General features: G+C 40.3%; 40 protein-coding genes and 1 tRNA gene (2 of these 41 only partly in view). 16 read left to right on the plus strand and 25 right to left on the minus strand.

All coding sequences use genetic code 11. The features are described from left to right. Positions 1–294, minus strand: the 5' portion of a protein-coding gene (locus tag IPM48_04530; protein ID MBK9270841.1) for a 4'-phosphopantetheinyl transferase superfamily protein. The gene continues 354 nt to the left of window position 1, outside the view; only the first 294 of its 648 coding nucleotides appear in the window; its start codon is at positions 292–294; its stop codon lies beyond the left edge, outside the window. Positions 295–2153: 1859 nt separating this feature from the next. On the opposite strand from IPM48_04530, the gene IPM48_04535 reads away from it, so the two are divergent. Beyond that, positions 2154–3101: a DUF3667 domain-containing protein gene (locus IPM48_04535; protein MBK9270842.1), complete on the plus strand. Its 948-nt coding sequence runs from the start codon at positions 2154–2156 to the stop codon at positions 3099–3101. 105 nt (positions 3102–3206) lie between these two features. Here the strand turns inward: IPM48_04535 and rsgA are convergent, their stop codons facing one another. From rsgA to IPM48_04560, 5 genes are all read right to left on the minus strand, one after another. Further along, a complete protein-coding gene (rsgA, locus tag IPM48_04540; protein MBK9270843.1) occupies positions 3207–4157 on the minus strand; it encodes a ribosome small subunit-dependent GTPase A in 951 nt (316 codons plus the stop codon). After that, positions 4154–4921, minus strand: coding sequence for a geranylgeranylglyceryl/heptaprenylglyceryl phosphate synthase (locus IPM48_04545; protein MBK9270844.1), 768 nt, complete (start codon positions 4919–4921; stop codon positions 4154–4156). Before IPM48_04545 ends, rsgA begins: the two co-directional genes overlap by 4 nt. 205 nt (positions 4922–5126) lie before the next feature. Continuing rightward, on the minus strand, positions 5127–5678 hold the full coding sequence (locus IPM48_04550) for a redoxin domain-containing protein (GenBank protein ID MBK9270845.1): 552 nt from the start codon (positions 5676–5678) through the stop codon (positions 5127–5129). 56 nt (positions 5679–5734) lie between these two features. Beyond that, the gene (locus IPM48_04555; protein ID MBK9270846.1) at positions 5735–7219 is read right to left on the minus strand and encodes a cysteine--tRNA ligase; all 1485 of its coding nucleotides are present in this window, start codon (positions 7217–7219) and stop codon (positions 5735–5737) included. 545 nt (positions 7220–7764) lie between these two features. Next, positions 7765–7849: transfer RNA gene (locus IPM48_04560), tRNA-Leu, on the minus strand. 343 nt (positions 7850–8192) lie between these two features. Here IPM48_04560 and IPM48_04565 point away from each other — a divergent pair. Beyond that, positions 8193–10325, plus strand: a complete 2133-nt coding sequence (locus tag IPM48_04565; GenBank protein MBK9270847.1) for a T9SS type A sorting domain-containing protein — start codon at positions 8193–8195, stop codon at positions 10323–10325. Between the two features lie 507 nt (positions 10326–10832). On the opposite strand, the gene uvrB is transcribed toward IPM48_04565, so the two are convergent. Then, positions 10833–12860 (minus strand): excinuclease ABC subunit UvrB, encoded by a 2028-nt coding sequence (gene uvrB, locus IPM48_04570; GenBank protein ID MBK9270848.1) that lies wholly within the window; start codon positions 12858–12860, stop codon positions 10833–10835. Between the two features lie 44 nt (positions 12861–12904). On the opposite strand from uvrB, the gene IPM48_04575 reads away from it, so the two are divergent. Next, the gene (locus tag IPM48_04575) at positions 12905–13675 is read left to right on the plus strand and encodes an alpha/beta fold hydrolase (protein MBK9270849.1); all 771 of its coding nucleotides are present in this window, start codon (positions 12905–12907) and stop codon (positions 13673–13675) included. Positions 13676–13688: 13 nt separating this feature from the next. On the opposite strand, the gene IPM48_04580 is transcribed toward IPM48_04575, so the two are convergent. Next, positions 13689–14549 carry a lysophospholipid acyltransferase family protein gene (locus IPM48_04580; GenBank protein ID MBK9270850.1) on the minus strand — a complete coding sequence of 287 codons (861 nt, stop codon included), beginning with the start codon at positions 14547–14549 and terminating at the stop codon, positions 13689–13691. Here IPM48_04580 and IPM48_04585 point away from each other — a divergent pair. The 6 genes from IPM48_04585 (at position 14518) to IPM48_04610 (ending at position 27860) form a co-directional block, all read left to right on the plus strand. Further along, entirely contained in the window at positions 14518–17481 is a 2964-nt protein-coding gene (locus tag IPM48_04585; GenBank protein ID MBK9270851.1) for a GH92 family glycosyl hydrolase, read from the plus strand. The genes IPM48_04580 and IPM48_04585 overlap by 32 nt on opposite strands. Continuing rightward, positions 17478–18452: a N(4)-(beta-N-acetylglucosaminyl)-L-asparaginase gene (locus tag IPM48_04590; GenBank protein MBK9270852.1), complete on the plus strand. Its 975-nt coding sequence runs from the start codon at positions 17478–17480 to the stop codon at positions 18450–18452. Before IPM48_04585 ends, IPM48_04590 begins: the two co-directional genes overlap by 4 nt. Positions 18453–18747: 295 nt before the next feature. Beyond that, positions 18748–19422, plus strand: a complete 675-nt coding sequence (locus IPM48_04595; GenBank protein MBK9270853.1) for a response regulator transcription factor — start codon at positions 18748–18750, stop codon at positions 19420–19422. 175 nt (positions 19423–19597) lie between these two features. Beyond that, entirely contained in the window at positions 19598–23497 is a 3900-nt protein-coding gene (locus IPM48_04600) for a T9SS type A sorting domain-containing protein (protein ID MBK9270854.1), read from the plus strand. Positions 23498–23709: 212 nt separating this feature from the next. Next, positions 23710–26829 (plus strand): gliding motility-associated C-terminal domain-containing protein, encoded by a 3120-nt coding sequence (locus tag IPM48_04605; protein MBK9270855.1) that lies wholly within the window; start codon positions 23710–23712, stop codon positions 26827–26829. 47 nt (positions 26830–26876) lie between these two features. Further along, positions 26877–27860 carry a PorP/SprF family type IX secretion system membrane protein gene (locus IPM48_04610; protein ID MBK9270856.1) on the plus strand — a complete coding sequence of 328 codons (984 nt, stop codon included), beginning with the start codon at positions 26877–26879 and terminating at the stop codon, positions 27858–27860. A 22-nt stretch (positions 27861–27882) separates the two neighbouring features. On the opposite strand, the gene lnt is transcribed toward IPM48_04610, so the two are convergent. Together lnt and IPM48_04620 are read right to left on the minus strand one after the other, a co-directional pair. After that, the gene (gene lnt / locus IPM48_04615) at positions 27883–29697 is read right to left on the minus strand and encodes an apolipoprotein N-acyltransferase (GenBank protein MBK9270857.1); all 1815 of its coding nucleotides are present in this window, start codon (positions 29695–29697) and stop codon (positions 27883–27885) included. Positions 29698–29764: 67 nt separating this feature from the next. Beyond that, positions 29765–30643 carry a MerR family transcriptional regulator gene (locus tag IPM48_04620; protein ID MBK9270858.1) on the minus strand — a complete coding sequence of 293 codons (879 nt, stop codon included), beginning with the start codon at positions 30641–30643 and terminating at the stop codon, positions 29765–29767. Between the two features lie 61 nt (positions 30644–30704). Between IPM48_04620 and bshA the strand changes: the two genes are divergently transcribed. Further along, a complete protein-coding gene (gene bshA / locus IPM48_04625; protein ID MBK9270859.1) occupies positions 30705–31841 on the plus strand; it encodes an N-acetyl-alpha-D-glucosaminyl L-malate synthase BshA in 1137 nt (378 codons plus the stop codon). Between the two features lie 21 nt (positions 31842–31862). On the opposite strand, the gene IPM48_04630 is transcribed toward bshA, so the two are convergent. The 3 genes from IPM48_04630 to IPM48_04640 form a co-directional block, all read right to left on the minus strand. Beyond that, positions 31863–34085 (minus strand): T9SS type A sorting domain-containing protein, encoded by a 2223-nt coding sequence (locus tag IPM48_04630; GenBank protein ID MBK9270860.1) that lies wholly within the window; start codon positions 34083–34085, stop codon positions 31863–31865. Between the two features lie 8 nt (positions 34086–34093). Beyond that, positions 34094–34573, minus strand: coding sequence for a hypothetical protein (locus IPM48_04635; GenBank protein ID MBK9270861.1), 480 nt, complete (start codon positions 34571–34573; stop codon positions 34094–34096). A gap of 676 nt (positions 34574–35249) precedes the next feature. Then, on the minus strand, positions 35250–37370 hold the full coding sequence (locus IPM48_04640; protein ID MBK9270862.1) for a T9SS type A sorting domain-containing protein: 2121 nt from the start codon (positions 37368–37370) through the stop codon (positions 35250–35252). 183 nt (positions 37371–37553) lie between these two features. Here IPM48_04640 and IPM48_04645 point away from each other — a divergent pair, with 183 nt between their 5' ends. Beyond that, positions 37554–38738, plus strand: a complete 1185-nt coding sequence (locus tag IPM48_04645; protein MBK9270863.1) for an acyl-CoA dehydrogenase family protein — start codon at positions 37554–37556, stop codon at positions 38736–38738. A gap of 15 nt (positions 38739–38753) precedes the next feature. Here IPM48_04645 and nadA read toward each other — a convergent pair whose 3' ends face one another. Genes nadA through IPM48_04660 form a run of 3 tightly spaced genes read right to left on the minus strand, consistent with a single transcriptional unit; the run spans position 38754 to position 42670 of the window. After that, positions 38754–39752: a quinolinate synthase NadA gene (nadA, locus tag IPM48_04650; protein MBK9270864.1), complete on the minus strand. Its 999-nt coding sequence runs from the start codon at positions 39750–39752 to the stop codon at positions 38754–38756. 28 nt (positions 39753–39780) lie between these two features. Then, the gene (paaZ, locus tag IPM48_04655; protein ID MBK9270865.1) at positions 39781–41826 is read right to left on the minus strand and encodes a phenylacetic acid degradation bifunctional protein PaaZ; all 2046 of its coding nucleotides are present in this window, start codon (positions 41824–41826) and stop codon (positions 39781–39783) included. Between the two features lie 43 nt (positions 41827–41869). Beyond that, positions 41870–42670, minus strand: coding sequence for a class I SAM-dependent methyltransferase (locus IPM48_04660; protein MBK9270866.1), 801 nt, complete (start codon positions 42668–42670; stop codon positions 41870–41872). Positions 42671–42977: 307 nt separating this feature from the next. Between IPM48_04660 and IPM48_04665 the strand changes: the two genes are divergently transcribed. Beyond that, entirely contained in the window at positions 42978–44018 is a 1041-nt protein-coding gene (locus IPM48_04665; GenBank protein ID MBK9270867.1) for a T9SS type A sorting domain-containing protein, read from the plus strand. Between the two features lie 884 nt (positions 44019–44902). After that, complete coding sequence (locus IPM48_04670) at positions 44903–47209, plus strand: T9SS type A sorting domain-containing protein (GenBank protein ID MBK9270868.1); 2307 nt, start codon at positions 44903–44905, stop codon at positions 47207–47209. 59 nt (positions 47210–47268) lie between these two features. Here IPM48_04670 and phaC read toward each other — a convergent pair whose 3' ends face one another. Both phaC and IPM48_04680 read right to left on the minus strand, forming a co-directional pair. Further along, a complete protein-coding gene (gene phaC, locus IPM48_04675) occupies positions 47269–48321 on the minus strand; it encodes a class III poly(R)-hydroxyalkanoic acid synthase subunit PhaC (GenBank protein MBK9270869.1) in 1053 nt (350 codons plus the stop codon). Positions 48322–48417: 96 nt separating this feature from the next. After that, complete coding sequence (locus IPM48_04680) at positions 48418–49926, minus strand: hypothetical protein (GenBank protein ID MBK9270870.1); 1509 nt, start codon at positions 49924–49926, stop codon at positions 48418–48420. Positions 49927–50031: 105 nt separating this feature from the next. Between IPM48_04680 and IPM48_04685 the strand changes: the two genes are divergently transcribed. Both IPM48_04685 and IPM48_04690 read left to right on the plus strand, forming a co-directional pair. Next, positions 50032–50445: a MaoC family dehydratase gene (locus tag IPM48_04685; protein ID MBK9270871.1), complete on the plus strand. Its 414-nt coding sequence runs from the start codon at positions 50032–50034 to the stop codon at positions 50443–50445. A gap of 16 nt (positions 50446–50461) precedes the next feature. Next, on the plus strand, positions 50462–50827 hold the full coding sequence (locus IPM48_04690; protein ID MBK9270872.1) for a cupin domain-containing protein: 366 nt from the start codon (positions 50462–50464) through the stop codon (positions 50825–50827). Between the two features lie 44 nt (positions 50828–50871). Here the strand turns inward: IPM48_04690 and IPM48_04695 are convergent, their stop codons facing one another. The 7 genes from IPM48_04695 to IPM48_04725 form a co-directional block, all read right to left on the minus strand. Next, positions 50872–51387 carry an ester cyclase gene (locus tag IPM48_04695; GenBank protein ID MBK9270873.1) on the minus strand — a complete coding sequence of 172 codons (516 nt, stop codon included), beginning with the start codon at positions 51385–51387 and terminating at the stop codon, positions 50872–50874. A 93-nt stretch (positions 51388–51480) separates the two neighbouring features. Beyond that, positions 51481–52407, minus strand: a complete 927-nt coding sequence (locus tag IPM48_04700; GenBank protein MBK9270874.1) for a helix-turn-helix transcriptional regulator — start codon at positions 52405–52407, stop codon at positions 51481–51483. A gap of 47 nt (positions 52408–52454) precedes the next feature. Next, positions 52455–52883: an ester cyclase gene (locus IPM48_04705; protein ID MBK9270875.1), complete on the minus strand. Its 429-nt coding sequence runs from the start codon at positions 52881–52883 to the stop codon at positions 52455–52457. 114 nt (positions 52884–52997) lie between these two features. After that, positions 52998–53822 (minus strand): alpha/beta fold hydrolase, encoded by an 825-nt coding sequence (locus IPM48_04710; GenBank protein ID MBK9270876.1) that lies wholly within the window; start codon positions 53820–53822, stop codon positions 52998–53000. Between the two features lie 34 nt (positions 53823–53856). Continuing rightward, positions 53857–54897 (minus strand): class I SAM-dependent methyltransferase, encoded by a 1041-nt coding sequence (locus IPM48_04715; protein ID MBK9270877.1) that lies wholly within the window; start codon positions 54895–54897, stop codon positions 53857–53859. A 30-nt stretch (positions 54898–54927) separates the two neighbouring features. Beyond that, positions 54928–55404, minus strand: a complete 477-nt coding sequence (locus IPM48_04720; GenBank protein ID MBK9270878.1) for an SRPBCC family protein — start codon at positions 55402–55404, stop codon at positions 54928–54930. A 62-nt stretch (positions 55405–55466) separates the two neighbouring features. Further along, on the minus strand, positions 55467–56408 hold the full coding sequence (locus tag IPM48_04725) for an ester cyclase (protein MBK9270879.1): 942 nt from the start codon (positions 56406–56408) through the stop codon (positions 55467–55469). A 159-nt stretch (positions 56409–56567) separates the two neighbouring features. Between IPM48_04725 and IPM48_04730 the strand changes: the two genes are divergently transcribed. After that, on the plus strand, positions 56568–57671 hold the 5' portion of the coding sequence (locus tag IPM48_04730; protein ID MBK9270880.1) for a sensor histidine kinase. It continues 882 nt past the right edge of the window; the window shows 1104 of its 1986 coding nt (coding positions 1–1104); its start codon is at positions 56568–56570; its stop codon lies beyond the right edge, outside the window.

A 57671-nucleotide genomic window follows, 5' to 3' on the forward strand; every position in this document is an offset into this window, starting at 1 on the left:
AGAGCTATATCTACCAGAATGCGATATGGAAATTTTGTGAACACCATCTTTAAGCAGCAGTTTACCAAATTCATCCCTGATGATATGCTGAGGAGACAATTCAGGCTGATGTTTGTAAAGCAAGAATCTGGATGCAAGGTACTCAAGTCTTCTTTTTGATTGAAAATGCCGGATGGAATCCAATTCGGAGCTTGTCCATTCTACCTGATCCATAAAAAAAGACTCAGGCTCCTCAATGCGCCAAATTCTGACTTCTGTTTCATTGGAATCAATATGATGTAATATCTGAGGCATAAGCTATCATTGCCAAAGCAACTCCGCAAAGAAAGAAAACTCAGGGAAAACCCTTAGAAATTAGATTGAGAATCTAAGGGTTTTCCCTGATTTTTTTAAATTTTAACGCTATTCTCTTGAAAAATTGCAGTAAATGATATTACATTTGTGGCATCGACGGACACCCGTTGAGATCAAGTTTCCAATCCCCTGACTTATTCCGGTTTCACTTGAATGAAATCGTTTTCTGGTTTTCTTTCAATATATAGTTTTTTGTTTTAGATTTTTCTGAAGCTCAGTTACCGTCCCAAAGGTAAGTCCATGCGCAGGTGAAATCAGAGGTGTAACACAAGATATACCCAAAGATACACTTGTCTATCATTTTTGATCGCCTGCTGCATGCTGAGCTCTAAGTAAAGGAATGATTTCAAATAATATGTCATTACTTTCGAATTCCTCTAATGAGGTAAAAAATTTAGTAGCGAAAGCCCTCCCTCTAAAAAATCGGGTACTCTCCCATATAGACTGAGGGGGGCTTTTTAAAAATAAACCAATTTTGGATTTTATGATTCAAAAATTGGGATCAGCAGGGCAATAAACGCGGCAAAAGGAAGATGAAGGAATGAATTGTCGTTTTCTTTTGCCAAATTTATTGGAACAAATTGGCTCATTCCATCATACGTGTGCATTTACTCTGGTACTTTATAATGCATTCCTCTTGGACATACCCATTGGATTGTGACTCCCAATGGAATTAACAATGTACTTCCTGCGCTCATTGTTATAGGAAAAGCTTTGTTCTTTTTGCCTTTACAAGCCCACATGTCTCCAAAATGCTCCCCTCAGTTTTTGTTATCTGTGAAAACTCTCAATGGTACACAACCTTTTATCACCACATTGAAATACCACAAGAGGGTCATTTGGCAGGAAATTTTTGACCTCACAGAGAAACAATCAAATTTTGAAGGCCATTCAATGACGTAGAGTAAATCAACATTCCAAGCTCATTTCGATCCATCCAATGTTTCGGTGGTGCTTATCTCAAACTTAATAAGAATGTCTAACCCTTGGTTCCCGCTTTGATTTTGGGTCAGACAATCGTATTCATAATTTTAATAATTTCATCATAACAGTTAAAACACATTGATAAAATAGTTTTAATTTTTTTTTTCAACCCATTGAAATTGGCATGATTTTAGAAATTAAAATGTTCTTTTTTCCTTCCAATTTTGAGTTTAAAAAAACCCAATTTAGACCATTTTTGGTGGCATATAACAAAAGTTATATGGCTATTTACTATGGTCTGTTCTCCAAATCATTTATTTGCATAAACCCAATACAGAAGGGTATTTAAACGTTTACAAATTTTTTAAAAAGCAGGGTTTGCATTGCATATTTTGATAAATTGAACTGAATTAAGTCTTACATCAAAAATAAACTTGCACAAGTAATTTTTGCGTCCCTATATTTGTGATACGATAGTAAAAATAGAAGTGCTAATGAGCTTGCAATCGTTGGCCAGGAGAAAAGAATGGATTTGAATTGTATCAAGAATTCAAATGTAAAAAATTCCAATCTTGGTTTCCGAAATTTACAATCTGGTGATTGCCATTGGCCTCTTGATTTGAATAAATGAACCGAAGAATGATAACGATTATTTCTCAAATCAATTTGTGAAATAAAGCTACATGTATTAAGCAAATTTGCTTGACCGTGTGATTTAAATTATATAGTCCGGAATCTTTATTTCTGCGGACTTAAAGTTGAAGTAGCGAAAGTCCTCCCTCAAAAAATCAGGTTAGTCCCTGTTCTGATTGAGGGGGGCTTTTTTGTTTAATTCAGATGTTTAAATAGCTTTGTCCCGCAAACAGACGCTCGCAATGGCAAAAAGGAGAATCAAATCCATGAAATGTATGAACTGCGGCCGGTCCTTTTTGGCGCAGGACAACTACTGTCCTGAATGTGGTCAGGAAAATCACACACCCAATCAGCCCATCCGACATTTGTTTTTGGAATTTTTAGAATCCTTCTTGCATTTTGATACCAAGCTCTTCACCAGCCTTCGATACCTGTTCTTCAGACCCGGCAAAATGAGTCTGGAGTTTCTCAGAAACCAAAGAGCGAGGTTTGTGCCTCCAATGAGATTGTATATTTTTATTAGTGTTATTTTCTTCATCCTCATCAGCAATCTTACCGACCGAGGTAACCAGGTAAATTTTAAGTATTCAAATGGTATCAGTGGGCAGGGAGAACCTGATACCTTACAATTTTTTGATTTCAAATATGTATGGAATCCGGACAGTAGCACGATGCTCAATAAAAATTTATTGAATTCCAATACCATCGATTCACTTCTTTTGGCTCAGGATTTAGAACTGAGTTTTTACAACCGGACGGTATTAAAAACTTATATAAAATTCTTCACCGGAAATTTTTCAAAGAATGCTTTGTTCGAAAAATTTATAAAGATTATTTCGGTTCTGATGTTTGTCCTGATGCCTGTATTTGCTTTGTTGATGTACCTGGTCCACATCAGATCAAAAAGAAACTACTATGAATTCCTGATTTTCTCAATACATAATCATACTGCTTTGTTCAGCCTGCTGTTGATCTTTATGATGATTGACAGTTGGGTATATAGTAGTTATTGGATCTTCCTCCTTTTTATGGTCTGGCTGGTCTTTTATTTTATAAGTTCTCAAAAAACCTGCTTTGGTCAATCCACCCTAAAGACAATTTTCAAAACCTGCCTGGTTGGATTTTCATACCTGATCATATTGTTTTTCTTTTTGATCATCTCGGTCATCGCGGGATTTATTATGGTCTAGCTGGTAGAGTTAAATTCTGAGCTTTCATTCTTCAGAATTGACTACTGACTATTTAATATTTACCATTTAATATTTACTATTTAACCTTTACTATTTAACCTTCCCCTAGTATTTCTTCTTCCGTTCCCAATAATTTTGACCCTCCAATTCTTCACAGATCGACAAATAGCTTTGATAGCGAAGGGCAGAAATTTCATTGTTTTCAATGGCCTCCTTTACGGCACAACCGGGTTCGTTCCGATGGGTGCATAAATTTCCAAATCTGCACCGGTCCGAAAATTGAAAAAACTCCTTAAAGTTGTGTGCCACATCCATCACCTCCATGTTGTTGAATCCAAGGGTCTTAATGCCTGGTGTGTCAATGACAAAAGTATTTTCACTGATTTCGAACATCTCAGCAAAGGTGGTCGTGTGGGTTCCTTTTCCGGTATAATTGCTCAATGCAGAAGTTTTCAGATCCATCTCCGGATCGAGGGCGTTGAGTAAACTGCTTTTACCCGCACCGGATTGACCGGCAATCAGGCAGGTTTTATTTCTGATCAATTCCTTTAGTTGATCAATGTTGCTGTGATGGATGGTCGAAACCGGCAAGACAGAATATCCTATGCGCTGATACATCCATTCGACTGCTCTAAAAGTCTCCCAATCCTCTGCATCCCAAAGGTCTGATTTGTTGAACAATATCAAAACCGGGATATCGCGGGGTTCGGTGGTTAATAAAAACCGATCGATAAAACCCAGTTTTAAATCAGGTTCTTTAATGGTGGAAACAACGATGGCAAGATCAACATTGGCAGCAATGAGGTGAATCTGGTGTTTTTTGCGCGGACTCTGGCGTGCAATAAAATTTTTTCTGGGCAGAATGGACTGAATAATTCCCTGCTCGTCTCCCTCTTCCGACAGATTGACAAAATCACCAACGGCCACAGGATTCGTAAGTTCTTTTTCCAACAACTTCATTTTTCCTGCAATTCTGCATTTAAGGGTTTGCTTTGTCTCAGGAAGATACACTTCGTACCAACTTCCGGTGGACCTCTTGACCAGACCTTTTTTCATGAATCGATATGAATTTGATGGGCATCATCTCTTGCCTGAATGAGTTCTGTTACGAGTTGAGGATTTTGTTCCAGTGCATTCCCAACAACGATCAGATCTACCCCATTTTTATAAAGGTCAAAACACGCCTTGCCATTTTTGATTCCACCGCCCGTGATCAAAGGAATTTGAATACTTTGTGATACACAAGAAACCATCTCATTGCTGATTGGAGTGCTTGCTCCACTGCCAGCTTCCAGATAAATTAACTTAAAACCCAATTGCTCCGCTGCAATGGCCGTAGCCAGGGCGAGTGGGAAACGATCTGCCGGAATAGGAATGGTCTGGGTGATATATGCAGTGCTGGACACCTGACCCCCATCAATCAAAATATAAGCCGTTGGGATGATTTCCAATCCGGAGTTTCTCAAGGTCATTGAAGCTTCCACCTGTTTGCCAATCAAATATTCGGGATTTCTGCCAGATACCAGGGATAAAAGCAATATGGCGTCTGCGCTGTTGTGAATTTGCATTCCATTTCCCGGAAAAATGACAACCGGAATGTTTGTCTGAATTTTAATCTTGCGAATCAGTTCCGGCATCGCATCATCTAAAATCAAGCTGCCGCCAATAAAGAAAAAATCTACTTTGCTTTGAATGGACTTTCTTAAAATTAAATCAAAATCAACAGACTTAATATGATCCGGATCCAACAATACGGCCAGGCTCTTCCTTCCCTTTTGTTTCTGAAGTAGAATTTGCTTGTATAAATGGTCCTTATTCATTCGATTCACACACAAAGTTAATTCTTAATTGGCCATTCGCGATATACACATCAAGGATGAGTCTATTGATTGAGATCCATAGGATAAAACGGCTGCACCATCCGGGTTATCCTTTGTAGTTGTGGTCGACAAAAGTAGTCTGTAAATCATATTATCCATTGAGCTGGTAGTTTTGATTGCTTAGTATTGATATAAACCGGCCTATCTAATTTTCATTCAACAAAACCCTGATTGTACTGTCTATCCGGTTAAACTGACGGATGCATTCACTGTGTCCTTCCACAAAATCCTTGTGGTATTCTCCTCCCTCATGAATGTAGCGGATGACTCCCTTTTTATCCAACAAAAAACTGACAGATGTAAAGTCTTTTGGGCCATCTTCCAGCCAGTACCTGTTTAGATTTTTCCATTGAGCATCTTCTGCGATTGGAAAAGTAAAATTCTTATCTTTGATATATTCATATACTTCATTTTCTTCCAACTTGCGGGGAGCGGGTTTCGGATGGTAAATGCCTAAAACGACCAGTCCTGAATCTGACAATGTTTGATGCCATTCGTTGAGCGCATCCGCAGAAGCAATACAAAATATGCATTCGTCTGTCCACCAGCGGATCAGTACTACTTTGGATTGTAATGACCGAAGAGAAGGTATTTCTTTGTTCCACCAGCGCATGCTTACCAATTCGGGTGCTGGTTTACCCAGTTGTGCTCCTTTCGGGATGCAACCAATCAACATAAACATACAAAGTATCTGCATAAAGATTTGAATTGCAGATACGCTTCCCAAAAAAAATCGGGACCTTGGTGGAGGAATTAATTCCTCATCCATTCGGTGCCATCCTTGCCATCTTTGAGCAGAATGCCCAATGCAGAAAGTGAGTCTCTGATTTTATCCGAAGCCGCCCAGTTTTTCTGGTCGCGGAGGTCTTTCCGCAGATCGATGATCAGGTTCATCAGACCTCCCACCGTTTTAGCATCAGATGCTTCCTGCTCATTCTTAAGAGCGATGACCTGATACACAAAATCCTGCACAAATGCGCACATCTTTGTCCAGCATGAAGCACCTATTTCAGAAGGGTTGAGATGTCCATCTTTGATAGAATTGATGAGACCAGTCAATTCAAAAATACCGGACAGGGCATTTGGCACATTAAAGTCATCGTCCATGTTGGCCAAAACACCATCCATCATTTTTTCTATATCGATATCTTTATTCCCTTGGTCCGGCAAGTCTGGTTGAAATTCAGCCGCGATGCGCAAGGATTCCATTAGTCTTTTATAACCTTTTTCAGCTGCTTGCAAAGCTTCATCCGTGATGTCCAATGGGCTCCTGTAATGTGCCTGCATCATAAAAAATTTAACCACCATCGGGCTGTAAGCCTTGCTGATGTGCTGACTTTCTCCGGTGAATAATTCCGTTGGAGAAATGGTGTTTCCATCGGACTTGGACATTTTCTTGCCGTTGAGCAGGAGCATATTGGTATGCAACCAATACCTGGAAGGAGCATGTCCGCAGGAACCCATATTTTGAGCGATTTCATTTTCGTGGTGTGGAAATTTGAGGTCGTTACCGCCTCCGTGAATGTCAAAGTGCTCGCCAAGGTATTTGGTGCTCATTGCGCTGCACTCCAGATGCCAGCCCGGAAAACCAATGGACCAGGGTGATTCCCATCGCATGATGTGCTCTTCTGTGGCTTTAATCCAGAGTGCAAAGTCTGAAGGGTGGTTTTTTTCATCCTGATTCTTCAGGTTGTCCCGAGACTCCACGATCAACTCTTCTATGACGCGTCCGCTTAATTTACCGTAAGGATGGCCATCTTTCACAAACTGAGGGGTATCAAAATAGACAGATCCATTTTTTACATAAGCATATCCACGGTCCAGAATATCCTGCACCATTTTGATTTGCTCAATGATATGACCGGTAGCCCTTGGCTCAATACTGGGTGACAGGGTATTAAAGATCTGCATCATTTCATGAAAGCCATTCGTGTACTTTTGCGCCACTTCCATTGGCTCTAATTGTTCTAAACGGGCCCCTTTGGCCATTCTATCCTCCCCATCGTCCAGCAGATGCCCCACATCCGTGATATTCCTAACATAGCGAACTTTGTATCCGGCTTTCATCAGATAGCGATAGATGATATCGAAAGAAACAAAGGTTCTGCAATTGCCCAGGTGGACGTCGTTGTAAACCGTTGGGCCGCAGACATACATTCCGATTCTGCCTTCCACAATAGGGGTGAAATCCTCCTTCTCACGGGTGAAACTATTGTAAATGCTTAATTTTCTTGTCATTGTGCAAAGGTAATGCAGCTTCGATGTCCCACCAAACGTTCAAAACTTATTAACAGGGCCGGGAAGAGAATCCGTTGACAAGATTAAATGGGCCTGCGACATTTCCAAAATCATACCAATTTTCAGTTTTGGTATAGTTTTTGTTCAATAAAAACTGATTTTGAATGAAAAATAACTGAAGAAGCCATTGAATGAATGGAACCTTGTGATTTGATCCGGATTATACAATAGACCCTTCAAAGATCTATTTACCAATTTCCAAGGAATACATTCAGGATACGATTCTTCAAGCAATTATTCAAATTGCGTGCCAATCCGAAGTTTACCGAACTACTGTAAGTAAAATTCGCAATCACGCAGCTTGTTTTTGGAATGAATCCTGATACGGATATTAAGAATGAATGAATGGATGAAACCAGTTAAAAGGCGCTCATTTTCGGATGGCGCCTTTTACTATTTTAAAAAATGAGGTCTTTCGATGCCAATATTACTGGACAGCCTTGCCAACGCCCAGATTTATAGAGTGATAAAATTGTAGTAGGAAGTACCGAAAGTGGGACTCGAACCCACACGACTTTAAAGGTCACTGGATTTTGAGTCCAGCGCGTCTACCAGTTCCGCCATTTCGGTATTCGGAAGGGATGGCAAAGATAGAAAGATTCTTAAAACGAAAACAAAAAATGGGGATTTGTCATAAAATAGCGGTCCTCCAGTGATGTATATGGATTTTGATCATTGTTTCTCAGGTAAAAAGATATTTGAATTAAATAAATATTATATCTGGATCAGTTTTTAGAAATAAATTTTAATTTTACATAGTTGTCTGCTTCCACAAATATCTTATTTAGAAATAAAATTCGATGCAGCATCATTTTGTCAAAATTTAAAGTTTTGTATGGTGAAAACATTTCTTAGCCTCTTAATATCATTTACATATATTTTAAAAATTGAATCTCAGAACTTCTGGAAAAAAATGAATGAAACTCCCTATTGCCTAAGTCAAGGAGTAGGTATTGATCATAAAGGTAATGGCTATATTTCGACATTTATGCACGAAGGTGTATACCAGTTTTCTTTTGAAACTCCATCTTTACAGGTAAATAAATTGCCAAAAATTTCTCCATTCGTGTTTAAAACGACCCCACAGACTGTAATTTCCTTGTTTGTTGATCCGTCTGATCAAGTATATGCCATTCGAGAAAGTATTCCTTACATTTATAGAAACGGAATCTTTACCATTGATTCCTTACTTCCACCCAATAACCTTAAACTTCCAGTTGCCTATGAGAATACAAAAATGGATAATGAGGGAGAGCTATTCTTTAGTTTTGGTGACATTTACAAATATAGGGAAAAGTGGAACAAAAGAAATTTAATCAAAGTATTTATTCAAAATCTGGTATTTGATTATTTTCCTTACGACTATAATAATAATTATGCGATCACAAATATATCAGATGACAATAATGGAACCAGAGTTTATCACTACAATTCTGAAGATTTAAAATACAAAAAAATAATTGAAACAAATCAAACAATTTTTCGCAAGACATCTTATATTTCACCATCAGGTCATGTCTATTTACCTTCTACAAAAGGTTTATTACACTATTGGGATGAAGGTGAGAAAATAGAAATTCCAATCTTAGATTCTATTTCTGGTGCTCATATTCCTACTATGGGAGCATTTGGGTGCAAGCAAAATGACTGTGTGCTTGTCAGGAATTCGTCTGGTTTTTATTCCACCAACGATAATGGGGTTTCATGGACAAAACCCAAAAGTATAAATTTAAATTTTCCTGAAGGCGAAATCATTAACCTTGAATTATATGATAGTATCAGAGCCATAGTCACAATAAAGGAGAGTTGCGAATTGGCCCCTAGACCATTTGTGATAACCAAGGAAACTGGCGGTTGGACTCCTTTGGATATTGGCGAAAGTTATATGGAATTGAGAAATTTAATTGAAGATAAAAATGGCCGGCTTTTTGCTTTTATGAATCAATGTCAATGGGCTGTTTCTATAGATAAAGGGAAAAATTGGGATGGCATTCTGTTAAATAAACTTCCCCTACCAAGTCTTATAATAAATGAAGAAAATGAGCTACTAGGATTTGAATATGGAAAGGATAGCATATTGTATAAAAGTAATGATCTGGGTAAGAACTGGATTCCTATCTATACATTCAAAGGTAGATTGTTGTTTGTCCACAATTTAACGCGCAATCGCATGATGGCAATTACAGACATTACTTGGTTTTCACCTAATCCAAGTTATCATTACTATTATAGTGAAGATGGAGGTAAAAACTGGATTTTGCAATATGAAGGTAATAATCCGAGTGTTCCTATTGGAAGAATGGTAATGGATCCAAATGGAAAACTTTTGGCTTGGGACCGTACCGTCCTCTTATCTTCCACAAATAAAGGGAAAGTCTGGCAAATTGATCCTCAATACAGTCGAATGAAAAATTTGGAGTCAATTTATTTTGATGAGGATGGCAAAACCATTGTTTCTGGTTATCTTGATGGGAAATTTGGACTCTACCAAACTTCTGATTTTATTAATTTTGATAATCTTCTCATTCAAATTCCTTCTAACCCATTCTATTTGGAATATCTTGGAGAAGGTAAAATGGCTGCATTTGGTGGGAATAAATCAAATTACCTGTTTTTCTCATTTGATTACGGTCAAAGTTGGACAGATATATTAAATGACCTCCCCATTGATCAAACACTACGGGAAATAGAAATTACTGATTTTTTCATTGATAAACAAAATCATTTGTACTTAACAAATTTTTACGATGGAGTTTATCGGACATTTCATCCACTTACTTCCACGCAGGATATTCAAAAAGATAAGTTGATTTCCATTTATCCCAACCCCGCTTCTGATCAACTCACGGTGTCTTTAAAAGAAGCGTTTTCAAATTTTCCAGTCCGGTTGGTGATACAAAATATGCTTGGACAGACGGTCTTAGAAATGAAATTATTAAGCTCTCATAACAATGTAAATCTAAATCAGCTTCCTGCAGGAATATATGCTGTGGTCATTTATCATCAAGATACTTTAAAGCATAGAGAAATGATGATGAAGAAATAAAACAATTAAAAAAGAGATTGTTGATTCTTGAGGAACTTGCCTTTCAAATGGCTGTCCAATATTTTTTTTCTACCTCCTTTCGATTTTTGCTAAATGATCGAAATAACTTTCGGTTCCTGTGCTTAATCATCGAATTTCATGGACAAGAATAAAAACATTCGTTAGACTGAGAGTCTTATATTCAATGATAATTCTCGAAATAAAAATTGCATTTCAAAATCAAATCTTGAACTTTTAACGACACTTTGATAAGTTCTTGGCTTTAAGTAAGGGATAACTCAAAATTCAAAACTCAAAACTAACAACTCAAAATTCAAAACTCAAAACTCAAAATTCAAAACTCAAAACTCAAAATTCAAAACTAACAACTCAAAATTCAAAACTCAAAACTAACAACTCAAAACTCAAAACTAACAACTCAAAATTCAAAACTCAAAACTAACAACTCAAAATTCAAAATTCAAAACTCAAAATTCAAAACTAACAACTCAAAATTCAAAATTCCCATCAAATTCCCTGCAATTTTTTCTTAAGCGCCTGCATCTCATCCCGGTATCTTGCTGCTGTAATGAAATCAAGATCTTTGGCTGCCTCTTTCATTTTTTTCTCAGCCTCAAGGATCAGCTTTTCAATTTGCGGTCTTGATAAATAATCGACCAAAGGATCTGCTGCCATTGACAATGGTTCGTCCGGTCCGGTGTATATTTTGCTGCCCTTTCCTCTTAAATCCAAGATGGAAGATTTTTCCATGATTTCTTCTCTCGATTTACTCAAAGTAGTCGGTGTGATCCCGTGTTCAACATTGTAGGCCATCTGCTTTGCCCTTCTTCTTTCTGTTTCTTCAATGGTTTTGCGCATGCTGTCGGTCATTTTATCTGCGTAAAAAATGACCAGTCCATTGGCGTTTCTCGCGGCTCTTCCGGCTGTTTGTGTTAATGAACGTGCGTTTCTTAAAAAACCCTCTTTGTCTGCATCGAGAATGGCCACCAAAGAAACTTCCGGCAAATCCAATCCCTCTCTCAACAAATTGACGCCCACCAACACATCAAATTCTCCCAACCTAAGATCCCTCAGGATTTCAACACGTTCCATCGTGTCCACCTCCGAATGTATGTATTTGCACCTCAGATTCAGATTTTGAAAATACTTGGACAGCTCTTCTGACATTCGTTTGGTGAGAGTGGTAACCAATACTCTTTCTCCTTTTTCTTTTCTTTGCTGAATCTCATCCAATAAATCATCGATTTGATTCATGGAAGGGCGCAGGTCGATGGGAGGATCGAGCAGTCCGGTGGGTCTGACCACCTGTTCTACCACCAATCCTTCAGTTTGCCCCATTTCATAATCCGCTGGCGTTGCACTCACGAAAATAACCTGGTGAATCTGTTGTTCAAATTCTTCAAAACTCAAAGGGCGATTGTCAAGGGCAGATGGCAATCTAAATCCAAATTGTACCAGGTTCATTTTTCTCGCACGGTCACCTCCCCACATGCCTCGGATCTGAGGTATGGTCACATGACTCTCATCAATCACGAGCAAATAGTCATCCGGAAAATAGTCCAGTAGGCAAAAAGGCCGGGTGCCCTGGACCCGCCCGTCAAAAAATCTCGAATAGTTTTCGATGCCACTGCAATATCCCAATTCACGCATCATTTCCAAATCCAATTGGGTGCGTTCTTCAATCCGTTTGGCTTCTAAATATTTTCCTTCAGAAATAAAATATTTTTTCTGTTCAAACATTTCATTCTCGATATGTACCAATACAGATTTAAAACGGTCTTTGGGCGCAACGTACAGGTTTGCCGGAAAAACTGCAGCAAAATCCATGCTGCTGATCTTCTTCCCTGAGCTGAGTTCAAACTCATCGAGTTGCTCGACCTGATCTCCAAAAAAATGGACGCGAAGCCCTCTTTCAATATACGGTAGATGAATGTCCACGGTATCACCTTTTACCCTAAACTGTCCTCTGTTGAGATCGCTTTCTGTCCTGCTGTACAGACTGTCCACCAAACGGTACAAAAACTGATTTCTCGACAGTATCTGTCCCTTTTGCAACCGAATGATTCCGGCTTTGTAGTCTTCCGGATTACCCATTCCAAATATACAGGACACCGTAGCCACAACAATCACGTCCCTCCTCCCTGATAAGATAGCAGAAGTGGCCTTCAGTCGGAGTCGATCCACTTCCTCATTGATCGAGAGGTCTTTTTCGATGTAGGTATCTGTGACCGATACATAGGCTTCCGGTTGATAGTAATCGTAGTAACTTACAAAGTACTCCACCGCATTGTCCGGAAAGAACTCCTTAAATTCACCATACAGTTGTGCCGTCAGTGTCTTATTGTGCGACAAGACCAAAGTGGGCTTGTTGGTGGCTGCAATGACATTTGCAATGGTGAAAGTTTTTCCCGATCCGGTGACACCCAACAAAACCTGGGCGCGCTCATTGTTGTTTATTCCTTCCGTAAGTTGACGGATGGCATCCGGTTGATCTCCTGATGGTTGATAGGATGAATTTAATTTGAAATCTGACATATTGTGATTAATCTAAAACCTGCAAAGTTAAATCAAACCCCTTGATGGAGAGTGTTAAATTGCATTTTAAAAAACAAGGTTCGGGACCAGCGCTTTATATTCTGCATGGATTGTTGGGAAGTCTGGACAATTGGCAGACCGTGGCCAATTCTTTGACAGATGAATTTACCGTCTTCCTTGTGGATTTGCGCAACCACGGAAGGTCTCCACACACTCAGGACATGAACTACCCGCTGATGGCCGCTGATGTTCTGCAACTCATCGAAGAACAGTCCACCGAACCTGTATTTATCCTTGGTCACTCGATGGGAGGAAAAGTCGTGATGCAATGTCTTGCTGAGAATTCTGATTTGTTTAGAAAAGCGATCATAGCCGACATCGGACCCAAAAAATATGCAGGTGGTCATGAATCCATTCTGCAAGCCATGAGCAGTATGGATTTATCGCAACTGGCAAAAAGATCTGACGCCGATGAATTATTAAAAATAAGTATTCCTGATTTTGGGACCAGACAATTTATATTGAAAAATCTGGATAGAGCATCAGAAAATGGTTTTCAATGGAAGTGCAATTTAACTGCAATCATCGCCAACTATCCCAAAATTATGGATAAAATTAAATTTGAAAATCCAGTCGCAACACCCGTTTTGTTTTTATCCGGCGGAAATTCCAATTATATTTCTTTGGATGATCACAATTCCATCCGTTATATGTTTTCAAAGGCCCAATTTCAATCTATCACAGATGCCGGTCATTGGGTTCATGCGGAAAAAACAAAAGAAACGATTGAGGCCATCAAAAAATATTTTGGTTGAAGAAAATATCATTTCATTGTCGTTGATGCTTCCACCTCTTATGCGACCAAAGCCAGTCTGATGGATTTTCCCGAATGGTTTTTTCCAGTCGCGACATAAACAATTGGGTCAACTCTCCTTTTGCAAGTTCAGATGGTTTTTCGCAAAGCATCGCAAATTCCATTTGATAATTGGATCGACTGGTCCTTTTCATCTCCATATAGATGACCGGTAATTGATAGGTCGTTGCATATTTCTCAAGACCATGCAAACATGCAGTATCTCTTCCAAAAAATTTCACCCAAATGGCATCACGGATGTTGGAGGGATTTTGATCTGATATCAATAAGATCAGTTTGCCTTTGGGAATTTCATCCTGAATAAATCGGGTCTCATGGGTGGTCAATAGTTTCATAGTGCATTTGGCCCTCAGTTTTTTGATATAATCCTCCACCCATCGGTTGTTGATTTTCTTGTAAATGCCAATTGCTTTATGTTTAAAGCGGTATCCGATGGACAAAACTGCCCATTCCCAATTGGCGTAATGTCCGCAAACACAGATGACAGATTGACCTCGATTCAAATATTCTTCCACCATCTCTGCCCGGATGATCTTGGTTCGATCCGCCAGCCGAATCTCGGACATGCTTAGTCCTTTGATAGACTCCAACAGCACATCGGATAAGTTCAGATAACTTTGGCGAATGGTATGATTAAGTTCAGAAGGTGAAAGCTGTGGGATACAATTCTTCAGATTTTCTTCCATGACCTTCCTGCGGTATCTCAGTACATTCCTTAGAAACCATGACAATATTTGCGAAGCCCTGTTGACGATCGCAAAATTCCACCAACTGAAGTTCCAGATGACAAATCTAACCAAAAAATATACCAGCATATTGGCCGCAAAAATAATCCAAAGTCAAGTGTTGGGCCTGAGCTATATTTGGACCGCGATGCATAAAAAAGGAATATGGCTTTGCCTCTTGATACATTTGTTTTTTCTGACCCATTTGTCGGGTCAACTCTACCGCCATGTCAATCCCTTTATTGGCACCGGTGGTCATGGTCATACCTTTCCGGGCCCTGTGCGACCTTTTGGAATGGTACAGCTGGGTCCTGATACCCGATTGGAAGGTTGGGATGGATGTTCCGGATATCACTACAGCGATTCTGTGATTTATGGCTTTAGTCACACCCATTTGTCAGGTACAGGTGTCCCGGATTATTGTGATGTGTTGATCCAGCCGGGTACCGGGAAGTTATCGATCCAGGATGGATTTGAGCGTCTTCCCAATATCTCCTCTCCTTTCAAAAAGAAGAATGAGAAAGCCGAGGCGGGTTATTATTCGGTTGTTTTGGACCGTTACAAAACAAAAGTAAGCCTAACCACTACCCTCAGAACCGGCCTGCACCAGTATGAATTCCCGGATCAGAACAAAGAAAAATGGATCGCGATTGATTTGAGACACAGGGACAAAATTTTATCTGCAGGGTTTGAAAATATCTCCAAGCAGTCGATAAGCGGGCATCGGTTTTCCTCGGCCTGGGCCTCGGACCAGAAATTATTTTTCCACATCAGGACCTCGAGTCCCATCCAAAAACATCGGATGAGCAGGGATTCGACCCAGCTGATTTGCTTTTTTGATCCTGCTGTAAAAACTGTTCTCCTGCAATGCGCCATTTCTCCCGTGGATGTGAGTGGTGCTGAATTCAATATGGAAATGGAATGGGCCGGATTTGATTTTCAGCAAACTTTATTCGATTGCAGAGAAGCCTGGGAAAATATATTATCGCGGGTCAAAATTAAGGACGACAAGTGGCAACAGGATCAGTGGTCGATTTTTTATACCGCGCTCTATCATCTCTGTATTCACCCTTCCCTCTATCAGGATGCTGATCAGCGGTACAGGGGCATGGATGGAAAAATTTACAAAGGCAATCGAAACTATCCAAGATATACTGTTTTTTCTTTGTGGGATACGTATCGCGCCGCTCATCCTTTCTATCAACTGGTGTATCCTGATTACAATTATCATTTCATCCAAAGTTTTTTAGGCCAGTTTAAAGAAAGTAGAAGGTTGCCGGTATGGGAGCTCAGCAACAACGAAACTTATTGTATGATCGGCAATCATTCCTTACCGGTACTGTCTTATGCGGTCTTAGATAAGCATCCTGCCTTTCCTTTAAAGCGCGATCCTTTGGCTGCCGCTGCAAAAGCGACCATGGCCTTGGATTTTTCCTGTCTGAATAATTTTAGAACCGGATATATATCTTCAGATCTATGCAGCGAATCGGTCAGCAAAACTTTGGAAAACAGTGTGGACATGGCAGCATTGGATTTGTTGTTGGGACAGGATGGTGAGGAGAAGTATTATTATCAAAATTTATTCAATCCGGAAACCGGATTTTTTCAGGCAAAATTAAACCACAAATTTCTAAGTCCCTTTGACCCACGTGAGGTGAATTTTCATTTCACCGAAGCGAATGCCTGGCAATATGTCTTTGGCGCCCACCATGATCCCGTTGGTATGATGCAATGTTTTGCAGCCGGCAACCCACTAAATCAAAGAAATGCTCTGGAAAAAAAATTGGATGCAATGTTTACAGCAGAATCCAAACTTACAGGCAGGGCTCAATCGGATATCACCGGACTGATCGGACAATATGCACACGGCAATGAACCCAGCCATCACGTGGCTTATCTGTACAACTATGCAGGAAGGCATGATAAAACGATAAAGTATGTGAGTTATATCATGCAGTCCTTTTATCACAACAAACCCGACGGATTGAGTGGAAATGAAGACTGTGGCCAGATGTCTGCCTGGTATCTGTGGAGTACTCTGGGACTTTATCCGCTGATGGCGGTTACGCCTTTGTTGGATCCCGGTGTTCCGATGGCAGATCAAATTACCATCAGTCCTGCCATGTCCAGTTCGATTGTGATCAAAAAAGATCAAAATCGGGGTCAAAAACAAATTGGGAAAATCCTTCACAATAAAAAGCATGTTCAACAACCCATTCATTTAAGACCGGGTGATCGGGTGGTTTTCGAGTACAGTGATACTGATAAATGGAATACCTACAGTGATGAATGGTTAGACCTACAAACCAATCACTACAAACCCATGCCTTATCTCTATAAAGGAGACAGGGTTTTTGATAAGACGCAGGAAATCCAAATCAAATCACTTTATCCTGAAAACATCTTTTATCATGTAAAGTCAGAAGGAACTCAGAAAAAAATATACCAGAATCCCATCCGTATTTCTTCATCAGATGAAATTTGTTTTCAGCTTGAAATAAATCAGGACCACAATAATTGGTGTTGTGCAAAATTTGACCCCCGACCCTGCGGCTTTCAATTCAAGCTGATGACAGAATACGCGCCTGTGTATTCTGCAGGCGGAGATCAGGCCATGATGGATGGTTTGAGTGGAAGCAGGGATTTCAGAGATGGCTTGTGGCAGGGATTTTTCGGCACAGATGTAGAAGCTGAAATAATTTTGGATTCAATACAGCATTTAAAAAATATTTCCATCTCCTGTCTGCAGGATCAAAAATCCTGGATTTTATTGCCGAAATGGGTTGAATTTATATTTTCATCCGATGGCATCCGATGGCAGGAACCTGTTAAAATCGGACATGATGTTTCTGCTTCAACAGATGAATCTCTGACCCATCGGTTTGAATCCGAATCTACAGGACCCATCAAAAAGATAAAAATCAAAGTGCACAATGCGGGACCCTTGCCCGAATGGCATTTGTCCATGGGCGAGAAGAGTTGGTTGTTTATCGACGAAATAAAACTGGATTTTCAAAAATGAATCAAAGAAGAGCGTTCTTTCAGAAATTATTAGCAGGAGTAGGTGGGCTTTATACCATGTCAGCCATGGATAGCTTGCGCTGGTTGAGTGATTCCAGCGCAAAAAATCCCGGCAGGAAATTGATTGCCACCTGGAAAAATTTGGATGCCGTCAAAGCGGCTTGGGCCATCCTTAATGAAAATGGTTCTGCATTGGATGCCGTAGAAGCCGGAGCCAGAATACCGGAAGCTGATCCCAAAGACACATCGGTCGGATACGGTGGGTTTCCGGATCGTGATGGCGACGTCAGTCTCGATGCCTGCATCATGGATCATCTGGGCAGATCGGGTGGCGTGATGTTTGTTCAGAATATCATGCATCCAGTATCCCTGGCCAGACTGGTCATGGAAAAAACCCCCCATGTGTATTTGGCTGGAAGAGGTGCTGAACTGTTTGCTGAAGCCAATGGATTCAAGAAAGAAAACTTATTGACACCAGTTGCTGAAAAAGCCTGGAAGGAATGGTTGCAAAAGTCGGAATACAAACCGAAAATAAACGCAGAGAAACATGATACGATAGGAATTTTGGCCATGGATGCCCAGCAGCGCTTGTCGGGAGCTTGTACCACATCCGGACTCGCCTTCAAAATGAAAGGTCGAGTCGGCGACTCTCCCATTATAGGTTCAGGCCTCTATGTGGACAATGAGTATGGCTGCGCCACAGGCACTGGTTTGGGAGAAGCTGTTATTCGAAAAGTAGGTGCCTTTTCCATCGTTGAGATGATCCGCCAGGGTATGCATCCACAAAAAGCCTGCGAAAAAGCAATTAAAAGGTTGACCGACATAGCTGACTATGGCGAATTCCAGGTGGGATATATCGCCATGGACAAAAAAGGTAGATTTGGCGCCTTTGGGCTAAGACCCGGATTTCAATACACCTCAGCAGTCAATGGTGAAATCAACTGGTCAAACGCAGGATCATTATTGGGATAAGCCTGCAGTTTCATATACAATCCATCACTCCGCCACTACACATTTGTAAAATTTTGTTCAATCCGCTTTTGATAGAGACAAAGAATTGTCTTCATGTTTCATATTACAAAAAAAAATAAATTAATTTTTTCTTGAAATTAAATTCAAATTTCATTTATAGTATTCGGAACACCACAATTTTATACATTTTTATTTTTTAATTCATTGCAATTTCCTTTTTGTGGACGTCATTTAGAACCGGATTTTGGCATTGGATTTGCAGTGTTTGCGCAGAGACATATTAGACCAAGACTATATGCGTAATCTGAAAGTAGGAATTGTTGACGACCACGTATTGTTTCTGAAGGGTTTTCAACTTCTTCTTCAGACACTGGCGATCAAGGATTACAAATTGGATATCACCCAATCTGTGAGCGATCATGAAAAATTGATTTCCAGTCTTTCTTACGAAGTATTAGATCTGATATTTCTCGATTTGAATCTCGGTAATGCCGATGGAATCAAGTTGATTCCAACATTCAAAACCCGTCTCCCTGAATGCAGGGTGATTGTAGTCTCTGCCACGACCGAACCAAAGACCGTGCGGGAAGCATTCCGGCAAGGTGCTGATGGTTATCTGTCAAAATATTCCAATCCGGAAGATATTGTACAAGCCATCCAAACAGTGATGCTTGGTGAAATTTACCTTGGACCTGGAATACGACCGAACAAAGTAGATTTGAAAAATCCGGTAAAAGCAGAAACTGCTGTTTCAATGAACAGATACAACGCAAAGTTTGTGCTCACCAAAAGAGAAATAGAAATCCTCGAAAAGGTGATGCAGGGAAAGTCTTCCAAGATAATCGCGGCCGAAATGTACATCAGCAAAGAAACGGTCAACGTGCATCGAAGAAACATGATGAAAAAACTGGGCGTAAATAATTCGGTAAGACTTGTCAAGCTGGCAAACGAGCTGAATTTGATGCAATAAATTTTATAACCATTCACACAAAACTCAATTGGCCTTCGGACTCCGGTCTGTTGGAAAATTGTCCATAGAAATTTTTGTAATTACTCATATCCATTTAACTGAAAGTATTCACATGAAAAAGCAAATGTTTACTCAAGAATCGAACACGATTTTCCTCCGAACTAAATCCTTCTGGATGAGCATCGGAACAATCCTGTTTATGGGGCTTTACCTGACCAACACCAATGCACAGGTTTGCCCGCTCAATTGCAATAACCTGGTGCAGGTATCGCTGGAAAGAGATTGCCAGCTGACCATTACACCAGCGATGTTGTTGCAAAATCCTGGTGCACCTCCAACCTGTATTTATACTGTGGTGGTGTATGGCACCAACAACCAACCTTTGCCACAACCAGTGGTCAACTCTACCCATGTCGGTAAACGACTAAAGGTGTCAGTTACGCTAGCCAATGGCAATAGTTGTTGGGGTGAAATCCTGGTGGAAGATAAATATCCTCCTGAGGTCATTTGTCCTCCGGATGATACTGTTTTCTGTAACAGGACCAATTATCAATTGATACCGCCAATTGTAACAGAGTTTTGTTCTCCAGTGACCAGACATACCATTGAAGACAAAATGGAGATGTTTAATTGTGCTTCCAACCCTTTGGATTCTATCATTGGAAAAAGAACCATCCGTTACTATTATACGGATGCAAGCGGCAACCGGTCAGATACCTGCACCCAATGTGTTTACTTCGAGAAATTCAGAGAAACTGACATTGATTGGCCGGGAGATGTTACTTTTTATTGCAACAACCACGACACCATTCCACCTTTGGATTCCACAGGAGTTCCGGAAGTAGATGGAGAACCCATTTTCCCAACTTGGGGGGCTTGCAAAATCGTAACTACTTATGAAGACCAATTTATTCCGGTTTGCCCAAAATCATTTAAAGTAATCAGAAAATGGACGGTTATCGACTGGTGTATGCCATCACCATTTAATATTTACATACACAATCAATTGATTAAAGTCGTGGATGACAGAGGTCCTATTTTAACTTGTCCTGCACAGCTTACCGTGAGTACAGATGTGTGGACATGTACAGGAACTGCCATTGTTCCTCTTCCGCTTGCCATTGATTGTTCCAATATAAGCTATGAAATCGGATATAAAATTGCAAGTCCCGGAGGAGCACCGACTTTTGAAGGAACTTCTAAAAATAACATCACTAGATTGGCCAATGGTTATATGATTACTGGTTTGCCGCTCGGTACCAGTTGGATCGTGTACAGAGGTACCGATGAGTGCAATAATTTTGCGGATTGTAATACACAAGTCACCGTAGAAGACCAGGTACCACCTGTGCCTGTCTGTGATCAAAAAACAGTCGTCTCTTTGACTTTGGATGGAACTGCCAAAATAGAGGCGTTTACTTTTGACGATAGGTCCCATGACAATTGTGGTATATCCTACTACGAAGCAAAGAGAATGGACAATGGATTTCCTTGCAATGACTCAGCCCGTAGCAGCCAGTGGGGACCTTATGTCTATTTCTGTTGTGACGACATCAACAAGACCATCATGGTGTCTTTGAGAATATGGGATTACAACAACAATAGCAATGTTTGTATGGTGGAAGTGGATGTGCAGGATAAAACGGTCCCATTGGTGGTGTGTCCTCCGCACATTACTGTGAGCTGTAAGTTTGATTATACGACTTACGATGTCTTTGGAACCGTCAGAAAAAATATTTCTGACCGAAAGAACATTGTAATCAAAGATTCAACCGCCTCTTTCAGTGGCCAAAAGATAGACGGCTATGCTTTTGATGGTTGCGGATTTGACCTCGTTGAAACACCAACTGTCAGAAGAAATTGCGGTAGAGATACCATCTTCAGATTGTTTGAAGCAACGGATAAGGGAGGTCTTAAAGGATCTTGTATTCAAAGAATCGTCATCAAAGATTACGACCCTGATAATATAAGCATCACTTGGCCTGATGACTATATCACCAATACGGTTTGTATTCAAATGGAAAATATCAATCCTGATAGTACAGGCAGACCATTAATTCGTGGTGCAGATAAATGCAACAGCATCTTTACAAAATATACGGATCAACCATTTATCAATGATCCCGATGCATGCATTAAAATTATTAGAACCTGGGAAGTGATTGATTGGTGTATCTACCAACCCAACAATCCTGAAACGAGAGGATACTGGCAATGGAAACAAATTGTCAAAATCATCAACAAAGTTCCTCCTACATTCGTCAATGATTGTAAAAACGATACAGTAGATGTATTTGGACCTGGTTGTGGAGGACATGTGGATCTTATTGGCTACGCCATCGATGATTGTACAGACTCTCTAAGTTTAAAATGGTATTATGAAGTGGATCTCTACAATGATGGCAAAGCAGATTTAGGATTCTCAGGTGCCAGTAGAAATGCCAGTGGAAATTATCCGCTCGGAACCCATAAAGTTACCTTCAGGGTATGGGATGGTTGTGACAACTTAAGTTTCTGCAGCTTCTTGCTGACGGTCAGAGATGGTAAGAAACCAACTCCATATTGTCACAGCTCCATTGTAACGACCGTTATGCCTAGCGGAAAATTCGTGGAAATCTGGGCGAAAGATTACAACATCAATTCAGAAGACAATTGTACGCCCAAAGACAGTTTGAAGTTTTACTTTAAAACGGATACAACTTATCACAAAAGCATGAGACTGGATTGTGGCAATATCGGACTCAACATCATCAGAATGTATGTCTTTGATCAGGCCGGCAATTCAGATTACTGCGAAGTGACCATTGAGGTACAGGATCCAAACAAAGTTTGTCCAAACAGTCTGACCATCCAGGGTAGATTGACTACTGCGAGCAACAAAGCATTGAGCAATGTGGAAGTACAACTTGAACGCAGCAATCCTTCAAGTTCCGTATTGGCCTATACAGATGCAAATGGTGTCTATTCTTTCAATACGGTCAGCGCCAATTTGAACTATGTCGTCAGACCCATAAGAAACAATGATTTTGTCAATGGTGTAACCGGACAGGATATTGTTATGATCCAAAGACACATCCTGGGTCAGGAAAACCTGAATAGTCCGTACAGAGTCATCGCGGCGGACGCCAATTTCAATGGCTTTGTGACCGCAGCGGACATTACTGAAATCAGAAAATTGGTACTCGGAGTGATCAATCAATATCAAAACAATAAGTCCTGGAGGTTTGTACCTATGGCGCATCAGTTTGCTGATCCAAACAGACCCGCTCCATATCCAGAGACCCTTGTATTCAATCCGATCAATAAAAATGAAATGAATTCCAATTTTTATGCAATAAAGATCGGCGATGTTTCAGGAGATGCGAAGCTAAATGGTGCGAGCAAAGAAGCAGAAAGCCGCACAACACCAGTGGTTTTGGTGGCTCCTGAGCGAAATTATGCGATCGGTGAGGAATTGAGGATTCCGATCAGAATGGAACAGAGCATGGGCTTGTCAGGATTACAGTTTGGTTTATCCTATGACATGAGCAAATTGAGTTTCATTGGATTTGAAAAAGGAATACTCGAGATCGATGAGGCTGAATACCATCATACCAATGGTCTGGTAAAAATGATCCACGCTTTGGAGACAAATCGGATGACCCAAAAGAATGAAGTCCTTTTCTATCTGGTCTTCAAAGCACTGGATGAAGGATCTTTAGAGAATTCCATTGATCTCACACAGGGTCAGGACTATCATTCTGAAATTTACGATGAATATATTACAGCCAATGACCTTGAGCTGAGCTTCAGAAGTACAGAAGAGCCATTAAGAGGTATAAAGTTCTTTGAATGCGAACCCAACCCATTCCAGGGCCAAACCCAGATAAGTTTTGAATTATCTGAAAGTCAATTTATTGAATTTGTACTATACGAGATGAACGGAAGGGTTATCCGAAAAGTGTACAAAGATTACCCGAGAGGTACCCACCAATGGATCGTTAAAGGGAATGAGCTCCCCGGAAGTGGTGTTTACTTCCTGCAAATGAACAGTGGCGAAACGACAGAAACCAGAAGACTGGTTTATATCAAATGATAAAGGATTGAGTAAATGCAGTGTGTTGGCCTGATTGTGACGAAAAGTCGCAGTCAGGCCTTTTTAATATCTTTTTAATTTCTTTAATTCCTTTAATATCAGCTATAAATCAAAATTTTAAATATTACATTCATTTTATATGTCTATTAAGTGAAAAATCGCTTATCTTTGGGCAGTTTTAGAAAATGGTGTATTACCCAAAACAGTTGTCTATGAAAAAATTAATCTTTGCCATTCTACTCCTCATCACAGGTTTAAATACAGATGCGCAAGTTATTTTCAAATTTGGAAACGTCAGTGGTGATTCAAGTACTACGGTGGACGTTCCAGTTCTGGTAGATGGATTTACCAATGTTCTTTCCACTCAATATTCGGTCATTTACGATTCGCTGGTTTTGGAAATTGTAGATGTCGTGAATCGTCATCCGCAATACAATGTCAATTTTACCGATCACAGGACCGGGGTCAGACCAAAAAATGGCCAATTGGCTTTTCAGTGGGATGAGCCCAATCTGACCGCCATCACCCTTCCGGCCAATTCAAAGTTATTTGATATCCGGTTTAAATTAATTGGGCGTAAATGCGATTCATCTTTGATCTCATTGAGCAGTACCCCCACTCCGGTTGAAATTCTCAATGGCAATGGTGATCCCATTAACGCCAGCGGTCAAAATGGAAAGGTTAAAATAAACGGAACCAATTGCCCCGGAGGAGGAGGAGGTAATCCAAGCGATGTCATTTTCATCGCCTCGAGTGAAACAGTACCCAAAGGCGATAGTGGCTGTGTGACCATTTCGGTGAGAAACTTTAGAAATATTCAGTCGATGCAAGCCAATCTCAAGTGGGATAAAACGGTGGCCAGGTTTAGTTCTGTCCGGAATATCAACAGTGGATTGGGCGGCTTGAATTATGGGGGAACCATGTTTTTGAGTCAAGATTCTACTGAATTGAGATGGCTTTGGTCACATCCACAGGGACAGTCAACAACACTTGCTGATAATTCGACCATTTTTCAGGTTTGCTATACTGCCGTAGGGAATGATATGTCCATGACAGACATCAATTTTATCAGTACTCAGACCAATGTCATCGAGGTGGTAGATGTCAACTCCAATGTCCTCAACACCCAACTTGTCAAAGGAAAATTCACCGTCATTGTCCCTCCAAGCACGATCACTCTAATCACCAGAGATACCACAGTGATTGAGGGTCAGGAATACTGTATGCCCATTTTAGTAAAAGATTTTACCTGCATCGAAGCTTTCCAATTTGCGATGCGGTTTGACAATACCAAATTGAGATATAAAAGAATCAGCGGTGCCAATCTGAGAATTGGTCCCGGGGATGTCGAGGTGAGCAACGATTCGATTCGCGTAATCTGGACGGCCATCGACCTGATGCCGGTCACATTAAACGACGGCACCATATTATTCAATATATGTTTTGATGTCATTGGTAATTGTGTCATGACCACCAAGCCTACATTTATCAATTTGGGCAGTTCTCCGATTGAATTCACAGCAGCTTGCGGAAGACCGCCGATGCCTGCATTTTTAAAAGTTGAAGGAACCATCACCATCAATTGCCCTTCCGCCGGAGTAGATTGCGATATCACAGGAGTCACTCCTGCCAAGTGTTTTGGTGAAAACTCTGGTTCAGTGAATACCACCGTTACAGGAGGATCCGGTAGTTATACCTACAACTGGATCAATGATGTGACTGGATTACCCGTCAGTCCTACTCCAAGTCCGGCTGCCAATCCAACCAATCTGGCCGCAGGCAGGTATCGATTGGTAGTAAGAGACAACAATGCACCTTTTGACAGCTGCGTCAGTGCTAATTTTACCATCAGCCAACCAGATGAAATAATCATCAATTTTTCCGTCACCCATGAATCCTCTGTTAGAAATGATGGGACCATCCAAGCCAACGTGACCGGAGGTTGTCAACCCTATAAATACAGATGGTTTAGAGTGCCGGTCAATAATCCGGTAGACACCATCAATAGCAGGGTAACAAACCTCAGATGTGGTAATTATGCATTGAGCCTTACAGATTGCAATGGCTGTGTAGCCAGAGATACCACAAGAGTCAATTGTTTTACCGAAGATCCCACTTGTTCAATCACCATACTTGATAGCATTCGTTGTTTTGGAGATTGCACCGGTAGAATCCGTGTAGAAGTCAATGGGGGCACCATACCATTCAGATACAATTGGAGTACGGACAGTACTGGAATTTCTGTTTCTAGATTATGCGCGGGATCCTATACGGTGACCGTCACAGATGCGCTCAACAGAACCACCACCTGTACCATCAATCTGACAGCTCCTGATAGCATTAAAATTGTTGTCGATAGCATTGTCGGCACAAATGCCAGTTCGGGTAGAGCAAGAACAACTACCACCGGCGGGACTGCCCCTTATACTTATGTATGGACCAACAGCTCCCAAACCATAGTCAGCAATTCAAAAGATCTGTTGAATGTTCCTGCTGGCACTTACACTTTGGTGGTTACAGATAAAAATAATTGTACCAAATCCATTCAGGTGGTTATTCCTACAGAGATGGGTGGGGGTGATTCACTCCAGGTCAGTATTGCCATTAGAGATGCCATCAGCTGCAATGGTGCATGTGATGGTAGTATAATTGCAACAGTCACCGGAGGCAGCGGAACCCTGATTTACAGATGGTCTCATCAAAATAACCTCAACAGCAATATTGCTTCTAGTCTATGTCCTGGCACCTACCGCGTGACCGTCACCAGTTCAAATGGAACAACAGCCACCGCGGGACCACTGACCCTTACGGAAGCCCCGGACATCAATATCAATATCAGAAGAATCAGTTGTGAATCTGATCAATCTGCCGCTGACGGTAGTTATGAGGCATTGGTAAGTGGTGGAGTGAGACCTTACACATACAGCTGGTGCAATGGGGAGATTGCTTCCACTGCAACCGCATTAAATGCGGGTGAATGTAGTGTGACTGTGACCGACGCCAATCTATGCACTAAAGTCCTTCGATTTACGGTATGCTCTGAAGATGTCAAAGCAGACTGTTTTGCAGGAAGGCTTGCCATTTCTCCGAATGGAGATGGAGCCAACGACAATTTAGTAATCAGCTGTTCTGAAAATTTTGCCAACATTCTTCAAATCTTTTCCCGCTGGGGTCAGCTCGTGTACCAGGAGGTTGATTACGCAAATGGATGGTCCGGAGTAGATTTGGATGGTAATATCCTTCCGGACGGTACTTACATGTGGGTACTCACGGTCAAGGAACCCGGCAAAAATGATGTGTTGTACAAAAGTCATGTCACCATTGTCAGATAAGACCACCCTAAATGAAAAATTCTCTTCCAATTTTTAATAGAAAAAACATGAGAAATTTATTACATATTTTTTTAAGCTCTTTTTTGCTGGTGGTCGTGTTTGGACTTCATGCACAAGACTACGCCAAAGCCATAAAAACACCGGCGGTTTACAACCATTATACCCTCAATCCTTTTTTGATCAATCCCGCGCATTCGGGCTTTGACAAAACAAATAGACTTTTGTTGAATTTCAGAAGTCAGTGGGCCGGATTTGATGATTCACCAAAAGGAATTACCCTTGGAATCAATGGTTCTCCAGCCACCAATATGGGATTGAGCGGTTTGGTATACAATGAAAATTTTGGCGTCGCCAATCGCTTCAATGGTCAGGTCAATTATGCCTATCATTTTAAAGTGAGTGAAATGCACAAATTCTCTTTGGGTCTAGGAGGAACTTATATCCAATACAGTTTGGACAACAGAACCATTACAGATCCCAATCACCAGTCACCGGATCCCATTATCAACCGGGCAGTGAATGGTTTAAATTATTTTGGGGCTGATTTTGGATTTTGGGGTGAATTCAACAAAAAGATCCGAGTGGGAATCACTTTGCCTCAATTTGCTTTGGTAAGGTTGGACAATGAGGTTCGCGCCAAAGATTCTGTGAGCAATGTCAACTTCATAGGATTTTTGGGTGGTGTCTGGGATATTCCTTCTTACAGATTGACCATCGAGCCCTCCGTATGTGTTAGAAAAATCTCGGATGTTCCTTTTGGAACTGATCTCAATGTATTGTTCAAAATGTTGGAGGATCGCCTGACAGGAGGTTTTACCTACAGTTTTGGGCCCTCTGACAGCAGGGTTTCCTTTTTAGTCGGAGTGCGCATCGAACAACTCAGGTTTTATTACAGCTATGACCAAACTTATCAGACCTTCCAAAATTACAATGGCGGTTCTCATGAGCTGACACTGTCCTTTGATTTGGGAAGGAAAGGTAAAGCAGTACCGGCCAATGACTCCCAAAAAGAGATGATGGAAGTGAAGTAATGCCTTTATTGCCTTCTATCTCTTAATTGATTTTCATAAAATCCTTGCTTTTGGCCATCAGTTTTTGATATCCAGCCAACGCTATTATTGTCAACATAATCGCCAACGAGATAAACCTGCTTCCATAACCAATCAGGTCTCCGTACTTTGCAAAAAAACTAGTCCTGTCGGTAAAACCAACAGTCTCGCGAATCGCAATAGGAATGTCATAGGCAGTGGCTTGACTAATTTCGCCTTTTACATTAATAAAACAAGAGCTTCCTGAATTGGCAGACCGGATGACTGGCCTCCTTAATTCGATGGCTCTTAATTTGGAAAATTCCCTGTGCTGAATATAACCAGGTGTATCGTCCCACCAACCATCATTCGTCATCACAAAAATGGCCTGGGCTCCATTTTTCAGGTACCCACGCATGTAATCTCCATAAATGGATTCGTAGCAGATCACCGGGGCAATGATATGATTTCCATTGATAAAAACTTCTCTGTTTTCCTGAGTAGCCAAACCCTCCAAGGAACCTCCAAGCTTGTCCACGATCGGTTTTAAAAAAGGCAACCATTCGCGATAAGGGAATATTTCGGCACCAGGTACCAATCTGCTTTTTCTGTAAAGAGGAATGCTGTCTGAGTTTGCTTTAATCTGTATGGCCGCATTTTCAACTTCATAATATTTTTCAGAAGCCGTTTGTATGAATTTTCTGCTGGCCCGCCCAGGTGTTTCAGAATCCGATAGTTCGCGTATACTCGTGATACCAGTTACAAGGGCCAGATCTGGGAATGAATCCAGAAAATTCTTCCAATACTGAATTCTGGGATCACCCTTCAGGTGGTTGCTGCGCAGCACTGCGCCGGCTTCACCAAAACTCGTCTCTGGAAAAACAAGGTATTGGGTACTGGGGCGAATCACCGTCCTGGAAAGAGAATCAAATCGATGAAATTGAACAGATTCACCAATCTCGAACTTTTCATAATGTGGTTCAAAATTGGCTTGGACCACCGCAATTTCCACTTCTTTTTCTGGCTCAGCAGTACGGAATAAAATGACCCATGAAAAGCAAACCGGGGCGAGGATAGCCAACAAAATCGCTGAGCCTTTTATTTTATGGGTCCTCCATATCGTGTGAATAGAATGCTCTCCGGAGTATATCGGCCTCCCTCCAAATTGGTGAATGAGAAGATTTATGAGAATGGTCCATGCCGTACCGCCAAAAGTTCCGGTAAACTCGTACCATTGGACCCATGAAACGAAGCCGGACCAGGCGTTTCCAATGGTTAGCCAGGGCCAGGAAATTTCCCATTGATGGTGGATTTGCTCAAACGCAATCCAATAAAAGAGAAAAGGCCAAAACCCAAGTCCTGGCAGATATTTTTTTGTTTGTAAGCCACACCATACAGGAATAAGCATCAACATTGAATTAAGCCAAATGGCTACGATACCGGGCATTAGGGCTGCGTTGGCCACCCACCAGGTGGTAAGAATATTCCACAATACGAAAAAATGAAAAATCAAAAACCAACTTGATTTTTTTTTGAGTAGAGCTTCATCCATCAAATGGAACAAAGGCAACAACGCAAATAACGCGAATGGTGTAAGCGAATAAGGAGGAAAAGCCAAGCTCAATAATATGGCTCCTGTACTTGTGAAAAGTAGTCTTTTCCAAAATTCCGGAACAGTCTTAAACTGGCTCTCAAATGCAAGAACAATGAGCATCCAAGCACTCAGAAAAAACAACAAAGGTAGTACTCCCCATAGGGGTAGGATGGACATCCTCCATGCCACCAATGAAAATACAAAAACCAAGGCTATGACAATAATTAATTTAAGCTTGTTTTTCATTCTGTGGTGGTAGCCTTTTTATTTAGGGATAAAAAATATCCGTCATCTATTGGTGGGTAGAAGCCTTTCAGATAGCAGCAATTAATTTTTTCAAATGCCCATAATCTTGAATGCAGACCACTTCAGGAAATTGCTGACAAACCTCTCCGGCCAGATAACCAATGAGAATGAGTTGAATGGGCTGTTCCATTTGTCGAATGGCCAATGCCAACTCTTGGATGGCCGGCATGGTAGATTCCTCATTGATAAAACTCAGCATATATTTTGCTTTGAAGGTCTGAGCAGCTTCGAGCAAATCCTTTAAGTCAGAATCATTGCTCATATACAAACTTGCAATCCCATTTCTCGCCAAAAGATACTCGACGAAAAACCGGCTTAAATGCTGATTTTCCTGACCCTGCATGCTCACAATAAATCTGCCTTCTTTTTCTTTGGCCTGACCTTCCAGTTGGATGATCTGATGAATAATTCTTCTTTTAATCGATTGCATGGCGAATTCTTCATGCACTTTGCGAATCGATCCGGCCAACCAAAGATCGTTCAGTTTGTCGAGCAAGGGCATCAACAACTGATCAAAAGTTTGATCAAAGCCTTCCTGGTCTATATGTCTGTTGATGATGTGTAAAAACTTGTCATGGTCCAATTGAATAATACTGAGCGACAGTGCATCCAGGGAATCTGCATTGAAAAAAGCAACATCTGTCATTTGCGCGACAAGATCTTCAATCTGGTATTCCTGCATGCTGCTGATGGAAGAGATTTTATATCCTTTGTGGTTGAGCAAGGCCACATTGGTGATTTTCTTTAAATCGAAATCGTCGTAATAGCGAATATTGGTCTGTGTGCGCTTCGGTTGTACAATGTTAAATCGCTTTTCCCAGATACGGATGGTATGGGCCTTTATACCGGTCAGTTTCTCTAGATCTGTTATGGAGTAAATGGCCAAGAATCAATGATTTAATTAGCAGGAGCATAACATTCGGTCAAATTGTTTGTTTAACCGGTTTATGAATTATCCGCCACTCAACATTGGAATTGTCTGTTATCCCACCTATGGAGGCAGCGGTGTGGTGGCGACTGAGCTGGGAATTGCTCTTGCCAATGAAGGGCACCAGGTTCATTTTATCAGTTACAAGCGCCCTGCCAGGTTGGGCCCATATCAATCCAATGTTTTTTATCATGAGGTTTCTCCAATGGAATACCCTCTTTTTGATTTTAAACCCTATGACACCGCCCTGACCAGCAAGATCGTGGATGTAGCCTTATACCAGAAGCTGGATATTTTACACGTACACTACGCCATTCCTCACGCGATCATTGGATTTCTGGCGAGAGAGATCCTGCGTTCGAAAGGAAAAAAATTGCCCATTGTCACCACCCTGCATGGAACTGACATTACACTGGTGGGGATCGATGGCGCTTTTTTTCCGGTGGTAGAATTCAGCATCAACCAATCAGATCGGGTTACTGCGGTATCGGATTATCTCAAAAACAAAACCATTGAAGCCTTCGGAATAGAAAGGCAGATCGATGTGATCCCAAACTTTGTAGATCTGAGTCGCTTCAAACCCTCGACAGACTCCTTCCTCAAAAGACAGTTTACCTGCGAGGGCGAAAAACTGATCTGTCACATATCCAATTTCAGGAAGGTAAAGCGGATCGAAGACATCGTGCGCTGCTTTTATAAAGTTCAAAAAACCCTTCCGGCCAAACTCATGCTGGTGGGAGATGGACCGGAGCGCAGCAGACTTGAGGATTTGGTCCGCGAACTGGACATCGGACCAAAGGTTTTTTTTCTGGGTCGTCAGGACGCTGTGGAAGATATCCTGGCCATCTCCGATTTGTTTATGCTCACTTCCGACCATGAGAGTTTTGGTCTTTCTGCGCTCGAAGCCATGGCATGTGGGGTTCCGGTTATCAGCTCAGATGCAGGAGGACTCAAAGAAGTCAATATCCACGGCTATTCCGGCTACTCCTATCCCATCGGTGACGTTGAAAATATGTGTATGGGTGCGGTGGATATCCTTTCAGACGCTGAGAAACACAAGGAATTCAAGTCAAACGCCCTTCAGAGAGCCTCAGATTTTGAAATATCAAAAATTCTACCGATGTACGAGAGCTTATATCAAGACGCGATCCGGTAAATCTTAATTTATTTTGGGCGGTTAATATTTGATGATTTTTTTTGTCTGTATTCTGCCCTCCTTGGTTCTTGCTGAAAGATAGTAAATGCCGGCTTGCATCTGGCTCAGATCCAACCTGTTAGAAGGGCCAATATCATTTTGTAGGTGTAATATTTTGCCAACAGAATTCGTCAGTTCCAAACGCAAGATGGACCCAAGCTCCATATCATTATATTGGATATTGACAAAGTCTTCTGTGGGGTTAGGATGAAAATGAAACAATCGTCCTTCCTCTTGTGAAACATCCATGGTATTTACAACGGAAGAAAGTGTCCGGTGAATTCCATCGTAGGCTCTTGCAAGAAAAACCTTACCTTGCTGATCCACTAAAATTGAATTGACCCTATAACTTCTGTTCTCAATGTCAAACTCAAGATCTCCTGTAATATTGGTCCAGTTTATTCCGTAATCATAAGTGATATACATCCCATCCTTGCTAAAGGAAGCCACCAGAACTCCGGGTGCAATACTATATATCCCTTGTGCCACCGAGAGCCCTGTACTTATGTAATCAAAATTCACTAAATCCAGGCTTCGGTATATGCCATGAACTCCTGATACATTTCCTATAAAAACAAAATAACTGCGCTCATCAAAAAATGGAGAATTGAGATTGCTGATATTACTAAATCTTTGGTCCACTTGCCAGTTTTGTCCAAGGTCTGAGGACTTCATCACTTCTCTTGTTCCGGAAAGGAAGGCGTAAAATGTTCCATCAGGACCTTTTAAAACTTTGGATACATCCTTTGGTGGTGCAAAATAATTGTTGCGGAGTTGCCAATTCTGTCCATAATCTGAGCTGTAATAAATCATATATGGATTTATTGATCCATTATCAGGAAGACCCGTTAAAAGCAAAATTGATCCATCATTAAAACTACTAAAACTTAATAGTCTCCCTGGAAATATATGATTTGTATCCCAACTTTCACCATTGTCCTTTGATTTGTAAAGGACTTGTTTCTCAAGACCATCAGGGAAAAAGCAATAAAGTTGATCTTTCCTATCCCTATGAAGTTTTGTTATTTGGTGACCATTGCATTCCAAACTTTTCCATTCTTTTCCCTCACTATCAGAAAAAATCCATTTGCATTGGTTTTCCTGGATAAACAATCTATTTTCCAAATTTTTAAACAGATCATAGGCATCCAATTTAAAAGATGGAGGGTTAATTTTTATCCATCCGATACTGTTTGGAGTTAATAGAAACACACCTGATGAAAAACATCCATTTCTTATTAAAATTGCCGCGTGAGCAGTATCTATAATCTCTACTTTTTCCCACACTGTAAATGGATAATCAATCAAACTCATACCAAATAAATATAATTTCTTCCATGTTTTGCCCTTATCGTAGCTTGCAAAGAAACCAGAAGAAAGCTTAACAAGAACGGCATTCCCTGACTTTGTCTGACAAACTCTGGTAGTACTTGTGTGGCCTAGAACTGAATCAACTAGACATAATTCAAAATCTTGCCCATCATTGTAGGAATGATAAAGACCTAAACTCGTACCAGCAAAAATATGCCCATCAGATGTTACAGTTAAATCTCTATAATCCATAGGGGTATTAGTTTCAAATACTTTTCGCGTCACAGATGTTGCAGTGTTATATTTTACTACGCTATAACCATCTCCATTGGCATTATAAATTAGAGCATAATTATTATCCTGACTAAATGGAAAATAATTAATAATTCCAGTATTTGAATTGAATACAGTATATGATCTATCATTTTTCCATTTGTCCTTATATTGAATAATTGAACCATTTAATTCACCAAATAAATCTCCATTTAGATTATATTTCATTAAATAACTAATAGATATAGTTGAATAATTTGTATCCAATCTGCCAATACTGTCAATAAAAAATCTGGTATTATCATAACGATAAGGAATGGCTCCTCTCAAAGCAATTAAGGTATCACTAAAATCTAAGAACAAATTGATTGGATTTAAATCGTACCTAAAGAATTTTGTAGATACCTTAGGCAACCGAACCCAATCAATTGGATGATTAAAGATATTAGTTTGAAAAATTAAATCATTCCCTTTAATTGAAACAGCTAATTCTCCTTTTTTTGTCAATACAAAATCCTGTATTTCATTAAAAGAACTGTCTGAGACAAGTTCCCAATGGGTTTGTCCATTGAGCATTGTAGCTGAAAAATAGGATAAAAAAATAAAAAAATATTTATTCATTTCAAATATCAAATACTACAAGGACAACACCAATATTCAAATCTAATTATTATTTTTGTATCCCAGCAAGGATCTTCCAAAGTTTGACAACCAGATTTATCAGGATCAGTACAAACGTTGTAAAAAATATCTCCGATTCTTGCAAAGCAATTTAAACCAAATTGTGCTGGATTACAGCGTGGTCTGTATTGGTTAGCCAAATATATTACATGAGCTGCAATTTGATTTTGAAGTGCAATGGTCATTGGTCGATGAAGATAATATGTTGGTCCCAGGTCTTCACAATAATGTGTGCCATTACAATCGGCATTTGAACAATAGTGAAAAGGATTTCCATCCGGATCTTCTGTAAATAAATTGTAAGGCAAAAAGCTAAAATCATAACATGAATCAGAATGCGGCACACATTCCAAAGAAAATGATTTTTGTAAGCAGTTACTTGTAGCTTTGCATAATTCCCTCGCAACTGCGATAGCATATTTTCTCATATCTGTTGAATCACAAGGATCAAGATCATACCGATCACAACAATTTGCCTGAAAGCAAAAACAACTGTACTCTACACAATTAGTCGTTGTACAACTTATTACGCCAGAAGCCAAATCGTCAGGCTTGTTCTTTATAAATCTAGAGTCAGGATTCGGAAGGTCTTGTTTACAAGAATAAAAACCGAGTTGAAAATGAGAAAAGACCACAACAAAAATTCTCAGGTAGCTTGTTCGAAAACTAATTTGGGTAAAGGAACAAGTCCATTTTATCCAGTAAAATGGCTTGAGGCTTGAGGCTTGAGGCTTGAGGCTTGAGGTTTGAGGTTTGCATAAAATTATTTTAAGGTGAATAAATCAGGTAGCGTTCACAAATATAAAATTGTATATAATGGTTTTCAAACAATTGACAACTAATTAACAGATTCTTGATTCTTATTGCTTGATTATTGATCCTTTAAATTGAATTTCTTCTACCTTGAATACATTGATACATTTAGATATTCAATATAATGATTGACTTATTATGAATTATCTTAAGTCTCATGACTTATTTTGAAAGATATCTTAAACGGCTACTAAAATCCAAATTATTAGTAATCTCTACATAAAACCTAAATAACTTTGATTCTCGTCAAAATACAAATATCAGGACAAAATTGAATGCCCATATCCGGTTCTAAAATCGAACCAGCTTAATCGATTTCCTAAATTTATCTGTTTGAATTACACAGTAATAGATACCTGGTGGAAAGTTCGCCTCCGGTAACCATTCAAATTTTAACTCATTATTTTGACGTGAGACTTCTGTCAATTTTTTTAAGAAGCGACCATTCATATCTGTTAAGCTGACCACGCACTGATCTTGATTTTCATTGCCAATGTTTCTTAGTATGATTTGAATTTTCTCAGAAAACGGATTGGGGAGCGCGATGATCTCGATACTGTCCCTGAAAATGTCGTCACTCACATCTGAGATCACTTTGGTATCATCCACGCAGTTGAGGCAAAAATAACTGCTGTCCTCCAAACATAAAAATGCGGTGTACTGTGAAAGCACATTGCTTTCCTGGCTGGAATAAATGATATTACTGATTGCACTGTTTGAATTCAGTTTTTCCAGTTCTTTTATATGGAAAGAACTCCAGGCCTGTTGAGTGGCTTTGTCGCCGGGCAGAACATGATCTTCCGGTATCGTGATCCTATTGTTAAAAAAATGGTTGTCCAACAATCCGGATATCTCAACACTAAAAGGTGGTTTTCCAATAAATTTCCCAAATTGCAATACCATGTCGCTATAAGTCACTTCGCTCAATGGTTTGTTGTAAAACCTGTTGATGCAAATACCTTCTTCCGACTTGGTATAAAAATCCAAATGAAGAATGGTGCCTTTAGCCCTTTCTGTTTCTGAAAGTATTACCGTCTGAAGTGTGTTGCTTCCACCAATTTTTGAGTAAGACCCTTTTGTAAGGTTTGACAAATTTTGCAATAAATACTGATTGTTACAATACGTCCTTCCACCGAGATTATAGCAGGCGGTAGTTCGGATGTTGATGTCTGCAATATTGATTGGATATTGAGAAATGCCTTTGTCAGTCAGTGTTTGGATGATCGTATTGACTGTTTGCCAATCCGAATAATTATCACCGGAAGTGACCATCAAAATATTGGCAGGACCTTGTTGAGATTTTAATATCTCAAGACCCTGGTTGAGAAGTTGGATCGGAGATCCGGAATTCCCTGCTCTGGATTTTAATTGGGCAATGCCTGTCCTAATATTTTCCGGAGAAGCAACCGCCCAATTCGGAAAAATTTGTTCCACCTGCAAGTCGCGAATAAAAATAAAACCAATCTGATTTTGATCACTGACTTGTTTTAGTAAGGATTCCTCTAAATTTAAAAGGACCTCATCCTTTGGATTTGCGAAGCTTGAAAAATAATCGAAAATCACCAATATCTTTTTATTCTGTACCAGATCCAATATTGAACTCATCCTCACCCCAAGTTGATAATAATGATCTTTGCCATTGTAAAAAGTTGAATAAAAACTGGGATATGCTTTATCCATTAATACATTTAATTTAAATCCATTGATGGCCTCTTTGATAGGTACAGGTTTATAATAAAACTTGCCGTTGACAGAGTCAGTATTTTCCCATAAATTTTCAAAAGCGGCCCCTGCTAGTGAAATGCTTGGTTCAAGATGTTTTTCTGTGGGGAAATAAACCAAATTGATTTCTTTCAATGGGACTTTAGAAACCTGAAGGAATGGGATGGAAATGGTCCTGCTCATCAGATCTTCAGAAAGAGTGGCCGGCAATAAATAAGTAATTTTCACTTTCCTGTCTTCCGTTCCCGCCATTGGAAAAATTCTAAGTTCATATTGGGTGGCACTCAATCGTCTTAGCAACGACGGATCCCTATTTCTTCTAACTATATTTTCATAAATATTGATCGCGCTCCAGACATCCAATAGTTTTCCTTTTAAAATGACCTGATCGTTTAGCCAAAGCCAGGAATCTGTCACGATGGCATTTTCTGGCAAATCAAATTTCAAGACAATTTCAAAAGTATCTTTCGTTTGAAAGTTAAGAGACTTTCCTGAAAAATTGAGATAGAGAGAATGTTCAAAAAAAACTCCCTTTGGACGTATGATCAGGCTGGCTGAATCTATAGATCCCTTCCCACTCTTTGAACCCCTGGGGTCTGCAACGGTGAGATCGTTAACGGCTTTTAAGTAAAATGTATTTAGGCAAAAGAAACCGAAGAAAAAAATTGAAAAGAAGTGCTTGTTTTTCATATCAGAGGAATTAAGGAATCGTTAATATAATCCAAACGTAGCGATATTAATTATGTTGCCCAAGCCCAATGAATAAGCTTTTCAGCTTCGTGATCCTTTTTTGTCCCAAACTACGCAGCTTCTAAAGTTTTCAATCCTGATCAAGCAGATAGATTCTCTTACCTTTGCGCAAAATTTTGTACCATGGCAAACCGCTCTGATCTGTACGAAGGACACGATTATTATGCAGTGGACGAATTGCTCAGTGAAGAGCATCTGATGGCCAGATCTGCCGTCCGGGAATGGGTCAAACAGGAAGTCAGTCCCATCATCGAAGAATATTCTAACAAGGCAACTTGTCCCACCCATCTATTCAAAGGGCTGGCGGAGATCGGCGCCTTTGGTCCCAGCATCCCTACTGAATATGGTGGTGGCGGGATGGATGAAACTGCCTATGGAATCATCATGCAGGAGCTCGAAAGAGGTGACAGCGGCATCCGCTCCATGGCCTCTGTGCAAGGTTCTCTGGTGATGTACCCCATTTTTAAATACGCCTCAGAAGAACAAAAAAGGAAATACCTCCCCAAACTCGGCAATGGTGATTTTATCGGTTGTTTTGGCCTGACAGAACCCGATTTTGGCAGCAACCCTGCGGGCATGGTCACCAATGTCAAAGACGACGGTGACGCTTATATACTTAATGGAGCCAAAATGTGGATCACCAACTCTCCGGTAGCGGATCTTGCGGTGGTATGGGCCAAAAACGAGGCCGGAGAAATCCTCGGGATGGTGGTCGAAAAAGACAGCAAGGGATTTTCAGCACCCGAGATGCACGGCAAATGGTCGCTCAGGGCTTCTGTCACCGGAGAACTCATCTTCGAAGACGTGCGTGTGCCCAAATCTCAGGTTTTTCCAAATATCAAAGGGCTTAAGGGACCACTCTCCTGTCTATCGAAAGCTCGCTATGGCATCGCCTGGGGAGCCATCGGGGCAGGTATGGATTGTTATGACACGGCCCTGCGCTACAGCAAAGAGAGAATCCAGTTTGGCAGACCTTTGGCAGGCTTCCAGCTGACCCAGAAAAAACTGGCCGAGATGATCACCGAACTCACCAAAGCCCAGCTTTTGGCCTGGAGATTAGGCGCTTTGGCCAATAAAGGAGCTGCCACACCGGCTCAGATTTCCATGGCCAAAAGAAACAATGTCTTCACCGCGCTCAGCGTCGCCAGAGAGTCCCGCCAGATCCTGGGAGGAATGGGCATCATGAACGAGTTTCCCATTATGCGTCACATGATGAATCTGGAAACCGTGCTCACCTACGAAGGCACCCACGACATCCACCTGCTGATCACCGGCATGGATGTGACCGGGATCAATGCTTTTGAGTAAAAACTTGCTTCTTTATTACCTCAAGCCCGCCCTTTCACTAATCTCCAGCATCCTGTCGATGGAGGCTCGGGCTTCCCTGATCACCCTTTCTGATAGTTTGACTTCGGGTTGCTCGTATTTCATACAGAGATAGAGTTTTTCCAGGGTGTTGCGCTTCATGTGAGGACACTCGTTGCATGCACAGAGGTTGTTGGGAGGCGCTGGGATAAAAGTTTTTTCCGGACAGGCCTTGGCCATCTGATGGAGGATTCCGGCTTCTGTGGCCACAATAAATGCGGGAGCCGGATCTGTCTGGACGAATTTAAGTAGCCCGCTGGTGGAGCCGATGTACTCGGCCAAAGCAAGCACCGGTTCTTCACATTCCGGATGCGCGATAATTTTTGCCTCAGGATGTTGGTGCTTCAATTTTGCAATTTTTTCCCTGGAAAATATTTCATGGACCATGCAGGCTCCATTCCACAAAACCATATCCCTTCCGGTTTTTTTTATCAAATATGCTCCCAGGTTTTTATCGGGAGCAAAAATGATTTTTCGATCCAAAGGGATGCTGTTAATGATGTGAACTGCGTTGGAGGAAGTACAGCAAATGTCCGTGAGCGTTTTTAATTCCGCGGTGCAGTTGACATAACTGACGACGACATGATCGGGATATTTCTCTTTAAATTTTGCAAACAAAGGCGCCGGACAGGAATCAGAAAGAGAACAACCGGCCTTGAGATCCGGGATCACCACTTTTTTTCCGGGGGATAAGATTTTGGCGGTTTCAGCCATAAAATGGACTCCCGCAAATGCAATCATATCTGCTTTCGTCCGGGCTGCCTCCTGAGACAACTGCAGGCTGTCTCCAACAAAATCGGCGATGTCCTGAATGTCCGATTCCTGATAATAATGCGCGAGGACAACTGCGTTTTTTTCTTGCTTTAGCTGATTGATTTCGGCCACTAAATCCAATGTCGGATCTACCTCAATGTCCAAATATCCTAAGTTCAAATGATCTGTTACAGTGGATTGCATTCTTTTTTCTTTTTAAAATAATGTGCGATCAGCCGTTTTGTTTTTTGACCATGGTCAAAATTGAAGCGACCGCCACCGACTCTCCTATTTCGTCTTTTACGTCCACCACCCATTTGACGATTCCCTTAGGGACGTCATCTTCTGTCCTTTTTTCCTGATCTATTTTTTCTTTTGCAATCAGCCGGACCCCAATGGTCATTCCCGGATAAACGGGTTTAATAAAGCGGCATTCATCAATTCCGTAGTTGAGCAAAACGGGTCCTTTTTTGGCGTCCACAAACAAACCTGCGGCCTTTGACAAAATATAATAACCGTGGGCAACCCTTCCTGTGAAAATCGTCCCTTCCAGTGATGTCGCGTCCATATGCGCGTAAAAATGATCACCGCTTAAGTTGGCGAAATTGGTGATGTCTGCTTCAGTCACGGTATGTTTGGCTGTGACCCACTCATCCCCCACTTCGATTTCTTCAAAATGCTTTCTGAACGGATGAATCTCAAGTTCGCGGGTTTTGGAGCCCATCTGATAGGATTGACTGATGCCTGTGATCATGCTGGGTGATCCCTGAATGGCCGTCCGCTGCATATAATGCCTTATACCTCTCAAACCACCCATCTCTTCTCCACCACCAGCTCTACCCGGACCTCCGTGGACCAACAAGGGCATTGGAGATCCGTGACCAGTGCTTTCCTTGGCACATTCTGCATTTAGTATCAGGATTCTGCCATGGTTGGATCCGGCTCCAAGAACGTATTGTGTGGCCACTTGAGGATCTGAGGTGATGATCGAGCTGACCAAGGATCCTTTACCCATTTTTGAAAGTTCAATCGCCTCCTCCATCGTCTTGTATGGAATTAGGGTACTCACCGGACCAAAAGCCTCCATCTCGTGGGTTTGGGTATATTCAAATGGTTTTGGATTGTACATCAGAACTGGGCTCATAAAGGCACCTTTTTGCAGATCCGCATCCAGTACCTGTAATTGGTTTTGTTGATCAAATACAATGGGTGTGTATTGGGACAATACTGCAATCTTTTCTCTGACCTCTGACAATTGTACTTTGCCGGCAAGTGCACCCATTCTCACATCAGGGTGTGCAGGATTTCCGATGACCGTTTTGGCGAGCCTCGCTGAAAGTGCCAGCTGGACTTCCTCTACATAAGATTCCGGTACAATAATTCGTCGGATGGCGGTGCATTTTTGTCCGCATTTGGCGGTCATTTCCCGATGCACTTCTTTGATGAAAATATCAAAATCTACAGATCCTGGTTTTGCATCCAAAGCCAGGACCGAACAGTTTAGAGAATCCGCCTCCATGTTGAATGGTATAGATTCTTCCAAAATCCTTGGGTGGGCTTTTAGCATTTTTCCGGTGGTGGCAGATCCTGTAAACGTAACCACATCCTGATAATTTAAATGGTCCATCATTCCTTTGATCGATCCGCAAATCAATTGTAATGAACCTTCCGGCAATATACCTGAAGCGATGATGTCTTTCACCACTGCTTCCGCCAAAAAAGAGCTGACAGTAGCGGGTTTTACAATCGCTGGCATGCCCGCCAATAAATTGACAGAAACTTTTTCTAGCATTCCCCAAACGGGAAAATTAAAAGCATTAATGTGTAACGCAACTCCTTCTTTGGGAATCAAAAGATGGTGGCCGATAAAGCTATTTTCTTTGCTCAAGGGCACCAAATCTCCATCCAGACAAAAGCTTTGATTGGGAAGTTTTCTTCGCAGACTAGCATAAGCAAACAAAGTCCCTATACCTCCATCTATGTCGATCCAGCTGTCTGTTTTGGTAGCTCCGGTTTGGTAGGAAATGGGATAATAATTTGCTTTTCGATCAGTCAGGTAGAGTGCCAATGCCTTCAGCATTCTTCCTCTTTCCTGAAAACTCATTTTGCGCAAGACCGGGCCTGCTTTGCTCCTTGCGTAATTCAATATTTGAGCGTGATCAAGGCCATCTGCATCAGCGATGGCTACTTCATCACCGTTAATGGCATTGTACAAAACCTGTCCTTTACCCTGTCCTTCCTGCCAGGTTCCTAGGACATAATTCTTTAATTTAGACATAAGGTCTGTTTTTAGAACCCCAAAGATACAGATTAAGAATCACTCAGATTTTTCGGGCCTTAATCACCAAAACATGTGGAATTTTTGCCTTTTCGGGACCAAAATAATATCGACCGGTCTGGATCTCTTTCATATTGGGAAAGCAATTGTAAGGCGACCAGGGTATTTCATGAAAAGCTTCCATCTGGAGTCCATATTTGAACAATGCGCTGATAATCTCTTCGATGGAGTGTTGCCAAAACCAGGAGGGCATGCCCACTTTGTCTTCGGTACCGGTATAACTGGAATCACACCATTCCTCAAGAGGTTCTCCGGTATTGAAATATGAATAATCCAATTGTCCTGTATTAAAATCGAACATATACAGACAGGGATGAAATTCAGCAAAATAAAACTGTCCTCCGGCTTTAAGCGCGTTGGAAATTCCCCTGGCCCAAAGATCCAGATCGGGCAACCAACCAATGGTTCCGTAACTTGTAAAAACAAGATCAAACTCACCCAGATCTAGTTTCTCCAGATCATAAACATTGGCTTCCACAAAGCGAATATCAAGTCCTGTCAGGATTGCCAGTTCTCTTGCTTTTAAAATTGCTTCTGTTGAAAAATCAAGACCTGTGCATTGTGCGCCCATGCGCGCAAGCGAAATGGTATCCAATCCAAAATGGCATTGCAAGTGTAGCAAGGACTTTCCCTTTACATCTGGTAAATATAAATCTTCTATCTCTGTCAATGAACTCTCCCCGCCAATGATTGCATCTGTTTTGTAAAAATCTGCTTTTACATGCACTCCGGTACGCTTGTCCCAAAGCTTTTGGTTGATCCTAAAATAATCTTGAAGTTCCATAATTGGCAAAGGTAAATAATTAGGATGGCCCAGCGATCGTCTTCGTATGGCATTACCTATAAGGTAAAATCGATTCCTTTATCCAAATATCCTTGAAATTTTAACGAAAATCATTTTCATTTTTATTATCTTTACCCGATTGATTCCCCAAAATCGCGGCTCTGTTATTGTCCATTCATTTTACCATATGCAAACTGATTCAAAATTCACTTTGGGCTTCAAATGGTTCTTCTTATTTATTTTTTATGGATTTTGTTTATCCGCACAAACTAAAATCTACTTTGGAAGCCCGGGAAATCTTCATAGCGTGAATACGGATTTAACAGGACATAAGCTCGAAAATTATTCCAATCAGTTTTCATCTGAATACCCATGGTTTACTCTTGATCAAATCTCGGGTAAAATCCTTTATTTGAACCCCAATATTAACAATGAGCAGGTGGAGCTTAACAGTCTAAATCTTAAAGACAGCAGCATCCAAAATCTTGGAGAGTTGGGTAGATTGGCTTTTGAGGCGTTTCTGGAATATGATTTTTTCAATGGCAAAATTTACTTCTCAGATTTTAACAACAAACGGATTGCGTCTTTTGATCTTAGCACCCAAATCATCCAATCAATTTATTCTTGGCCGGATATGAAACAGGATTCAAGGTTTCAGTTGGATCCCTGGAATCAATTGATGTTTATACCTCGATCCGGAGGATTGGATAAATTCTCTTTACAGAATCAAACGACCGAATTTATTTCATTGCCTGAACCCATCCAATGTTTTCGCATCCATCCCTTGTTGCGCAAACTCACTGTAAAGAGTTCTTCCATTAATGAATTCACTTATGATGGTGCTCTCATACGTCAATTCAACATTCAACAAGTTGACGGAGAAGAAAACGAGCTGTATTACGATCTGAGCAACAATAATCTTTATTCCTATAGTTTTAAAGACTTTGGTGCGGGATTGGAATTATGGTATATTCAAAAATTGGATGATAGCCTGTTTAATCGAGTTGCAATTTACTTCTCTCAATTTCCATTCTATCATTGCATGCAATTTCTTTACCATCAGATTCCATCGGCTATTATAGATCCACAAAATGAATTGCTAAATTTAGAACTTTGGCCAAATCCTTCCACTGGCTCATTTTATATTAATCTACCAAATGGAGTTGATGAAATTAGTGATATTCGGGTTTACAATATTAATGGAAATATGGTGCCAGCTAAGCTTTTAAAATGTTCTGATAATCTCCTAAAATTGCAACTTAGTGATAACTCAGCCGGTGTTTGGCTTATAAAAATCAGGCTGTCAAATAATCAAACATATGTTAAAAAAATAATTATTCAAGAGTAAAAATTAAAACTATTGAAAATATGAATTAGAATATATATAAGTTCACACCTGTCCAAAATAATTTTTAGAAACTAACTTTTCCACTTTTTGTCGCGCAAAAAGTGGACAAAAACGCAGCCTTTTCTAAGGCGGCATCTTTCTTGGCTATAATACTCCTTATTTGGTTCATTTTGCATGGTTCACTGTTGGGACAGATTTTGGGCGCTAAATATTGCCGCTCCATAATATGATTTCATTATGATAGTTTGTTTGATGGGTGCATCATATTAGTTTTAGTTAAAGGAGCGACAATATAAGGCGCTATTTCCAAAATCTGTCCTTCTTGGGCCGCTGACGAAAAGGCTCGTAATATTACTCATTATTTAGATTGAAATATCAGGAATAATGATAGTTTTCATGCATTTCAATGCGGCTTAGGGCTCCGCAGCTCGGGTACCCAACCAGCGAATTTCGCGGTCATGCTAAAAACTGTCTGAGCCCAACCGAGGAGCTACCCACAATGACGGAGTTGGCGAAGCGAGGATTGTGGAGCCCAGTAGGAGAGGGTAGAGGCGAGTTTTTTTAGCATAGCGAAAGAGCTACAGTTGGGTGAGCGAGGAGTCCAGCCGCGAGTTTTCTTTGGTTACTTTCTTTTGACGGCCAAAAGAAAGTAACATACATGAAGTTTGATAAACAAAAGAAATTTTTTAAATTGCAATAACTGTTATGAGGGTTCAATTTTATATTAACGTTTCAAAATTAGTATCCACTTGTAAATCAATTGTCACATTTCAAATTTAAACTTATTTTGGACAGGTGTGATATAAGTTATAAATTTAATTTTCAAACGTTTTATATTTATGCTTTTTATATACTCATCTCCAGAATAATTCAACAATGAAATCATGAAAAATTTATTCGCCATTTTTTTTGTTTTTTCGGGATTTTTCCCACAATTATTGTTGTCCAACCATCAAATCGGATCGTACATTAATTACAAAATCACCCCTGAGCTTCCGGGACATTTTCTAGTTGAAGGTACTCTTACGGTGTTGAGAGACCCAAATACCATAAATGGTGCGGGCTTTGATTCAAGCATTGAGCTTGGCATTTACCAAAACAATGGGAGCCATTGGCAGGTTTTAACCACTCAATTTTTAGGATTAAGGCAAATAAAAGAAGTTAGTTTAATCGATATTACTCAATTGTGCCGGGAAAAGAATCAATTGACAAATATCGAAATGGCTTACTACGATATCAAATTAAGACTTCCTAAAATAAATGGTGACTATTTAATTGCACATCAAAGGTGCTGCCGTGTAGAAAATATATTTAATATTGAGGACCCGGGACTGGGAGGGATACTCTATCATATTATGATCAGCGCCAAAGGGCAAACTCAGACTCACTCTGGTCCACAAATAGATTTGAGTAATTTTCAAAACGCCATTATAGGCGAAAATACCAGCTTTAAAGTTTTGAATCCTTCAATACCGATAGGCATCTTAGGCGTTGAGGACTTCCAACCATTTTCTGTTGGTGGACTTGGCGGCTCCTCTCATGGTTTGCCAGGATCTAAAACCCAAGATTGTGATGGGGTTCAACCGGATCCAGGCAATTGTTTGCCACCATTTTCCAATGTTAATTATCGCTCCGGATTTTCGAAAGAAAAACCATTGGGTGATTTTGGAAAACTTGAACTTAATCTAAGTACCGGCAATGTAAATATTCAATCTCAAATCATTGGAAATTTTCTCTCCGGCTTTTTATTAACGGTCTCCAATTTACAAAATGAATTATTAAGTGCTGCTTCCATGGAATTCATTGCTTCTGTAATTAATGAAAATTCTCCTATTTATCCGATTCGTGGAAATCGATTTTTTGATGAAAACAAAAATGGATTATTAGACATATCGGAAAAAATCTACAATTTTCCAATCGAAATTATAGGCAAATATTGCAACCACCAGGCCATTAAGAATGGTAAATTTGAAATTAATGCCATCCCAAAAGAAGAAATCAATATTTTCAGTGCTTCTCCAATTTGGAATATCAGCTATTTGGGTGAGAATTTTGTAAAACTATCCTCAGATTCCATTCGCCCTTTGGTTGAACAAGACATTCCTTTTATAGCAAATGATGCCATTTCCTCGCTTAATTTAACCGGCAATTTTACTAACAGAAGATGCAATGAATCAAGCGAGTACATTTTAATCTTACAAAATTCAGGGACTACATCATTATCCGGAATGATTTCAGTTTCAATTGATTCAAAACTGAAATTTATTGAAGTGGATCATCCTTATCAATTTGTAAATGGGAGATATCTTTTTGAGATTAATAATTTGGAAGCACTATCAGATGATCTTAAGATACATTTTAAGTTCATCTTTCCTGATGAAAGCCATGTAGGTAAGGAGCTTCAGATATTAGCGGAATTTGCTTCTTTGCACTATAAAACCACTTACGAAGACAAGACAATTGTGAGGTGTGCTTATGACCCTAATCAAAAGTCGAGTGTGCCTTTCAATGGTTTTGACAATAGAATCCGTAAAAATCAAACGATAGTTTATACGATTGATTTTGAAAATTTAGGAAATGATACTGCTAAAGATGTATTAATCAAGGACATGATCGACTTTAGTCTTAAGCTAAACAGTTTTGAATTACTTGAATCAAGTCATCCTTGCACTCACCATATAGCTGCAGATAGGACTCTATCATTTTTGTTTAAAAATATCAATCTTCCATATTCAAAACAAAATCCGGAAGCTGCAAAAGGCTTTGTCCGGTTTAAAATGGATCCCGTGGACCACTTAAAAGAAAACGATGTTATTGTTAATTATGCCAATATCTACTTTGATAAGAACCGTCCCATTATAACCAACTCAGTTTTCAATACCATATATGTTGATCCAGGCAAAGGCACAAAATCTAAAAAGATAATTGAGGAGTACCTAAAACATACCAAACTCTATCCTCAACCATTTTCTGAAGAATTTCATTTTGAGATTCCATATTATTACTGGTTGGATGGGGAATGCAATTGGAGTCTTTTTAATAGCTTTGGAAAATTGATCAGGGTCGGAAGGTTTTCTGCACCAATCAATATATTAAATACCTCTGATTTATCTGACGGTGTATATTTCTTGTTGTTTGATTATAATGGCCAATTAAATCAAACTAAAAAGCTCGTAAAGATCAGCCAATAATATCAGAAAGCAGAGTAAACTATTTCGTTGGGACAAACACATTCATGGTAATCCCTCTTCTAACTCCTCTCTACCACCCACTTGGCTACTGCAGGGGCTAATTCTTTCTGGGATTTGGCACCAACGAAAACTCCGATGTGGCCTCCAGGGAAAGCGTACAGTTGTTTGTCCTTGCTTCCAATGTGGTCCATCACTGCAATCGTAGAGTCATTCGGGATGATGTTGTCTTCAGTCGCATAAACATTGAGAAAAGGAATGGTCATTTTTTTGAGATCTACTTTTTTTCCATCCAACTCGAATTCTCCTTTAATGAGTTTGTTGTCCCGGAATAGATCTTTGATATATTTCCGGTACATCTCGCCGGATAGATCCGGGCAATCTGCCTTCCATTTTTCCATTCGAAGAAAGTTCATCAATTTTTCCCGATCCTCTGCCATTTCCAATACACCAAAAAACTTTGCGATGTCCATGGATGGTTTGAGCATACTGAATGCGTTGTTGAGCATATCTGCACTGATGATTCCCTGGGTCTCCGCCATGGTGTCGGCATCGACGTATTTGGTCCATTTGTAGAGCATGTTGCATTGGGTATCCGTAAAATCATAAGGTGCCACATAGGTCGTCAGAGTTTTTAACTTTTCCGGATGAATGGCTGCATAGATCATGCTGAAAAGACCTCCCTGACAGATCCCCATCTTATGGATTTTGTCCATTTTGTGGGTTTTGCGGACGAAATCGATGGCATCGTTCATATATCCAAGGATATAATCCTCCATGGTAAGATATCGGTCAGCCTTGCTGGGATATCCCCAGTCCATGATATAGATGTCTAATCCTTCATCCAGGAGTTTCTTCATCAAGCTGCGGTCCGGTTGAAGATCGAGCACATCATGGCGGTTCATAATGGCAAAAGAAACCAAAACAGGTATTTTGGTCTTGGCTGGCGTATCTCTGAGATAATGGTACATTTTTACCTTGTCGCAGGACCAAACAAGTTCCTTTGGAGTGGTAGCCACTTCCACTTCTTCGATGGATTTAAGGGTGCTGTATCCTTTTCTGATTTTTTCACCGATTTCGACAAATTCGGAAAAGACTGAGTTCGTATTGACCATGGTTTGATTTAATTAAGCCGCAAATGTAGACAAAAGGCATAAACTAAAAAAGCCCATCCAAAAGGACAGGCTTTTAATTGTAAACCTATTTCTGATTTATTTTTTCTTGGTAGCCGTTGCTTTAGGCGCTTCTTGTTTTGGCTCGGATTTCTTGTTTTCCTCCATTCCTGCCCACATTTTCTCAAGGTTGCGGTACATTTTCTTCAGATCATAGATGCTTTTGTAAACTTCATCCATTTCTGTGCGGGTAGCTACTGGCATATTGACCAAAAACAAAGACTCCATCTGATCATCAATGTCTTTTTTCAATCTCATCTGTAAGCTGCTCACCTCAGTCATCAACTTGCTGTATGCGTCGCTGTTAAACAAGTCTGTAAACACCTCATCGCCAGTTACCAACCAATCCTGATACAATTTAACAAAACTGTCAATGCTCTTCCCTTCACCAATTTGTGCAGCCACCTTATCTGCCAGTTTATCCATGGCTTTCAAACCGTGCTGATAAATCATGTACTGAAGTTCGTTGTTTTTGAGATTAAATTCTACCATTAATTCGTAGATTTCATTCCACACCTGAGCAGATTTGACGGGTCCATTCTGGTTCATCATTTTGGTCAGAGGGGATACTGCCTCATTCATGGCTGTCCTCCAATTGTGATACATTTCCCAGGCATTGGTGTATGGATTTTGCTGAATGCCGGGAATTTGCTGAAACTGATTTTTCATTTGTGCATAATTGCTCAATCCACTTTGGCTTGCTTCCTTCATAAACTGAACAAACTGTGCATTCATTTGCTCCATCATTTTCTGGCTGCCTTCTGGCATAAATTTGAAGAAACTATCCACAAAGGATTTATATTTTTCAGGGCTTAAAGCTTCCATAAATTTCTCTGCAGAAAATGTTTTGTCATTCATGGACTTAAACATTGGCATCCACAATTCAAAGAATTTGCTGAGGCTCTCAGACATATTGGTCATACCTTTAAAGGTATCTGCTGAAGTGAGGTTTGAAAACTGTTTTACCCAATCACCATAAGATTGATTCATGGTGTCGAGATATTGCTTGGTCATTTGTCCCCATTGCTGAAACCCATCGGCCATTTGTCCCTGGATTCCGTTCTTCTGGAAGAAGGGATTGTTTTGCATCATATTTACAAATGGATTCTGATTCATCATGGACATCATCGGATTTTGGCCCATCATGGTATTCCACTGATTTTTGGATTGATCCATCCAGTTTTGCCATTGCGACATCCAGTCAGTTGTATTTGGTGCTTGGCTGTTGTTTGTACCCATCTGGCCAAATGCATTTTTCGCCATGGTCATCTGGTTTTCCAGCCACTGCTTGAAAAAATTTTGGGCCATTTCTGCGCTGTTGTTCATGTTTTGATTGATTTTGTTGATATTTTCAGTTGTTTTTTCAGCAAACTCCTTTGAAGATTTTGCCGTCTTATGAAATAACTCCTGACCCTTGTCCAATGTTTCGTTGACCATGGGAATGTTGGAGCTTAGTTTTTTGGTGGCCTCTACTGCTTTCTCTACCATTGTAGCCTGTGTGTCGATGATCTGCTCTACAATGTTTTTAGTTTTCTGTGAATTTGACATATTTTTTAATTATTTATATTTACGAAAATAGTTCTATAATTGCAACGCAAAATTAAGGCCTTTGGGATATAAGTGCCTGTCAATAAATTATTAATAAGCGTTAAGATGATACAAAAGGGAGATGAATTCAGACACAAATTCAGTTATTCGCAGACTGATGTGGATTTATATTCAAAGGTGAGCGGCGATACCAATCCTCTGCACACAGATCCTGAGGTAGGCAAAAACAGCATTTTTGGTAGAAATATCATTCATGGCTTTTTGGGCGGTTCGGTGTTTACCAAAATATTTGGTGCCTTGTGGATGGTGGATGGCCATGTTTACCTAAAACAAACCATGCAGTGGCTCAAGCCTATGTTTGTTGATACAGAGTATGAGGCTGTCATTACGGTCAAGGAAATTTTTCCTGAAAAAAACCGCGTTCTTTATGACTGTGCCATCTATGAAGTTTCCACAGGAGATCAAACTTTTACGGGAGAGGCTTTACTGATGAACAAGAAACAATACATTTGGTCATAATTACCCCTCCCAGAAAATGGCAGAATCGAAAATAATTCGGTCGGCAGATACGCAGGAGAGTTTTATTGAAGAGGCTTGCTTCATTCGCGAATTGTTCAAATCTACAGATGACACTGTTTCTTTTGCCGATGCCAGACTTTCTCCTGGACAAAGATCAAAAAATCATTTCCTTCAGGCCGATGAATATTACTACATCCGTTCCGGAAAAGGGGAAATGTACCTCGATGGTAAACTCAATGGTCTGGTTGAGCCGGGTGATCTCGTAAGAATCCAAAAACATCGCGCACAATACATCCACAATATTGGATCGGAAGATCTTGTTTTCCTTTGTGTTTGTCTGCCTGCATTTCAGCAGGACCTTTATACTGCTATAGAATATTGAGTTTTAAAAAATCAAATAGATCTCGCATCGTGCTTTAAGAGGACTTACTCAGCGCTTGGATTCTTTGTCAGCTGGGCATTAAATGATCCGGTATCAAATTGCACATGCCGAACCTTTAGTTTGCCATCTGCCGTAAATTCATCCGTAAAGATAAATGGCAATTCGACCCTGTTGCCGGTCGGTGGCAAATTTTGCATAGGTTCCGTGTTCGTACCCTTAAACACGCCTCGTACACAGACCATATTGTCTTTGGCAAATATCTGAATCACTTCATGCCTCACATCTGGAAAGCTCCCTTTTTGACCAGCCATCAGCCCTTTAAAAACTTCCAGATTTCCCGGCTCTGGCAAAAAAGGATTGTGAATTTGATAATCCGCTGTCAGAAATTCGTCAAACTTTACGGTTTCTCCCGCATCCATGGCTGCTAAAATGGATTTGACAGTCGCTATATTTCGGGCTTCTGTAGTTTCACTTTCTGAGGCATTGGGTTCATTACAAGCAGTCAAAAAAACGGTCATAATTCCAAATTGTAGTAAGTTGCTCAAAAATAAGGTTTTCATTTTTACTTTTTTAATCATTTAATAAATAACAGGACAAAATTATGGCCTGGTTAAATTCCGGTCATTGTATGAAAACAGCTTTGTATGGTTTACTTACGATCTTTCTCGGTACTGGACCGGGGTAAAACTGGTGAGCTTTTTAAAAAACTTATTGAAGTGAGATGGATCTGAGAAATCCAGCCGATAAGCAATCTCCGCATTTGAGAGCTGGGTGTATAATAAATAAGCCTTTGCCTCATTCAACAACATAGCATCAATGAGCTCTCCGGCAGTCTTGTCCGACTGTGCCTTTATAATTCTATTCAAATGATCGGAGCTGATGTGCAACAGTTCTGCATAATCAGATACTTTCCGGTATTGTAGGAAATGTTGTCCCACCAGTTTTATAAATCTGGTAAATAGAGCATTCGCTCCTGAGTCTTTCTCTGTGTCTTTCAGTTCTAAACGTTCGTATTCTCTGTTGGCGAGCAACAGGATAAGTTGCACATAAAGTCGAACTGCAGTTGCCAAATCATTTTGTCTGTATTTTATCTCGTCATTGATTTTAAAAATAATATTTTCGACTTCGCTGGCTTTTGACTCTTCCAATTTAAAACAATGAACTCCGGTGTAATTGAAAAATGGAAATCGATCTCTTTTATTTTTCTTTAAAAGTGACTCTCCCATAAATTCTTCACTGAACAACATGTAGTATACTTTGAAATCTTGACTCTTGTTGTAAAGAGAGAAAATCTGTCCGGGAAATCCAAATACAATAAAGTCCTTGCCGGGTTGGTAACTCTCCAATCCAATGTCAAATTGTGCACTTCCTGACCTCACCAATGAAATCCGAAAATATTGGGTTTTAATCGGACCAATCTTGTCTTTGATATTGGTAGATGAATAAAGTCCAAAGCCTCCTTCCACCAATTCTTTTGATCCATCCAATCCAAAATCGCTCTTCAAAGAATAATCCTTGTGAAGCTGGTGCAGGAAGGAATCGAGTTGGACCGTTTTAATGTCTTCCTTACCTTTTTTCATTTGTCAATAATAATTGACAAAAATAAGATTTAACCCTGACTGATAAATTATTCAGAAACCAATTGCTGTCTTATCCCCAACAAGTCAATTTCGTTCCAGCTTTCTGCAAAACGACCATTCTCTATGCGATGGATCACAATACCGGAAAATTGAACCCGTTTGTTGGTCGCAGCAATACCCATAAATTCTCCCTGATGGGTTGCTTCTGCGGTAAATCGAAAGCATACAATATCCTCCTCTGCAATGATCTGGGTCAAGGTGAACTGAATGTCTGGAAAAATTTTACGATAGGTCTCCACATAATACATCGCTCCCTCAATTCCTGAAGGTTGGTCTGGAAAGCTTGGGTTGCCATCCTTCCAATTTTGAGCAAAAACATCTGCCACCACTTCGCGGTTGCGGTTTTGATTCCATCCTTCAAGAATCCACTTCTTTACAAGTGCTTTGTTGTTTTCAATGACTTGTCTTGTTTCCATTTTTTTTGAATTCGAAGTACAATTTAATAAAATGAGGCAAACACCACAACAATATAAAAATAATGTGAATTTCATATAAAATTTATCAATAAGTTCTGAATGAATAATTATTCATTAAAGCTGCTTTATGATTTCTACCAGCTTATCCGGTTGGGACAAAAATGGTGAGTGACTGGCTTTTAGTGTAAAAGTTCTGTCCACAGGCACTCTTTGGACCATCTTCTTTTGCAAATGATAAGTGATCGCTCGGTCTTCTGTGGTAAAAATATAGTTCTTCTTCACTTTACCAAACCTCTCTGATGTCAATTGCAATGGTGTGCCCACCGGTGCATTGGGTTCTTTTGTCAACAAAGCAGAGCAAAGAGCCAAATCTGCTTCAGAACAATCATGGTAAAATGCTTCACGGTAAGATTCTTTCTTAGGAAGGTGCCAGCCTGCCTCATGATCAAAGATCAGGGAGCTGACCAGCACAGAATGGGTGTCTGTCAAGGCTGTAGCCACCATAGGCTCACCGTTTGGTATTAGGAAAGCACACAAATAAACCAATTGATCAATTTTTTCAGGCCATCGTTCAGCCACCTGAGAAATGACAATGCCAGCACGACTGTGTCCAATCAAGATCACTGGCTCTTTGTATTTCTCCAACACCTTTCCCACGGTTTCAACGTAATCTTCCAGACTGATTTTTCCGGGTAATGTGTTGTCCAAACCATGTCCTGGAAGATCGATCGCTTCTGATGGATTTCCATTTTGATTCAACAATGCTTGCATTTTATACCAACACCATGCACCGTGAAATGAGCCCGGAACAAAAACAATAGGCTTTAGCTTGCTTGACTTGGAAGGGCTTGGGTCTGTAATTGGATGATTCATGGCAGATGCGTTTGGTAAAAAACTAAAACAGAAAAAACAAGTGATGATTGTTATAAAAGAATTCATGGTCCTTTATTTTAATTTTTTGATTGAACGGGTTTTATTTTTGGGCAAGGATCGACTTCCACCCGGGCAATGTCATCAATCCGATGGATTTTGTGCTTTTTAATCCGGCAGACTGTTGCCAAGCTGTGATCTCTTCCTCAGACCAGGTTCCGGATTCGCTGGTAAATGCAAAATAGAGACCGGCTCCTGAAGCAACTGCACCTCCTGCGCCGGGTTTATTTCCTCGGATAAATTCACCAATGGCAAAAATTCCTCTGGCTTTTAATGCTTTTGTGACCTTTTGAGCCAATTGGACATTTTGCTCTTCGGTAAAATGGTGCACCACATTATTGATCATGATAAGATCGTATTTTTGATCGCCCAAATCTTCTTTCAGGACATCTCCTGCCTTATATCGGACGCGTTCCCCCAGACCATATCTGGCCGCAATGGCGCTCGCCCTGTCAACAGCCCCTGGGAGTTCAAGAATGGTGCTTGTCAATCCTGGATGTTTCTTGCACAATTCGATGGAATATAATCCATGAGATCCTCCGATGTCAAGCATCCTGAGTTCTCCTTTGGGAAGCTTGATTTTACCCGCTAATTCAGCTGCGGTGTTGACAGACAAATCGCGCATTCCTTCCTGATAGTTGGCCCATTCGGATTCTGAGATCACAGAATGTAGCTCCATGGGTTTTCCGGTTTTGACATATTCTTCCATTTTTGTCAGCCAATTCCATTCACTGAGTTGGAAGCGGAGTTTTCCAATATAGTTGGAGGGATATTCTTTGAGCAGCCATTTGTGATAGGATGGTTTAATCGCATAAAGCCCATTGTTCCAATTCAAATACCCAATTCCGGTGAGGGCATCCAACAATTGCTTGGTAGCCTCAGGATGCGTTTTACATTTTTCCGCGATTTGTGCGAAGGACTTTTTCTCCTTACCCATCGCCTCAAATATGTCCAACTCAGCAGCTGCCATGATTGCTCTCGCTTGTGTGAAGGCAACCTGCGTGTCCATTAAGGGCTTCGGTACTAAATTGAGTTTGAGTGCCAGCCACTCCATTGGATTTTCTGCTACAATTTTAAGTTTCATTTGAATTGTTGAATTTAATTTTTAAACAAATCAATTCATTTTAAGGAGGAGTTGGTTTTCGAACAGTCTCTTTTCGAGTGCAACACGGCCCCACTCCATGACAACATTGTGATTCCACTCAAAAAAAGGTTTGGCGATCGGTGCCAGAAAATTCATCCATCTTTTAGTCGTCCTGACCTGCCAGTCATATCTGACACAGGTATATCCATCCTGCTCCTCAAAGGTCCAAACCCCACTTCCCTCGAGTTCGCCAGTAACATTTCCTGCCAATTTCCGATGAAGCATTTTTTCAACCAATTTGGATTCAAAACTTAAATTGTAGGGAAGAAAACTTCTCCAGACATACTTTTTTCGATCGCCAATCCCATTTTCGTCTCCTGATTCCAAATGGTCAACCGAGAGTACTCCTTTCCACCATTGTGGCCAATTTTCAGATTCGTAAATTTCTTTCCAGACGAGCTCCAGTGGAGCTTCAAATTTCCATTCGGTGACAAAATGATAATCCATGCCAATGAATAATTAGAGTAAAAATAGGATTTATTTCTTAACGGTATATTTCATTGTCGGCTTTATTTCTTAGCCATTGGTTTTTCATCCGGGTTGATCCCGATTTGACGAAATACTTCCTTGCCTCCTTTGGTGGGCTGATGGTAGATGATCTTTCCATTCGCATCCAATTCTATCAGATCGCAATCGTCATAATTTAATTTTGCTCCTGTGGCAGGAATACCCATCAGTGTATTTTTATGGGTTCCTGTCAGGGTTACCCTGAGCAAATACCTCTGCGGGCTGATGGTCCCAATTTCATTAATTTGAACTTTCAAATCAGGAAACGCGCTGAAAAATTGCTTATAACCTTCGATGGCTTCTTTAGCTCCAACAATGGGAAGAGGCGCGACACCGACATCCATGTATTTTTTCTCATCACACAATACAGCAAATGCATTCCAGTCATGGCGGTTTAGTGCATCGTAAGCCTGGCGTATGGTGTTTTTAGCGTTTTCTATGACGATATTTGGGTCCGCACCCAATACCTGTGATTCGAATGTTTTTAAATCAAATTGAGCGTCTATGGACTTTATTTTAAACTGATGATCCAATTTGAAAATGGCAATGAATCTAGTATTTACGTTTTTACCGGTAGGAGCATTTCCCATCAACTGGCCATCATTTGTACCTTGCAAAAATCCTTTGACTGTGACTGTTTCTCCAGAAACCAAATATTCATCAATCTGGTGCTTTAGATTGGAGAACGCTACTTTAAATCCAAGTACAACCCCGGTCCATGTTTTTTTATCTGTCCCGAAAGGAACAAGGGGATTGGTTATTGTGCAGTTGTCTGCCAATAATTCTTTGATTTCAGCATGGTTTCCCAATTCTACTGCCTGGTAATAATTGCGAACCACTTCGATGGCAGCAGTGGGATTTTCCAAATTTTCGGCTTTAGATTTTTGTTCGGGAGCAAGAAACACTCCAAGAAAAAGTAAACAAAAAGAGAAGTAATTTTTCATAATAGTTCGTTTTTAAAGTAAATAAATTAATTGATGCAAAGATGGGGATGTGGACACTTCGTGGACAATCCCTGAAAATGAGGATTTTCATCTACCGGAAAAAGGGGATTTTTGAATTCCGGGATACAAATGTGGACATTTGTGGTTTACATTTGTCTTATGATATCGCGGTTACACTTCAAACAGTTCTTAATCCAGTTGATATTATTATCCTATCAACCAAGCTTTGCCCAATCCAATGTGGACAGCCTTAAACAGGCCATATTCACTCAGTCCGATGATTCCACAAAAGTTCTTGCCATCTTAAATGTGGGTAATTATTATGAACAATCAAATCTGGACAGCGCAGAACATTATTATCGCAAAGCTTTGAATTTGAGTATAGACAACAAGGCACTCTTTCTGGAAGCAAAAACCATAAGCTGGTTTACGGATGTCCTGAATAAAAAAGGAAATTTAAAGGAAGCTTTGTTGCTCAATCTAAGGTCTCTCGATGTTGGAAAGCAAATTAATCATCAAAGACTGATGGTGGCTGCCTATGCAAATGTTGCTTTATCTTATCAATATCTTGGAGATTATACAAGTACCTTAAAATATCAGCTTGAAAGCCTTCCCCTGATTGAAGAATATGGTGACTCCGTCTTTCTAAGTAGCGCCCTGGCAAATATTGCAGGAACCTATGATCACATGCGTCAATTTGAGAAGGCAGAACAATTTGCGCTCAAAGCCAGGAAGATTGCGGAGTCCATTGCTGATCCACAAGGTGTAGCCTCTGCCTACTTAAATTTATCTGTTATCTATTCCCATTCTGGCCGAATCAAAGAGGCGATCCATACGATCCAATCGGCTTTAACAATTAGCAAATCGAATAATTTGGCACATCTGGAAGCATTGGCCTCATTAAATCTTGCCGAACAGCTCATACAAATATCTCAGGACCAATCAGCCCTTCATCATTTAAACAATGGCTTAAAAATAAGTTTGAATTTGGGAGACTATGAGACCCTTGCCAGAATTTATTTGGGTAAATCGAAAATTGATTTTAATTCTCAAAATTTTGAAAGCGCATTCCGTCACATTGATTCTTCAATTGAATTGGGAAGAAAGCACAAGTTCAGAGATTTATTAAAGGAGGCTTTGCTGCATGCCTCTGACATCGCTTATGTTCAGAGAAAATTTGATCTTGCTTCAAGACTGAGAAAAGAACACATTTCTCTGCGGGACTCTTTAATGAATGATGAAATTATTAAAAGCACCGCGCAG

The sequence above is a fragment of the Saprospiraceae bacterium genome, from assembly GCA_016715965.1.
In the GTDB taxonomy this organism is placed as follows: domain Bacteria; phylum Bacteroidota; class Bacteroidia; order Chitinophagales; family Saprospiraceae; genus Vicinibacter.

Coding starts and splice junctions, on each gene's coding strand:
- IPM48_04600 (MBK9270854.1), top strand. CDS start 19,598: ATGAGCATCGGAACAATCCTGTTTATGGGGCTTTACCTGACCAACACC.
- IPM48_04715 (MBK9270877.1), bottom strand. CDS start 54,897: ATGAAACTTAAAATTGTAGCAGAAAATCCAATGGAGTGGCTGGCACTC.
- IPM48_04670 (MBK9270868.1), top strand. CDS start 44,903: ATGAAAAATTTATTCGCCATTTTTTTTGTTTTTTCGGGATTTTTCCCA.
- uvrB (MBK9270848.1), bottom strand. CDS start 12,860: ATGTCAGATTTCAAATTAAATTCATCCTATCAACCATCAGGAGATCAA.
- IPM48_04725 (MBK9270879.1), bottom strand. CDS start 56,408: ATGAAAAATTACTTCTCTTTTTGTTTACTTTTTCTTGGAGTGTTTCTT.
- IPM48_04555 (MBK9270846.1), bottom strand. CDS start 7,219: ATGACAAGAAAATTAAGCATTTACAATAGTTTCACCCGTGAGAAGGAG.
- IPM48_04685 (MBK9270871.1), top strand. CDS start 50,032: ATGATACAAAAGGGAGATGAATTCAGACACAAATTCAGTTATTCGCAG.
- IPM48_04630 (MBK9270860.1), bottom strand. CDS start 34,085: ATGAATAAATATTTTTTTATTTTTTTATCCTATTTTTCAGCTACAATG.
- nadA (MBK9270864.1), bottom strand. CDS start 39,752: ATGCAATCCACTGTAACAGATCATTTGAACTTAGGATATTTGGACATT.
- IPM48_04535 (MBK9270842.1), top strand. CDS start 2,154: ATGGCAAAAAGGAGAATCAAATCCATGAAATGTATGAACTGCGGCCGG.
- IPM48_04595 (MBK9270853.1), top strand. CDS start 18,748: ATGCGTAATCTGAAAGTAGGAATTGTTGACGACCACGTATTGTTTCTG.
- IPM48_04700 (MBK9270874.1), bottom strand. CDS start 52,407: ATGAAAAAAGGTAAGGAAGACATTAAAACGGTCCAACTCGATTCCTTC.
- IPM48_04690 (MBK9270872.1), top strand. CDS start 50,462: ATGGCAGAATCGAAAATAATTCGGTCGGCAGATACGCAGGAGAGTTTT.
- IPM48_04590 (MBK9270852.1), top strand. CDS start 17,478: ATGAATCAAAGAAGAGCGTTCTTTCAGAAATTATTAGCAGGAGTAGGT.
- bshA (MBK9270859.1), top strand. CDS start 30,705: ATGAATTATCCGCCACTCAACATTGGAATTGTCTGTTATCCCACCTAT.
- IPM48_04580 (MBK9270850.1), bottom strand. CDS start 14,549: ATGCTGGTATATTTTTTGGTTAGATTTGTCATCTGGAACTTCAGTTGG.
- IPM48_04720 (MBK9270878.1), bottom strand. CDS start 55,404: ATGGATTATCATTTTGTCACCGAATGGAAATTTGAAGCTCCACTGGAG.
- IPM48_04605 (MBK9270855.1), top strand. CDS start 23,710: ATGAAAAAATTAATCTTTGCCATTCTACTCCTCATCACAGGTTTAAAT.
- IPM48_04645 (MBK9270863.1), top strand. CDS start 37,554: ATGGCAAACCGCTCTGATCTGTACGAAGGACACGATTATTATGCAGTG.
- IPM48_04585 (MBK9270851.1), top strand. CDS start 14,518: ATGACAAATCTAACCAAAAAATATACCAGCATATTGGCCGCAAAAATA.
- IPM48_04695 (MBK9270873.1), bottom strand. CDS start 51,387: ATGAAAACCTTATTTTTGAGCAACTTACTACAATTTGGAATTATGACC.
- IPM48_04680 (MBK9270870.1), bottom strand. CDS start 49,926: ATGTCAAATTCACAGAAAACTAAAAACATTGTAGAGCAGATCATCGAC.
- rsgA (MBK9270843.1), bottom strand. CDS start 4,157: ATGAAAAAAGGTCTGGTCAAGAGGTCCACCGGAAGTTGGTACGAAGTG.
- IPM48_04610 (MBK9270856.1), top strand. CDS start 26,877: ATGAGAAATTTATTACATATTTTTTTAAGCTCTTTTTTGCTGGTGGTC.
- paaZ (MBK9270865.1), bottom strand. CDS start 41,826: ATGTCTAAATTAAAGAATTATGTCCTAGGAACCTGGCAGGAAGGACAG.
- phaC (MBK9270869.1), bottom strand. CDS start 48,321: ATGGTCAATACGAACTCAGTCTTTTCCGAATTTGTCGAAATCGGTGAA.
- IPM48_04640 (MBK9270862.1), bottom strand. CDS start 37,370: ATGAAAAACAAGCACTTCTTTTCAATTTTTTTCTTCGGTTTCTTTTGC.
- IPM48_04705 (MBK9270875.1), bottom strand. CDS start 52,883: ATGGAAACAAGACAAGTCATTGAAAACAACAAAGCACTTGTAAAGAAG.
- IPM48_04575 (MBK9270849.1), top strand. CDS start 12,905: ATGGAGAGTGTTAAATTGCATTTTAAAAAACAAGGTTCGGGACCAGCG.
- IPM48_04710 (MBK9270876.1), bottom strand. CDS start 53,822: ATGAATTCTTTTATAACAATCATCACTTGTTTTTTCTGTTTTAGTTTT.
- IPM48_04565 (MBK9270847.1), top strand. CDS start 8,193: ATGAATGAAACTCCCTATTGCCTAAGTCAAGGAGTAGGTATTGATCAT.
- IPM48_04550 (MBK9270845.1), bottom strand. CDS start 5,678: ATGCAGATACTTTGTATGTTTATGTTGATTGGTTGCATCCCGAAAGGA.
- lnt (MBK9270857.1), bottom strand. CDS start 29,697: ATGAAAAACAAGCTTAAATTAATTATTGTCATAGCCTTGGTTTTTGTA.
- IPM48_04660 (MBK9270866.1), bottom strand. CDS start 42,670: ATGGAACTTCAAGATTATTTTAGGATCAACCAAAAGCTTTGGGACAAG.
- IPM48_04635 (MBK9270861.1), bottom strand. CDS start 34,573: ATGAGAAAATATGCTATCGCAGTTGCGAGGGAATTATGCAAAGCTACA.
- IPM48_04545 (MBK9270844.1), bottom strand. CDS start 4,921: ATGAATAAGGACCATTTATACAAGCAAATTCTACTTCAGAAACAAAAG.